A 57671-nucleotide genomic window follows, 5' to 3' on the forward strand; every position below is an offset into this window, starting at 1 on the left:
TTATCGCCCAGCTTTCGCTTGAAGCAGAAATAGTTTTAATTTTCCGGAAATTTATCAGTACGCTAATTCAGCAACAAATCTGCCTTAAAGCGCTGCTGAATAGCATTTCTGCGCAATTTTCCATTATCTGTCAGCATTTCATTTGCTAAAGAAAACGGCTCTTCAGCGCGGCACCAATGCTGAATGCGGGCATAATCCGGCATGCGGGCATTGGCTTTTTGTATTGCCTGATCAACCATACTGTTTGATACTGAATCTTTGGCATAAATCACAGCGGATAAATGCGGCTGCGCTTCACCAAAAACAGCAATCTGATTAATTTCAGGCTCACTTGCGCTATTGGATTCCACCCATTCCGGAGAGACATTCCGGCCAAAACTGCTGACAATAATCTGCTTAATGCGCCCGGTGATGAATAAGTAGCCGTCTTCATCAAAAAAACCCGCATCACCGGTATGGATATACTGGCTTGCAGGGAGTTCATTCAGATAGCCCTGCATGGCATTACCCTTGACCAGCACCTCCCCACTTGGAGTTATTTTGACTTCCACATGGGGCAATGGCCGGCCTACACTTCCTATTTTAATTGCATTGGGTAAATTCAGACTCACCACAGAAGCGCATTCAGATAAGCCATAGCCCTCATATACTGGAAGCCCGAGCTTTTCACACTGCATCAGCAAATCTGGAGCAACTTTTCCGCCGCCGACGGCAATGAATTTCAAGCTGCTGAAATCCTCAGGACTGTGCACTGAAATGTATTCCACAATGGCTTTAAGCATTTGCGGCAGCAGAATGACGCTTTCAATTTGATATTCATTTACGGCATCAGCGAAATTCTGGACTTTAAATTCATGATTTGAAATTAACCCGAATTGACTCACATCTCCTGCCATCAATGATCTGCCCATGCTCAGTGCCACATATATTCCCGCTATGTTTTCCAGCAGCGTGGCAAAAGGAATAAGGCATAAATGGCGCCCCAGCTGGCGTGAAGCCAGCGCATTGCTCAGAGATTGTGTAATTGAATCAATGGTATCCTCTCCCAGACAGACACCTTTAGGTGTTCCAGTACTGCCTGATGTATAGGTTATTTTCGACGGCTTTACAGAATCTGAACTTGCTTGGCTATGTGCAATCAGCTCTCTTTTATCAGCCAAATGGATAAATTGACCCTTTACAGCATTTGCAGCTGAAATATGCTTTATGGTCTTGCTGGCTTTCAGCTCTTCCAGCCATTCACCCCCCTCACTAGCATTACCGAATGCAGCAGGCATGAAAATTGTATCTGTGCGGCTATCATTGAGCAGATGCTGGATCTGATTTTTGCTGAAAAACAGCGGAATCGGAACAACCGTTATATTGGCTTTTTTTGCAGCCAGATCCATCACAATCCATTCGATGCTGTTGCTCCCGAAAATCGCAAGATTTTCGCTTTTCATCTGCATCAGTTCAGCAGCCAGATGTTCAACTTGCATTTGCAAATCAGCATAGCTAACCGTTTGATCCGCAGTCACCAGCGCCTCTCTTTCCGGGCTATATCTTGCATGATAGGCAATTGAATCAAATAATTTTTTTATCATCTTCAGAAATCCAAGTTTGAAGCTGGATATTCACCCAGTTTCATGAATATTTAGAAATTGGAATCGTATATTTCCTGAGTTACGGCCAATGCTTCGGCCACATTTATCGCCAGCACAAGCGGCTTTTGCTGATAGTAATTTCCCCATTGCTTCTGGGCTGCGCCTAGCGCGTTTGGATCCGCTTTATCTATGACATGAAAGTGCAGCCTCATCTGCTGCAGAACATAGCGGACAGCAACTGTGCCTGTACATACAGCCCATTCAACTTTTTGCCGGCTTAAATGGAATACCAGAAAAGCAACCATCAGTTTTGCATTTTCTATATTGAGAGAAGCCAAATTTCCGATTTCAACCAGCTTGTCCCTTGAAACCTTACTTTGGGTAAATTTTTCCAGGCTCACCTGCACCGGTGTTTCCAGATATTGTTCAAGAAAAGCATCTTTCCCGCTTAAAGTTTCCATCCCAATTGCCACTTGCATCCCATTTTCGGTATAGCCGGCAAACAGTGTTGAAAAAAACTCAGAAAGTGATGCATTATGGATTTCTTTATATTTGTCACTGATAAAACTTTCAGCCCGCATCCGCTCTAATGTACGGCTGCGGTCTAAAGTCTTAACGTCCAAACTGATGAGTGCATTTTTGGACGATACCTTAGGCAATACTTCCACACAGTTTTTATCTGAATCAGCTTTAATAAATCGTTCTTTTTTATATTTCGAGTTACATAAATTTGAGTCTAAATAGTTAATCTTATTAGATGAAGAATTTTTAAAGATGAATGTAGTCATTATCATCTCTCAGAAAAATATAATAAGAAAAAAATAAAACTGAAAGCTTAAAACTTCCTTAAAAACAAAAGCACACCATAAAGAAAAAATAATTAAACCAAATAAAATCAAATACATAAAAAGAAACAAATAAAATACAATATAAAAAATAATTTTAACTTACCATTGACACACATATTTAAAAGAAAAATAAATAATAATTATTATCATTAATAAAAGTATAATCACCCATGCTTAAATATATAATTTAATAGTCACACTAACAGCAGGTTTTCTATTCTAAGTAAAAAAGGGAACTAAAGTTCCCACATAATTATCGGCTAGCCAACTTAACCTCAATCCATTGATTGATCTCCCTAGCAAACCAGCCAACTCGACCTACTGTTAAATGAACCTGTTTCGGAAAAGTTACATCATATTGCTTATGGCGTTCATTCATAATGTTATAAATAGTTGCACGGCTTAAACCTATGAGTCGAATAACTTCTTTGAAGTTAATAATTTGGTTCATCTGAAAAGTCTGACCTGTGAACGCATTCATGATGTTTACTCCTGATCATTGATGCGAGCGGCAATTCGCTCACATGATAGGCCTCTGGCATAAAATCTTACGTTTACGATTTCACAGCCCGAACCGACTGCTGCAGCTCTCTCTGAACATCCTTAATATTTATTCGCTCTGGCGCTTGCTCTGGCAACTTCCCCTCTTCAGGGTAAAACTCCTCCAAAATATCCGTACTTTCTTCATCATCCGCCTCAAAGCCGGCATTACCATAGCCCTGCCTCGCTGCCTGATCTAAAGCATTCTGATTAAAGCCTGAATCTTTACCTTGCTGATCAATCTGCTTCGCTGAAGCAATCGCGTCCTGCAGGCTAATGCCATCACGCAGCGTCAAGTCTACGTAATACACCGGTGTCCGATAGCTTTGCACAGTGGATTTTCCTCTTAAGGTCAATTGCAGCGGCAGGCATGACAGCAGCCCATCCGACGATGCATGGTAATAGCTGAGGCGCGCAGCCAGAGTGCGGATGCTGTTGAATCCGGCCGTTCTGAAAATGAAAGCGCCCAGCTCATCCGACTCATCCAGATTCACGTACAGCCGGCCATAGGGCCTGCACAGCCCGCCTTGCGCCAGCGGGCATAAATCAGGGGATGGACATGGATGATGTTCAATACCTTGCTGAGTTAAGCGCTGACAGGTTTCTCCATTGCCTGAGCAAATTAATCGTCCTGTTTGACGATCAAATAAGCTGTACTCTGCTCTAAGATTGAGTTCGGGATCATTAAAGATCATCCTGACTGGAATGGTTCTGAGCTTCTGGCTGCCGGCTTTCGCGCGCAGCTGTTCATCCAGCGGATGCTTGACCCAGCCATCCTTGTTCTGAATTTGGCTGGTCAGGGTAAACTGGTCATCCTTTTCAGGCAGGCGCTTGCCGTTCTTTTCCACCATCTTGCCAATACTTATTCTGCCGAGGATCGGCGGAGTAATTGCCAGACCTTTAATCATATTGATGTCCTTTCTATTTCACTGCAGTTGTTTAGATTTCATTTAAAAAATTGAATGCATAAAAAATCCCATGCCAGAAGGCATGGGATCGTTATGGCGTTAAACAGCTTTGCTGCTGAATTGCTTAGGCTAAGTTCATTTCAGTCAGCATCTGCATAAATGTTAAAGCGCCGTGAACCGGCTTTGGCCTGCGGGAACAGTTCCAGCATTTCCGGATGCAGCTTCAGCAGGGCTTTGCTGTCCAGGCTGACCGAATCCTTAGACCTTTTCCACGTCACTGAACCATTTTGAAAAGTGGCGCGTTCCGAATCTTTCATCAGGGCCTGAATCTGGTGCTTGGCCTGATCAAAATTCCGCTGATGCTTTTCGATTTGATTGCGGTCTTGAATCAATTGGTTAAACAGCTGATTCCCCTGTTCATGCTGGCTCAAGTCTTCTATGGTTAAAGGAATATGCTGCGGATACAGCTGCTGCAGCGCTTCAGCCGCCGATGCACTCGCATCGGCATCCGGCGGAATATCCTGTTCCACGCAATCCCAGAAATAGCGTTCAGCTTTGATGATGTGCTGAATCACCGATTCGCTGCGCGTCACTTTAAAAATGCGGGTTTCATGGCCGCAGATCAGCACGCAGATATGCGCTGCCTGCTTGCCTGTGACCGCCAGCTGGTGCTGCACCTGGCACAGCACATATAGAGGTACGCCGTCCCGCCACAGTTTCGCGCCGTATTCCCCTGCCGTCTTGCACTCCAGCAGCTGCACTTCCGCATTGCCCGTGACCGTATAATCCAAATTGGCCAGCATAAAATGCCTGTCAGGATCAGGATGCTGCAGCACCGCATTAACCCGCCGGACTTTATGGCCGGTGTGCATGCTGTAGTATTCTGCGACCAGCGGTTCCAGCTGCTTGCCCCAGTACAGCGGCGCATGGCCTTGGCTCTCATCATCAATTGCTTGCTGAATCCGTCCTGTCTTGATCATCCACAGTTCCAGCATCGACATATAGGGGTTCAGTCCGCAGGCGGCGGCGCAGTCGCTGCTGCCGATGCCCTGCCTGCGGATTTCCAGCCATTCGGCATGACTGAGATTTCTGGTATCGGCAAAGCGCTTTGCTGTAAACAATTTTGGCGCAATAAATGGCTTAGCCGCATGTACAGAAGACCGTGTTCTTATTGCTGCATTCATGTCATTTCTCCTGATTTTAGATTCACGCTGTGAAATAAAAGGCATAAAAAAGCCGCATCCAACCGAAGTCGGATGCGGCTTTTGCTATTCTGTTAAGCTTTAAATCTATGCTTATGCAGGCATAGAAATCAGATGATTAAAATCCTGCTTTTCCTGTTTGCTTGAAATCTTTCTTTTTCATCCATCCTTCAACCGTCGAGCCGCTATTCTGGACATACATCACACTGATCCATGCTTGATTGCCGATGCTGATTTCCTCATAAGCGGTCACGGAATCTTTAGGAATCAAGAAAAGATTTTTCTGCCTGCACTGTTCAGAAGGCGCCGTATAAAAATAAGTACGGAAGCCTTTTTGTCCAGCAACTTGAAATGAAAGCCTTGGCTGATACACTGCCGACCTTTGGCTGGCCTGCGCGTTCAGCGCCGGACAGGATTGAGCATTTGCATGTGCAGTCAGCGCAGAAAGGCACAGTACAGCAAATAAGCCGCCGATTAAGTTTTTCATGTATTTTCCTTGAATATTTATAAGTCTGGATCAGCGGATTTACCAAATACGGACATGCTCGGCAGATGCATCACTCTGAATGATCAGCCCTCTTCTCAGATCTAGCCTGCTGTCATCTGACTGAGATGTTTTTAAACGGTAAGTTTTTTTATCGCCTAAATTTTTCAGCTCCCAGCTGTCCATGCTCAGATAGCGGCTTACATCATTATCAGGCCATTTAATTGTCAGCAGTGAAAGGGATTCATCCGCGCCATAAATTTGCGCTGCAATAGGATCGACTGATGCCTTAACAGTTGAACGGGTGACTACACACTTCTTGCTGGCGGCTTTGCCTTTGTAAGCGCAGCTGAAAGACGCTGAAGCTTGGGACGCGCTCATAAACTTAGCGATTGAAGTTTCGGCATTGGCTTGCACACTGCCCAGCAGACAGGCCAAGATCAGGCCTGGTTTAATGAATTCTTTCATAGTTTCCCCCATTATATTTTTAACTTAACAGCAATCACTTATTGAAAGAGCTTATTCTAAAACAATAAGCTCCCGGCATAAGTATATTGCGGTTGAAGCGCGATAAAGCACTGGATTTAGGAAAATATTCAAGCTGTTAAGGCTGCTGCCTGCTCCAAAGCCCGCTGCTTGACCGCCTGCCCTGCACCAAACCATGCTGAATCCAGCCGGTGATCGGCACTCATAGCGCGGCGCTCATGATCAACAAATTCCGTAATTGAACACAGCAGGCCATAAGCAGTGTCTTTAGCTGAGCTGAGTTCTGCCCCGCGGCCCTGCCCGTTGAACATCGCCATGACTTTCGACATGGCACGCCCATTCGGTTCACTCTTGTTCTCCGCTTTGGCGGCCGGATTAGCTTGAGCCGCCACATTGCGGTAGAACTGAATAATACTGTCATCCTGCTGAGCGCCGTTCAGACCGGCATTATTGAAAACCGTATCAAAATACGCTGCGGCTTCCTGCTGTGTAACTTTGCGCTGGCTCAGCTGTTTCATCTCATACATGTGCTCATCCCAGGCGCGCACGGAAATGCCCAGCTGCTGTTTGACCTTATCAGCATCGAACTTGGTGCTGTGCGGAACTTTGACCGCGCCGGCGCTGCGGCTTTGTCCGCGCAAGGCAATTGCCAAAGTATTGTTGCAGACTACGCGGATTGAGGTGAATTGCGCCGTGGTGGCTAAAGTGCCGTCACAGGCCGTTGCCAGCAGAATATAGCCATTGCTGACATCCCGGCCTTTCAGCGCCGTACTCTGTCCTGTTTTAGCCAAGGCCCAGAACTTCTTGCCGCCTTTCAGCACGCCTGCAGTTTCCAGCTCAAAGCCGGACTGTTCGGTCAAGTCCCGGTAAAACTCCAGTATTTCCTGTGGCTGGACTTCCTGATAGCGCTGGCTGACAACCGACAGCGGTGCATGGGTATCGGAGCGGTATAAAACCCGCTGCTCCTCATAGGGCATGATGATGCTGTGCCCGCGTTCATTCTGCGCCATGTAGCTGACATTGGAGGACTCAATGCGCCAGTCCATGCCGGCCTGCTGCGCCCAGACCTCTATGGGCTGGTTTTGAGTCAATTGATTCCCTAAGCCGTGCCAAGGGGTTTGGCCGACATAGGCCATTTGTTCAATTTGATGTGCCATGAGTGTTCTCCAAAATGAGTAAATATCTTCATGGCAATAATATGTATCTGAAATAATCTGCAATGTGCCCATCATGGGCACATTGCAGATTTAATGACGGAATGAGAAGATCAATACAATGCGTTATATACCTTTACGTCTTGGCCGTCCTACGTGAGGAATATAGCTAGGCAGCTTGGCTTTGCCAAAAACGCGTTTCAACTCGGAGTAGACAGGCTTTTTGTTTGGATCATCAGAATATTGATTGACTTGATAGCCATAATGCACCAACTCAATGTATTCATCATATTTGGTCAGATACTGGCACGCGAATTTGAGATCTCTGATCTTAGCTGCATTATCGTAATCCACTCGTCCAATCCCATTGCGCTGATAGTTCTGCATGACCGCATTACAATTAAATGCAACGCCTTCTCCTTCAGTAATCACTTCGATCCAATGATTCGCAATGATCTTGCCATGACTGATACTTTCCTGTACCCGCGAACCATCTAGAAAGATCATCATGTGCAAGTGATAGCCCTTCTTTAGCCCATATTCGAGTTTCCAAACATAACCGGCTTGCGCATCCCCAGCATGCTTCTCGCGTAAATAACGCAGCAGTACATCCCGATGCTCACTGATCAGCTCATAGCTCGTATCTGCATTTTCGCTGTAGCCAAAATCAACCCGCACTGCAATCAAACGGGAATACTGCAAGATCAGCTGATCGATGTATTCTTCCGTGCTACGTCTTTGACGCGAAGTCAGTTCTTTAGCTCGTTTTAACGCAATCTTATTCTCTGGCAGTCTTATTTGCTCATACATATCAAAGGCGCAATCATTCAACCGATTAGCAAAATAAGGAGAGATATCGGCAGGATCATAAGCTGTACGTGTTAATCGCTCCGCGTCTACGCAATCCATAAATATTCGTAAATGCAAAGGATAGTATTCAAGCGGATAATAACGGTCTATCTTTCTCACCACTGATATCGCATAGAAAAAATCATTGGCCAAATCACGCAGGTCACCGTAAAGCTTCCTCCCTACATCACCATAACGGAATCTTGAGCTGCCTTGTTGATAGCATGGGCAATAATAGTACTCGCGGCTATCAAATATATCTCTAAATCTTTTAAAGCTTGCAATCTCTGTAACCACTCGTTTGATGATCATCAGGTCATGATGCCATTGCTCATAGTCCTGTTGTGACAGCTGTTTCAGTAAATCTTGTTTATCTAAATTAATCATAGGAACTCTCGTTAAAGCTTGAGTGCGCCCTGTCGCCTCTATCGTTCTATCTATCCACTACCGCCAAATCGCAGACATGACTGTGCCTTCAGATGTACATAGGCATCTATTGATTAAATATTCAAAGGGATTCAGTCATGGATTGAACAAGTACGGATATCTTGTTTTCATCGCTCAGGCGATAAGGAAAGAAGTATGAGAATTGATTCTCTAGATTCCTACGCATGGTTCTATCTTTGATCATGCATAACCTGTTCAAGGCACAGCTTGATTCAATGATCATTCTGATCTAGATCATGTGTAGGATAGGTTCATATATAAATTATATAAGTACCAGAATGTTTTAGGTGTTTTATTGAACCCATAAATCTTCTAAGAATTTTGCTCAATGATAGAGATGATAAAGCTTTGCTCAGGATTGGTTGGTTTTAAAATCAAGATAAAAATCAGGTGTTGAATTATGCGTCTGCACTCATCTTAACAGTGGGCGGCTTCTTTCCTCGATTCGCTGTTTAATCCATGCTTGAATTTCTGATTCAAGCCATCCAACCGCACCAGCATTAAGCCTTGCCCCCAGCTTGATTGATTCTGGAAAGCTGGCATCGTAACGTTTCGACTTTGGATTCAATCGGTCGTAAATCGTCGAACGTGATAAACCTGTCAGCTCTACAACTTGTTTAAGACGGATAATTCTCTCATTTGGCTGTACAGCCAATTCTGTTGCTGTAGGCTCTATATTATGTGCTGTAACTAAACTGTTCATGTCAATTCTCCAATGAAATGGGATCGTTGTTAAGGAGCAAGAACACCGATAGAAATTCACTGGATGATGACCATGATTTTCTGTGAAGCATGCTCTTACATAACAGCTAGGCGCAGCATCATTTTTTCTATTCAAAGCAGAAATTTACTTACTCCAACTGACTGTAAATGAGTTGAATTTTCTCATTGCCTATATTTTAAGAATTAGAAAACCTCTTACTTTGACTGCGCTTGACACCTATCCATTTCAAGCTTTATCCTGTGCAGGCTGACCCTCATGGCCAGTCGATTTTGACAGATCGTTTACAAAAGGCGCACAACAACGTGAATTTCGTTTTGTGCGTTCTCTTAAGTCACGCCTTTATGGTGAGGCTAGGAGGGGCACGCTTGCGTGCGCTGGTTTCCTTTTGTACCGGTCTGTCAACCCTTCTAGTCTTGCCACCATTATTTGACAGTAACTGGTAAGACTCTTATAAAACAAAAGGAGTCACCCATGACTAAAGTCATTTCTTATCCATATTCTTTTTTACTACATTCCTGCCATAGCCGTGTCTGTATCAATCAAATGCAGCTTTGCCCTGCTGGCTTAACATTGATTTCAATCTGATTCTCTACCAACTGAATTCAATCTAATAACTCAATCATAGTCATCAGAAGACAGAGCTACTCTCGTCGTCTCTATTTTTTGCTGCTCTAACAAAGTTATCGGGAGAAATAGTGAAAAAAATAACATTCGTTTTATGGACGGCTGTCATGCTTTCAGCCTGCAACCCAGAACCACCATCCACAGCCAAGCAACCCGCTCAAGCGCCTGAGCAGACAGTCCCTGTTCAAGAGATTGGCAATCAGGATATATCTAAAGTCACAACTGAGGATCTGCCTGCTGAACAAGAGGCAATGAATGATGAGTTCATGCAAAGCTCTAATGAGCCGCCTGTGGAACTGCATCTGAGTGAGCAGTTCAATGAACATGCTGCAAAGATGGGAAACGGCAATTACCTGCAGCTGGATGTCAGCGCAATCGCCGATCAAGTCACAATTCATAATGTGACAGTCAACCGCGGCAATACCTGTGCACCGCGCTTCTGGTATCGGAGCTGGCCAGGTCATGGATCATTAAAGTTTGGTCAAGCTGTGCGCGCCCATATCACCTGCGACTTTCATGCCGTTAAAGAAATCAGTGTAGAAACCGACTCTGGAGCTTACACATTCAACTTTTAACTTAACTTCTGCGCCTACTGAACAGCGAATCAGTCATATAACAGGGTGAAATTATGCAAGGCAAGATTTTAGATTTTTCGATTCAAAATAATACGGGGATTATTTCTGGTGGTGACCAGAAACGTTATCAATTTATCGGTGCGGAGTGGAAAGAACAGCGTCAGCCTCAACGCGGCATGGCGGTCGATTTTGATATTGATGCTGAAGGCAAGGCGATTGGGGTTTATGCTGCTTTGACTAACACCGCAAGCGCCAACAACATCATTCAACAATTGCATGAAAAAAATGAAGCGCAGTACAGCCCTTTTGACTGGTTTTTAAAGTGCATAAAAAGCTATGTCAATTTTACTGGCCGGGCAAGACGGCAAGAATACTGGTATTTCATTTTATTCTACTTAATCGGCGCTATAGCCACGATGGTCTTAGATTATATCTTTGGCACAGAGGTACTGTTTTACGCCCTGTACTTAATCGGGATGGCCTTGCCTCAAACGGGAGTATCCGTCAGACGGCTGCATGACACGGGGAAATCCGGTTGGTGGTATTTAATCAGTCTCGTTCCGATTATAGGCGTCATTCTATTAATCATCTGGTTTGTAAAAGAAGGTGACGCTCACAGCAATCTATATGGTCAGCCTGCTAAATAATAAAGGAAACTCGGATATGCCAATTATTCTGCTCTGGCTGATTTTTGCAATTATTGTGGGCTTCAGTGCGGCGGGACAAAACCGCAGCTTCTTTCTTTGGTTTTTCATTGCAACGCTGATTAGCCCGCTATTTGCATGGATTATTCTTAAAGTCATTTCAGGAAAATAAAATAAGCCTGTTCAATATTCCCCGCTGCCGATACCGGCAGCGGGGAATATCTGTTTTAATGATTCACATCATTTCTTAAATGGTTTTCAGATTCACTGAAACAGCATCCGCAATGCAGACACTGATAATTATCTAAAATAGATTCATCCACCATTTCACCTAGAGCCGTTCCCGCAGTACAGCCTGCTACACCGCCAACCAAACCACCAATCACTGCACCGGCAAGCCCGCCAAATATCGCACCTACAGGCCCTGCTGCCATCCCCATCACAGCACCCGCTTGCGCTGATGCCATTGCGGTTGAAACACCACCGACAGTTCCTGCTGCGGTTCCAACCGTCCCGCCAACTTTACGTCCATAATTCTTCACACTGATTTCTGATGACTTACATCTTGGACATTCGACTGACATATCAATCACTCCTCATTCATAATGAACACCATGCTGTGTTCAATGAGATGATATGTATGTCAACTTTTATTCATTAAATGTAAAAAGTTCTCCTTTATTAGTTCTAACTCTTTATTTTCGACTTCCTGCTGCCTTTTTTCAAACAATTGATTTCTCTTAATTTTTTTATTTTTCTCCTTGATTTCTTTTTTTGCAGCAATCACATCTGCAGGTAACTCCCCTTTAAAAAATATATCACGCGGCCCTACAGACGTTTTCACGATCCCTCCATTTCCACCTTTTTTCTGAAATGTATTTAGTGAGTACATACTTGGGTATTTATAGCGATAATAGCTTTGACTATATGTAAGATAAAAAATCGTCCTTTTTTCCAATTCTAGCCTTAACTTATCCTGCTTTAAAGATATGCTGCACAGCGTCGCATTTAACTTTGATTTTCCGCTTGCAAGAAATGCAAAATGAAATGAACCATTTCTATTTTTAAAGCTATTTTTCCAAAAGCTGCCAAGAATCTCAGGCAACTGGTCTTCCATATGCTTATCAGTTTTTTTAAAAACAAAAATCATGCGAATATAAGTGTCTTTTATGTGGGAATACTCCCACTTCCCTAAAAACCCCTCCATTTGAGAAAAGAGTGAATGCTGCCTAATTCTATTTTTAAAACTCTTTAAGTATTTCTGTTTAGCATCCCCTGCATCTTCCAGCCTTGGTGGAAAACACAAATCCAACGCAATAAAGGTCAAAAATTTGTGTTGATCAAACAAGTTTGAAACATATTCACAAGCATTTTTATAACGAGCAGAGCAATTCGTATTTATTGTATTCAACTTCTTTGCATGCTCTTTAGATAAGATTTTTTGATAAAAAATTTCAGATGTACCAAAGATTTTTCGCTTTTCATATAAAGTCGGAGTATCCGTAAATAACGTATTCACTGTTCTCTTCTGTGAATTGGAAGTACGACTCGGCACAGCAGCTATCTCAGCCCATAATCGATTTTTATCATCCCAAATTCGATTAAAAAAATGAAGCGAATTATGCTCGATAGAGCTAAAACATTCTAAAAATAATTCTAAATCTAAACCAAATTGAATACATTGAGAGAAATAAGTATTTTTTAGATCATTACGAATAGGCCGGTGCTCAAAAATACGATTAAATGTAAAAAAAAGTTGTTCTACAATTCGATACTCTACTCTTCTAAATCCATCTTTTCTTATCACTTCTTCTTCAAAGGGCAAGTCATCACTAATCAACATATGAGTAATAAATTTTTCTACATTATTAATCATTTCAAGCTCATTTTCTTGCCTAAGTAATTTAACTTTGAGTAAGAGGTATCCTCGGTGAGTACTTTTTTGATTTCTTAATTCATCATAATTCAATAAGTTTTGCTGAAGTTCCTCAAGCAATACTGGTAATTTCTCAATTCTTCCTTTCAGCTTATTCATTTCCCACCACTATTCGATTAAAATTGCACATAAGTATAAAATTTCAATAAGTTAGATTAATATTGAAATTATATTTTGTATAAAAAAAATTATTTTTCATTGAAAATTAGCATTTTTACACTTTAATTTAACTAAATATTATTTAGCAATATTTATATATTAATATTTATTCAAGTTTTTACGATGAGTAATTTTTCGGAATTTTAGAATTTTGTTTACGATATCAATCTAATGGTTTAGTCCTTACAAGAATAATTAGCTAGCCACTCTCCAGAGAGCCAAGCCAGTATTCAAAAATTGGCTGACGAACTATTTTTAGAAACTCAGCTCCATTCCATTCGGAAAGACTTAAAGATTTCTCAAAGAGAACCAGCTGTAACGCCTGGGATCAAACAACCATCACTTTCAGCAATTAAAAAATTGTGGGAATGATCTTAGAGTTTCCCTATGAAAAGTATATTGATGCTATAAATAGAAAGCCCCATATTAATGTGGAACTTCCGACTGGAAAAAATATAGGATTCAATGTAGCACCAAGCACTATAAAATACAGAACTCAGCCCCCTAAAACTGCCTAATCAAACTGTCCAACTTTCATGGGTTAGATCACTTAATAACGCCTTTTTACTTTTAAGGATTCAACTTAACAAATTCAAATTGAGTTTAGATCACACTAAGATTTCAGTGAGGATTTTCTTATTCTTTCCTAAATCATCCTAATTAAGCTTATTATATCCAACTTTTTATGTGGGGTAGGTTGAGGGGTAAAACTATAGATAAAAAATAAGCCCTTGTAAAAACAAGGGCTTATTTAGATATTTGGCGGAAGCGGTGAGATTCGAACTCACGGAGGACTCGCGCCCTCGTCGGTTTTCAAGACCGGTGCATTAAACCGCTCTGCCACGCTTCCATGTGCGCCATCATACGGAGGTTTCCCTATGATGACAAGAGAAAATTGCAGTCAAGCTATTCAAATGAATATTGTTTCACCAACTGCTTATAAATTGGCTGCGATTTCAGCGCCTTCACGGATGGCGCGCTTCGCATCCAGCTCTGAGGCGAGCTTAGCGCCGCCGATAATATGATAATTCGCCAAGGTTTTTTCCTGCGCCGCCGGCATTAAATCCTTAACAGATTCCTGCCCGGCGCAGACTACAACCGTATCCACCCGCAGCAGCTGGTCATGGCCCGCCAGCTCAACCCAGATGCCCTCATCGGTCACCGCCTTGTACTGCACGCCGCGCAGCATGCGCACGCCATGCTTTTTCAGCTGCGCGCGGTGCACCCAGCCGGAGGTTTTGCCCAAGCCCGCGCCCAATGGCGTGGTTTTGCGCTGCAGCAGATAAATTTCACGCACCGGCGCATGCACTTCCGCCGGCTGCATGCCGCCTTCAGAAAGGTAATTCGGATTTGAATCAATCCCCCACTCGCGCTGCCAGTCCGTCAAAGGCTGCGGCTGCGGCTGATGCGGCGGTTTCAGCAAAAACTCAGAAACATCAAAGCCAATGCCGCCGGCGCCAATTACAGCGACCCGCTCACCTACCGGCGCGCCGCGCAGCACTTCGGCATAGGACAGCACTTGCGGCGCATCACTGCCCTCAATTTTCAAGGCGCGCGGCACAACGCCAGTCGCCACAATCACTTCTTCAAAGCCTTCGCGCTCCAGCTGTTCGCGGCTGGCCTTGGTATTCAGGCGCAGTTCAACGCCAGTTTTCTCAATCTGCACTTTAAAATAGCGGATAGTTTCATGAAATTCCTCTTTGCCCGGAATCACTTTCGCCAGGTTGAACTGGCCGCCTACTTCATTGCCGGCTTCAAACAGGGTCACCTGATGGCCGCGCCCGGCTGCTACCGTCGCCGCCGACATGCCCGCCACACCGCCGCCAATGACCGCAATGCGCTTAGGCTTCTTGGCTTTTACATAGACCAGCTCAGTTTCAAAAGCCGCGCGCGGGTTGACTAGGCAGGTCGCGCGCTGATTTTTAAAGGTATGGTCTAAGCAGGCCTGATTGCAGGCAATGCAGGTATTGATTTCATCGACGCGGTTGGTCGCGGTCTTATTCACCCAAAACGGGTCAGCCAGCAGCGGGCGCGCCATCTGCACCATATCCGCCTTGCCGGCAGCCAGAATTTCTTCCGCAGTTTCCGGCATATTGATGCGGTTAGAAGCAATGACCGGAATGGACACATGCTTTTTCACTTCCGCCGTGTAGTCGGCAAAAGCCGCCCGCGGCACCGAAGTCACAATGGTCGGAATGCGCGCTTCATGCCAGCCGATGCCGGTATTCAGCAGAGTTACGCCCGCCTGCTCCAAGGCCTGCGCAACGGTGATGACTTCATCCATGGTGTTGCCGTCATGCACCAAATCCAGCATCGACAGGCGGAAGCAGATGATGAACTTCTCGCCAGCTTCAGCGCGGATGGCTTTGACAATTTCCACCGCAAAGCGCATGCGGTTTTCAATTGATCCGCCCCAGCGGTCGGTGCGCTGGTTGACATGGCGGCTTAAAAACTGATTCAGCAGATAGCCTTCCGAACCCATAATTTCCACGCCGTCATATCCGGCTTTTTTCGCAAGGCTGGCGGTTTTGACATAGTCCTGAATGGTTTCCAGAATCTGCTTATCGCTGAGCTGGCGCGGCTTGAAAGGCGAAATCGGCGATTTGACCGGGCTGGCGGAGACCACAAAAGGCTGATAGCCGTAGCGTCCGGCATGCAGAATCTGCATTAAAATTTTCGCGCCATGCTTATGCACCGCATGGGTCACCAGGCGGTGCGGCGCAATATCGCCCAAAGTATTCATGGTGCCGCCGGCCGGAAGAAGCCAGCCTTGACGGTTGGGAGAGATGCCGCCGGTAATGATCAAGCCCACGCCGCCTTTGGCGCGCTCGCCGAAATAGGCTGCCAGCTTTGGATAGTTATAGAAACGGTCTTCCAGCCCCGTGTGCATTGAGCCCATCACCACGCGGTTTTTAATGGTCGTAAAGCCCAAATGCAGGGGTTTTAAAATATTTGCATAGCTAGTCGTTGTCATGATGCATCCTTTTCTATTTGGCTTTGCAACTTGTTGCATACTACTTTAGCGGGTTTTAAAAATTTTGGGATGACAATTTAGGAAATATTCTCGGTGTCTACGGTCAATTCTCTGCAGCCTGCCCTGCCAAGTCCATGACTTTTCCAGCCGAAATAAAAAAAGCCAGTCATTTGAGTGACTGGCTTAATCTGCAGAACTGCAGTGTAGCCTTTAAAGGCCCAAGCTTATTTCCAATGCTTCAGCTTGCTGGTCTGGCCGATGCCCACGTTGAAGCTGTTGGTCGGATCCAGTTTCTGATAATGCGTTCTTAACGCCGGCTTAGCGACATACAGGTGGCCGACGTTGTGCTCCGCCGGATATTCCGCACCGCGGTCATCCAGCAGGTGCCACATCTGATGCTCCATCGCCAAAGGGTCGACGCCTTTTTTCACAATATAGTCCTGATGGAACACATGGCAGAGGAAATGCCCGTAATACAGCTTATGCAGGATCAGGTCATCCATTGCCTTCGGCAGGGTTTCCACCCATTCGCGGTCATTGCGGCGCAGGGCGATATCCAGCGCCACAATATCTTCCACTTCACTGCGGTGCGTGTCCCGGTAGCGGATGGCCGCGCCGGCAACGGCAAAGCGGTGCAGGAAGGCTTTGCGCCCTTCTTCATCGCTGCAGTGGAAGTAGCTGCCTGAAGTTCTGGACTGGAAATAGCCTTTCAGGAATTCCTCAGCCAGCGCGGCATCCTGATTTTCAATGCGGATCACCAGATGATGCTCATACAGGTCGCGGAAGTCATTCATGCGCTGCGGCAAATGGTTCGGCAGGAATTTCGTCACCAGCTGCAGCATTTTATCTGACAGGCCTTTCATGCCGATTCTTTCCAGATAGCCGTCAACCTTGTCCTTCATGGCGAAAGCTGCCGGCACTTTAGCCGTGCCGAACTTTTCAATGAACATGAAGGTGTCTTTGCCGTACTCCGCGCCAATATCATAGGCTACGCGGTGAATGTATTCCCCTGCAATCGGCAGGCGCGGCAGATCTTTCAGCAGGAAACGGCGGATTTCGGTCAGGTCATCATGCGAATTGGTGCCGACATAGAACACCTGGCTTGGAATTTTCTCAAAAGTATCCAAACGCACCGCAAAAACGCAGACTTTGCCGGCAGAACCCGATGCTTCATATAGGCGCGACGGGTCGGCATTAAAGCGCGCAGGGGTATTTTCATCCACCTGCTTAACATCATGTGAATAGCGCTGGTCAGATGCGCAGCAGCCTGAATTATTTTCAATGTCTGCAGTCTGGTAGTTTTTATTTTCCAGCCTGCTCAGGATTTCTTCAGGGCTTGAACCCAGATTCACCCCAAGATGGTTGACCAGCTCCAGTTCGCCGGCATCATTGACCCGCGCATACAGCGCAAGCTCGGTATAGGCTGGGCCGCGGCGCACCAGCGCCCCGCCGGAGTTGTTGCAGACGCCGCCTAGAACCGATGCGCCGATGCAGGATGAGCCGATCACCGAATGCGGCTCGCGGTTGAACTGCGCCAGCTCTTTTTCCAGCCGGTCTAAAGTTGCGCCCGGCAGGCAAATTACCTGCTTGCCTTCATTAATCACCTGAATGCCGGCCAGGCGGCGCGTGCTGATCAGCACCACCGGGCGGTCATAGTCATCGCCGAATGGCGTTGAGCCGCCGGTCAGCCCGGTATTGGCAGCCTGCATAATCACGATGCAGTCCGCATCAACCGCAGCTTTCAGCACATGCCACTGCTCCACCAAAGACCCGGGAGCAACCACAGCCAGAACCTGTCCTGAGCCGTAGCGCCGGCCTTGGCGGTACAGGCGCGTGTCGTTGTCATCGGTTAAGACGTGCTGCTTGCCCACAATGCCGATGAGCTTCTGAATGGTTTGCTGTGGACTTAATTGAGCTGACATACTTCTAATCCTTTCCTAAAGTTATTCTTAGCCCTTTACCGCTTTTTAAATAAGCTCTTAGAAATATTTTAATCACTAAATAATGAACATTTGATGCGCGGAAACGCTGTCTGCCGCCGCTTGAGATTTGCGCGCCGCAAGATATGGCGCTCAAGGCTTTTGCTGAAATTCATTCTATTTTGCCATGAGCAGGTTCAGCGTCCGGCAAATGACTTTCTAAGCAAAGGCCGCTTTTCATTTTCCTGTTCAGAAATCAAAAAGCCTTGATGAATAAAATCTGCCTGCCCCGCCCCGAACCATAGGTAATGCAGGAATAAAGCAGAGAGAGAACAGCCCTGCTTTTTAAAAGCAAGGCTGTTCAAGATTCAGAATTACTCAGCCAGTTCTCTTTCCAGCTTAACCAGGCAGTCTTCAGTAATGTCTGCAATGGTTTTAGCGCCTGTCAGCGTCATCGCCACGCGCATTTCCTTGTCAATCAAATCCAGAAGATTTGAAACACCGGCGCCACCAGCTGCGCCCAGCGCATATACAAATGCGCGGCCCAGCATGCAGGTGTCTGCACCCATAGCCAGCATGCGCACTACATCCAAGCCATTGCGGATGCCTGAATCCGCTAAGATTTTAATGTCGCCTTTCACCGCGTCCGCAATCGGCGGCAAAGCGCGCGCAGAAGACAGAACGCCGTCCAGCTGGCGGCCGCCGTGATTCGACACCACAATGCCGTCAGCGCCGAAGCGCACCGCATCTTTAGCGTCTTCAGGGTCAAGAATGCCCTTAATCACAATTGGGCCGTCCCAGAACTCGCGGATCCATTCCAGGTCTTTCCACGAAATTGACGGATCAAAGTTGCTGCCCAGCCAGCCGATATAGTCTTCAAGGCCTGTCGGCTTGCCTAAGTATTTAGAGATGTTGCCCAGGTCATGCGGGCGGCCCATCAGGCCGATGTTCCATGCCCAGTGCGGGTGGAGGCATGACTGCATATAGCGGCGCATGGCAGCGTTCTGGCCGCTCATGCCTGAATGCGCATCGCGGTAGCGCGCGCCCGGCACCGGCATGTCTACAGTAAACACCAGCGTTGAACAGCCGGCAGCTTTAGCGCGCTCCAGAGCATTTTTCATAAAGCCGCGGTCACGCAGCACATACAACTGGAACCACATTGGGCGCTGAATCGCCGGCGCAACTTCTTCAATCGGGCAGACTGAAACCGTAGACAGGGTGAACGGAATGCCTTTTTTGTCGGCAGCTACAGCGGCCTGAACTTCACCGCGGCGCGCATACATGCCGGTTAAGCCGACAGGCGACAGCGCTACCGGCATCGCTAAAGTTTCGTCAAACAGTTTGGTTTCCAGACTCAGCTGCGACATGTCATTCAGCACGCGCTGCCTTAAAGCGACTTTGGATAAATCTTCAACATTGCGCTTTAATGTATATTCCGCATATGCGCCGCCATCAATATAGTGGAAAAGAAAGGGCGGCAAACGGCGTCTCGCGGCTTCACGATAATCATTCGCAGAAGAAATAATCATGGTTATATCCTGTTTAATCTACTGGCGCGCTGGCGACGGGCATCTTCCTCATCAATCGAGCGCACCTGTTGGACTACAAATTCAATGTGCCCGCAGACTGCATTTCGGGCAGCTTCCGGGTCACGGCGTTCAATTGCATGCATCACCTGAAAGTGCTGGTCATGCAATTGATCAAAACGGTGAGATTCGGTATAGACTTTGCGCCGTCCTAAAACGACGTTGTACTGCAGCAAGTCAAACAAGCCGCGCATCATCTGTATCAGCACTAAATTATGCGAGGCTTCAGCAATCGCCAAATGGAACTTGGCGTCTGCAATAGAGGCCTGATTGTCATCGCCAATCGACTGATAATGCGCAATCTGCTCATAGCATCTGCGGATATTTTCCATATCTTCCGGCGTCGCGCGCCGGGCAGCGTACCATGCCGTTCCGCCTTCCAGAATGCTGCGCGCTTCCTGCACATCAAAACGGTAAGCGGGGTCCTGGTCAATCAAGCCGCTTAAAGGCTCTACAATCTGATGATTGGACCAGTTGGACGGCAGCTGCTGCAGAAAAGTCCCCGACCCTGCCTTGCTGACCAGCATGCCTTTGCTGGCTAAATGCTGAATCGCTTCACGCAGGGAGGAGCGGGAAACTCCGAGCTGCTCGCATAATTTGCGTTCTGCAGGCAAACGGTCTCCGACTTGCATCTTGTTCTGTTCGATCAATATGCGCAGCTGCTGTACGGCTTGGTCGGAGACTTTCATCTGCTTTTCTCAACTCTTGGCTAAAATCAGTGCTATGGAATCATCCATGGGAACACGTAGGCTTGCAGGGTAACCATAATACCCATCATGATTGTGAACGTTATACTGTGTTTTACGGTAAAACGGAACAAATCAGATTCTTTGCCTACCAGGCCCACCGCCGCACAGGCGATTGCAATTGACTGAGGGGAAATCATTTTACCCGTCACGCCGCCGCTGGTATTGGCTGCCACCAGCAGCACTTCCGGCACGCCAATCTGCTGCGCAGTCGTTGCCTGCAAGGCGCCAAACAAGGCATTGGCAGAGGTGTCTGAACCGGTCAGGAATACCCCAATCCAGCCTAGGAACGGCGAGAAGAAGGTAAAGGCGTTGCCCGTATGCGCCAGCGCTAAAGCCAAGGTCGCAGACATGCCTGAATAATTAGCGATAAAGGCAAATGACAGCACCATGCCAATCGAGTAAATCGGCACTTTCAGTTCATTCAGTGTTTCGCCAAAAGCTTTTACCGCGTCTTTCGGCTTCATTTTCAGGAACAGAATGGTGATCACGGCTGCAATCATAATCGCTGTCCCTGTTGCAGAGATCCAGTCGAATTTATAAATTGCGTCGTAGTCTTTAATTTCCGGCACAACCGGCGGCATTTTCTGCACCAGCTGATGCAGGAACGGCACTTTAATTGAAATGACCAAGTCATGCAGCGCGCCGTCTTTCGTGAACAGGTCTTTAAACGGCTTGACGCTCCAGATTGTCACCATTACGGTTAAGATCGCAAATGGAGACCATGCTTTGGCAATTTGGCCAATGCTGTATTTCTGCTGCTTTTGCGCTTCAAGATTTTCATCAATCGAAGCATCCTGGTCGGCAAAGCGGAAAATGTGCTTCGGCTTCCAGTATTTCAGCAGGATAGTCAGCGACACTAAAGAAGCAATCGCAGCAGTGATGTCCGGAAGTTCCGGGCCGACAAAGTTCGAAGTCAGGTACTGCGCAATCGCAAATGAACCCGCGCCGACAATCACTGCAGGCCAAGTTTCCTTAACGCCGCGCCAGCCATCCATAATCGCCATGATCCAGAACAGCACGATTGGCACCATAAACGGCAGCTGACGGCCAACCATCTGGCTGATTTCCATGGTGTCTACGCCAGACACCTGCCCTGCAACAATAATTGGAATACCCATTGCGCCAAACGCGACCGGCGCGGTGTTCACAATCAAGCACAGGCCGGCTGCGTAAAGCGGCTTAAAGCCCAAGCCGACCAGCAGCGCTGCCGTAATTGCTACGGGCGCGCCAAAGCCTGCAGCGCCTTCAAGGAAGGTACCGAAAGCAAAGCCGACCAGCAGCATCTGCAGGCGCTGATCTTCAGTAATCGAAAGGATTGAAGAGCGGATAATGTCAAACTGGCCGGTTTTTACTGAAATTTTATACAGGAAAACCGCGCCGATGATGATCCAGGCAATTGGCCACAGGCCATAGAAAAAGCCGTAAACCATGGATGCAAAGGCCATCGCTGCCGGCATTTGATAGGCGAAAAGCGAAACCGTTAAAGCTAAAGCAACCGTAATTGTGCCCGCCACACTGCCCTTCAGGCGGAATACGGCTAAGGCCAAAAAGAAGAAAATAATTGGAATAAGGGCAATTGCGCTTGAAAGCCAAATATTCCCCATCGGGTCATAAATTTGCTGCCATTGCTGAAGCATTGTCATCTCCTTGAAATGCTTTCCAGAATAAGGAATGGTCCGGCCATACCGATCAAATCTTTATCAGATTGGTATGACCAATATGCATTTGAAATAAAAAAAACACTTTTTAATAATGAATATCCTACTTTTTGTCGATTTAAAGATCAATTATTAATTTATAATTCATAATTGGTCATACCAGTAATAATGTTTTAAATAACGGCAATTTGCATAAACAATAATGATTTGCATTTATCACAATCAAATTAATCATCTAATTTATAATGCTTTTTTATAAAAATTGAAAAAACAGCGTCGCCTTATTAGACTTTAGTCTAATACCCCTGTTTTTTAACGCATTTGACGCAATAAAAAGCGCGATGCTCCGCGCGCTATTGCCAATAACTGAGCAGCAACAGGCAGAGCAGCGCGCGCAGGGCTAAAAAGCAGACGGCGCGGAGCGGCCGCCTTTAAAGCATAGCCCTTTATTTTTCCCATTGCTTAGCGGTAGATTTCCATAAAACAATCGCGCCCAGAACTGTGCCGACCGGAAAGCTGAACAGCATCAATACCGCCATAATCCGCGACAGCAGCAGCCCCTGATTGGCGCCTTTTTTGACTTTCATGCAGGCCAAGGCGTTCAGCCCAATCATCGCCAAAACTGCAAGGCTCAGCAGGGCCAGCTCCAGCGGCTGCATGGCGCTTTGCTGATACTCCAAATACCAGACAATGGCCAACGCGCAGCTCAGCAGCCCAGCATAAATGCCGTGCACAAGGCTGGCGGTTTCATTTTTGTTTTGCTGCTGCGGATAAAGCGGCGGAACTGAATAAGCCATGAGAAACTGCCCCTGTATTGAAAATATAAAATTCTGATTAAAGTGCTGATTGATGCGGATAAAGCGCTGCGGCCCCGCCTCACTATAGGCAGCCTGCCTGCGCCAGATCAAGAAAATTCAGCATTTTCCGGCGCGGCCCGGCAATCCGCAGCCCTGCCGGAACTGCAGCAGCGCAAACAATAACGCCTCCCTCCATGCAGCCTCAGCCAGATCCTCCCATACGCATGCATAAAGCGCCTGACCGCGCCTTCCGCCTGAAGTATGCGCGCCTGCGCCCGGTTTCCGGCCGATTATTCAGCAAACAGCGCCAGATTCTTCGATAAAGATCAGATCATCAAACTGATTTTTTTATGGATTGTGATTTTTTTGAGAAAAAAAACACAAGTAAAAGTGCTACAATGCATAGTTTACAAATTCTCCTTGGCCGCCAATTCATGGTGCCTATTTGAAATAAGTTAGGATTAACAATGTCTGATAATGCAACTATCTTGCAGAATGTCCCAGTAGGCAAAAAAGTTGGTATTGCCTTCTCCGGTGGTCTAGATACTTCAGCTGCTTTGCTGTGGATGAAGCAAAAAGGCGCAGAACCTTATGCTTATACAGCAAACTTAGGTCAGCCTGATGAAGATGACTACGATGCGATTCCGAAAAAAGCGGAAGCGTATGGCGCTGTTAAAGCTCGCTTAGTTGACTGCCGCCTGCAGCTTGCGCTGGAAGGCATTGCAGCCATTCAATGCGGCGCATTCCATATCAGCACCGGCGGCGTTCCTTATTTCAATACCACGCCTCTAGGCCGCGCAGTAACCGGCACCATGCTGGTTACCGCCATGAAGGAAGATGATGTAAATATCTGGGGCGACGGCTCAACCTATAAAGGCAACGACATTGAGCGCTTCTACCGCTACGGCCTGCTGACCAACCCGGCGCTTAAAATCTACAAGCCTTGGCTGGACCAGACCTTTATTGATGAGCTGGGCGGCCGCGCAGAAATGTCGCAGTTCCTGATCGACAACGGCTTTGACTATAAAATGTCAAAAGAAAAAGCCTACTCGACTGACTCAAACATGCTGGGCGCAACGCACGAAGCCAAAGATCTTGAATACCTGAATGCCGGCATCAAAATTGTTGACCCGATCATGGGCGTTGCATTCTGGAAAGATGACGTAGAAGTTAAAGCTGAAGAAGTTTCTGTAACTTTTGAAGAAGGCTTCCCGGTTGCGCTGAACGGCCAGCGCATTGAAGATCCGGTTGAGCTTATTCTTGAAGCCAACCGCATCGGCGGCCGCCACGGCCTGGGCATGTCGGATCAAATTGAAAACCGCATCATCGAAGCGAAATCCCGCGGCATCTATGAAGCTCCGGGCATGGCGCTTCTGCATATCGCCTATGAACGCCTGGTAACCGGCATCCATAACGAAGATACCATCGAACAGTACCGCATCAACGGCCTGCGTTTAGGCCGCCTGCTGTACCAAGGCCGCTGGTTCGACTCTCAAGCGCTGATGCTGCGTGAAACTGCGCAGCGCTGGGTAGCGAAAGCCGTGACCGGCACTGTGACGCTGGAACTGCGTCGCGGCAACGACTACACCATTATGAACACCGAATCTCCAAACCTCACCTATGAAGCTGAGCGCTTGACCATGGAGAAAGGTGATTCAATGTTCTCGCCAATGGACCGCATCGGCCAGCTGACCATGCGCAACCTCGACATCACCGATACCCGCGCCAAGCTTGGCATCTACACCAGCACTGGCCTGCTTTCAATCGGTTCAGGTTCTGCAGTTCCTCAGTTAAAAGACAAAAACAAATAAGTTTGCTTTCAGTCTAAAAAACCGCTCGAATGAGTAATGCCAGTCAGTTAAGAAATTGACTGGCTTTTTCTTTTTAAATTCTAGAATTTATTTGATACGCGGAAGAGTCATCCGCAACCTATCTGGTCTTTGAAATGGACTGTTTTTGCAACAAAATTATTTAAGTGCAGAAAGTGAACAGGTTTCGCGGATGACAAATGCTTTTGGTTCTTTTGGCGAAACAAAAGAACAAAACGAGCTCCAAAAACTCGATTTAAAAACGGTAAGACTCCGCCGTGAATAGCCTCAAAAATTAAGAAGTTTATGGTGAAACTCCTTAACTGATCAGCATTAGCACGAATGAGCGGTTTTTTATTGCCTGCGCCTTCAGCTGCCAATCCCGCTTTAAGCCACTTGCGCGGAACGGATGGACTGGTAATAAATCTGGTTGCGCCCCAGCTGCTTTGCGCGGTACAGGGCCTGATCCGCAATAGACAGCAAATCCTCCTTCGACAGCTCTTCGCCGCGGAACACGGTAATGCCCAGACTGATGGTGACATGGTTGGACACCGCTGATTTTTCATGCGGAATCCCCAGCCGGTCAATGGCTTTATAAATATTGGATGCCACAGCATAGGCGCCATGCGCATCGGTTTCCGGCAAAAGCACCACAAACTCCTCCCCGCCATAGCGCGCTACAAAATCCATATGCCGGATCGCGCTTTTAACGGTTTTCGCAATTGAGGAAATTACATCATCGCCTTTCTGATGGCCATAAAAATCGTTGTAGTTTTTAAAATGGTCCACATCAATAAACAGAACCGATAAAGCGCTTTCATCGCGCTTGGCCTGCTCATAGCAGGTGTCGAGCATTTCATCAAAAGTGCGCCGGTTGGAAATTTTGGTCAGCTCATCATGCTGGCTTAAATGCAGCAGCTCCGTGGTATGAATGCGGTGGATTTTTTCACTGATGTCCGCCCGCAGCATATTCAGGAAAATCATCCGTTCGCGCGCGCAGAGCATTTTGCTGATCGCGAAGCCCAGAATGCAGCTGCCGGCCAGCACCCGCCCCATCACCATGGCGTCAAATTTCACATACATGGCGAACAGCATCAGCATGGTGACAACCGCAGCCATCAGGCCAGTCACCAGCATGTGCACAGGCTTCACGCCCGTCAGAATGTAGCCCAAGATGTAGATCATGCAGATAATCATCATGGCCTGATGCTTTAGTGCCGGCGTATGCACCGTCATGGTCAGCCATGACATGGAAATCACCGCCCAGAACACCACGCACATCGCGGCATGCGGAAAATACGGCGTCAGCTTTTTATAGTGTGAAAAAACGAATAAGGTCAAAAGGCAAAGCGCGCCATTCACCAAGCCCGCCAGGCAGTGCATGAAATCATGCGCAAAATGGGCTTTATCTATAATCCAGTAATCGCCGGGTATCATCAGCACGGTTAAAATAAAATAGGCCAGCACGCCCGCCCAGACATACTGCTTAATGTTGCCGCATGCCCTGTCCTGATTGATGGCCCAAAACTGCGTTTCCAGTTTTTTAGGAAAAACCTGCCCGATGCGCCGGCTTTGCCGCGCAATCAATTCTTCTAGTTTTTCTTTATCGTACTGCAGTTTCGCAAGATTGTACTTGTATTCCATGCCCAAGCATTTATGTAGTTTTTTTGTCTGTTTAAAATAGCATAATTTTTAAAATTAATTTATCCCTATCGCGCCATTTGTCTTTAAAAGCCGTTACCATTTTCACACTATATGCATTATCATTTGTTTTATTTCCAAGTTTGAAATCGCCTTGAATACGATTACCCTTATGCAGCCAGATGACTGGCATGCGCATCTCCGTGACGGTCTGGCATTAAAGCGCACTGTTCCTGATTTAGCCAAGCAGTTCGCCCGCGCAATCTGCATGCCGAACCTTGTTCCCCCAGTCAAAACCGTAGAAGAAGCCAATGCCTACCGCGAGCGCATCATGGCGCATGTGCCTGAAGGCATAGCTTTTGACCCGCGCATGGTGCTGTATTTCACCAACAATACTGCGCCCAGCGAAGTGAAAAAAATTAAAGAATCTGAGCATGTCAACGCCATTAAGCTGTATCCGGCCGGCGCGACCACCAACTCGGACAGCGGCGTCAGCGACATCAGCAAAGTCTATGCGGTGATTGAGCAGATGGAAGAGCATCAGGTGCCGCTGCTGCTGCACGGCGAAGTGACGCATAATCATGTCGACATTTTTGACCGCGAAAAGCGCTTTCTGGATGAAGTGCTGTCCCCGCTCCTAAAGCAGTTCCCCAAACTGAAATTGGTGCTGGAGCATATCACCACCAGCGAAGCGGCCAATTTTGTTCTGGAGCAGGACCGCAATGTGGCTGCCACCATCACCCCGCAGCACCTGCTGTTCAACCGCAACGACATGCTGGTCGGGGGCATCAAGCCGCACTTCTACTGCCTGCCGATTTTAAAGCGCCAGACCCATCAGCAGACTTTGCTGGAAGTGGCGACCAGCGGCAATCCTAAGTTTTTCTTGGGCACAGACAGCGCGCCGCACTCAAAAAATGCTAAAGAAAATGCATGCGGCTGCGCAGGATGCTATAGTGCGCCTACCGCAATCGAGCTTTACGCTCAAGCATTTGATCAGGCCGGAAAGATTGAACGGCTCGAAGGCTTTGCCAGCCATTTTGGCGCTGACTTTTATGGCCTCCCGCGCAATACCGGCACCATTACACTGGTGAAAGAAGATCAAGTGATTCCTGAAAGTTTAGACTATTTGGATGGTGAACAGATTATCCCATTGCATGCGGGTAAAACTATCCAATGGAGAAAAGTGTGACAGATGAAACCCTACCAGTCATTGGTCAGCGTTTCCGCGGATTTTTGCCTGTCGTGGTCGATGTCGAAACCGCAGGCTTTAATTCACAGACCGATGCCTTGCTGGAAATCGCAGCCATACCGATTGTGTATGATGCGGAAGGTAAATTTATACCGGGCGATGCGCATCATGCGCATATCAACCCATTTGAAGGCGCAAATTTAGACCGCAGGTCGCTGGACTTTATCGGCATAGACCCATCCAATCCTATGCGCATGGCAATGGCTGAAGATGAGAAAACTGCGCTCAAGCGCATTTTCAAAGCCGTAAATGAAGTGCGCCGCAAACAGAACTGCACGCATGCCATACTGGTCGGCCACAATGCGCATTTTGACCTGGGCTTTGTGCAGGCTGCCATTGCGCGCACCGGCACCAAAAACCAGAATCCGTTCCACAGCTTTTCGGTGTTTGATACCGTGACCTTAAGCGCCGTGGTGTTTGGACAAACGGTTTTAGCCAAATCCTGCATTCAGGCCGGCATTGATTTTGACGGCAAGGAAGCGCACTCCGCTTTATATGACACGCAGAAGACCGCTGAACTGTTTTGCCGAATTTTGAACAGGCTTGGCCCGAATTTGCTTGACAGTCAGGTGGCGGATCAATAAGATACCGCCATCTTCTAAACGTCCCTATCGTCTAGAGGCCTAGGACATCGCCCTTTCACGGCGGTAACCGGGGTTCGAATCCCCGTAGGGACGCCATCTATATTTTCCTTGCCTTATTATTCAATTCAGCTTGGCTTATTCAAGCCCTTAGCATTACATCAATTGCATCTTTTTTTGTCTTGAAAATATCCCTTATTAGCATTGCCCGCTTAATTCAGGCTGATCAATGACGCCCCTATGCCAAGCCGCAGCCATCCGCAGGGCGCAATCCAAATAAAGCTGGGACATTTTTTAAAACATTCAGTTTCTGTAAAAGCAGCTTCTATTCCAAGGCATACATTAAGCAGTCTTTTGGTTATACTCCCGCCTGAACCATTGACTCATTGTTGCTTCCGCTATGCTTAAAAACATTTTACTCGTGTTCATGATTCTGCTGCCGGCAGCCCTGTACCTTTACGTGGTCAGCCGCGGCGATGACGCCAAACCGCCGGCAAAAACGGAGCAAGCCCAGCCGCAGCAGGCATCCAGCCGCTGACTGCAGCGGCCCGGGTATCCACCCTACTAATTAACTACTGAAAAATATAAGAAAAAAACGATTCATGTGGTTTTTCATGCAGCGCAACTATAAACTATATTTTTCAAATTTAACCTTTCAGCTATGCAGTCTCGCTCTCAGCCTTCGCAGCCTCCCTCTGCAGACGGCAGCGCGCCGTCTTTAAAACGCGCAATGACCACGCGTCATTTGATTATGCTTTCACTTGGCGGTGCAATTGGCACAGGCCTGTTCATGGGTTCAGGCGAAGTGATTTCACAGGCCGGCCCTTTAGGCGCGGTGCTTGCCTACGTTATCGGCGGCCTGATTGCCTACATGGTGATGCTGTGCCTGGGCGAGCTGGCGGTGCACCTGCCTGTTTCCGGCTCTTTCGGCGCATTCGCCGCCAACTATATCGGCCCCGGCACCGGCTATATGGTGTCGTGGATGTACTGGCTGGGCTGGTCCGCCACCTTAGGCACAGAATTTACCGCAGCCGCGATTTTAATGCAGGAATGGTTCCCGCAGACCTCTGTCTGGCTCTGGACTTTAGTTTTCGCTGCCGGCGTGCTGCTGTCCAACCTTAGCTCTACCCGCACCTTTGCAGAGTCCGAGTTCTGGCTGTCATTTATTAAAGTCGCCACCGTGCTGCTGTTTATCATACTGGGCTTTGCCTGCATTTTCGGCATCATTCCTTTCCAAGGCTATGAGTCTGCGCCGCTGTTCAGCAACCTGACCAGCCATGGCTGGCTGCCGAACGGCCTGATTCCGCTGTTCACCACCCTGCTGATTGTAAACTTCGCCTTTAACGGCACAGAAATGATCGGCATCGCCGCCGGCGAAACTGAAAACCCGGAAAAGAACGTGCCGAAAGCCATTCATGCTGCCGTCTGGCGCCTGATTATTTTCTTTGTCGGCACCATTGTGGTCATCAGCTCGCTGCTGCCGTACAGCGATGCCGGCCTTAATGCCGGCGGCCACGGCGGCCTCAGCAGCAGCCCATTCGTGACGGTATTCAACCTGATGGGCATTCCCTATGCGGAAGACTTCATCCGCTTTGTGATTATTACCGCGCTGCTGTCTACCGCCAACTCAGGCCTTTACGCCGCTTCACGCATGATGTGGGCGCTCTCAGCGCAGAACCAGCTGCCGCGCGTTTTCGCCAAAGTCAGCAAATCCGGCGTACCGGTTGTGGCTATCTGGGTCACCATGATTGGCGGCCTGCCGGGCCTGCTGTCGGAACAGTTTGGCGCAGACGTGATCTTTAAAAACCTGATGGGCGTGGCTGCCTTCACCATGGTGATTGTCTGGATGAGCATTTGCTGGAGCCAGTTCAATTTCCGCCGCCAGTGGCTGAGGCAGGGCCGCAGCGCCAGTGAGCTGAAATTCCGCACCCCGTGGTTCCCGCTGGTGCCTATCTTGGGCTTTATCTGCTGCACCGCAACCGGCTTAAGCATGGCCGCCGACCCGGAAATGCTGTCCGGCTTTATCGGCTGCCTGCTGTTCATGGCCGCCTGCTATGCAAGCTATTACTGGCTGTACCACAATAAAAACTAAGCTGCAACATGCAGCAGCAACCTTGCAAAGCGCAGCCTGAACAGCTGCGTTTTTTCAATTAAAGCCACTTTTTACACAGTCAATTCAATATTTTAAAAATAAGCCCCAATCCAATTTGACACCCCGCTCAAATATCCATACTATAGCCCTCACCTCGCAGCGTCCCTATCGTCTAGAGGCCTAGGACATCGCCCTTTCACGGCGGTAACCGGGGTTCGAATCCCCGTAGGGACGCCATCTATATCCTCAAAATTATTTTAATTTCACGCATACAAAACCGCTTTGAACTGGCACTTTTTTTCTCTACAATAGCCCGCTTTCCCATACTCATAATAATCCTATGCACTCATCTCCGAATGATGCTTCGCATCATGGCACTTCTGCGCCTTTAAAACGCGCTATGAGTACCCGGCATCTGGTCATGATTTCGCTTGGCGGCGCAATCGGGACCGGCCTATTCTTAGGTTCGGGTGAAGTCATTGCCCAAACGGGGCCTATTGGTGCAATTCTTGCGTATTTCCTCGGCGGCGTCATCGCCTATATGGTTATGCTCTGCCTGGGCGAGCTGGCTGTGCATATGCCTGAATCCGGCTCTTTCGGCACCTATGCCGCCAAGTACATTGGCCCGGGCACCGGCTATACCGTGACTTGGCTGTATTGGCTGACCTGGTCGGCCACTTTAGGCACAGAATTCACCGCAGCTGCCCTGCTGATGCAGGAATGGTTCCCTCATGTTTCGGTTTGGCTGTGGACGCTTATTTTCGCAGCCTTTGTATTCATTATGAATATGAGTTCCACCCGCTGGTTTGCAGAGTCTGAATTTTGGCTGGCGCTGGTGAAAGTCATCACCGTAATCGCATTTATCCTGCTGGGCTTAATGGCGATTTTCGGCATCATCAGCTATCAGGGCGTTGAATCTGCGCCGCTGTTCAGCAACCTGACCGCGCAGGGCTGGTTCCCGCAGGGCTTATTCCCGATTTTCACCACCATGCTGATTGTAAACTTCGCCTTCTCCGGCACAGAGCTGATTGGCGTGGCTGCCGGTGAAACGCAGGATCCGGCAAAGAACGTGCCGAAAGCCATCAATACCGCGATTTGGCGCCTGCTGATTTTCTTTGTCGGCACCATTGTCGTGATCAGCGCGCTTTTGCCGCATGAAATGGCCGGCCTGAACGCCGAAGGCGTCAGCAGCAGCCCATTTGTAACAGTATTTGATCATATCGGCATTCCTTATGCGGAAGACATTATCCGCTTTGTGATCATCACCGCGCTGCTGTCGGCTGCCAACTCGGGCTTATTCGCCGCCTCGCGCATGATGTGGTCACTTTCATATAAGAAAATGCTGCCGGCTGTTTTTTCGCGCCTCACCAGCCACGGCGTGCCTTATGTAGCGATCATTGTCACCATGTTCGGCGCTTTGCCGGGCCTGCTGTCTGAGCAGTTTGCGCCGGAAACCATCTTCAAGAACCTGCTGGGCATCGCGGCCTTCACCATGGTGGTGGTCTGGATGAGCATCTGCCTGAGCCAGTTCAATTTCCGCCGCCAATGGTACAAGCAGGGCCGCACGGCCAAAGAGCTGGGCTTCGCCGCGCCGCTGTTCCCTATTGTGCCGATTCTCGGCTTTAGCTTCTGCTTCATCACCTGCATAAGCATGGTGTTTGATCCGGAAATGCTGCCGGGCTTTATCGGCTGCATGATCTTCATCGCCTGCTGCTATATCAGCTACTACACGCTTTACCACAAAAAAGCCTAATTACGAATTGCTGCAAATCAGAGTGGCTCAGGCCGCTCTTTTTTATGTATATAAGAAGATACAGGGGCAATAAGGCTGCCTTCTATGAAAATTATTTTCATTCACGGCATGAATCAGCAGCATTACAGCGCGCAGACGCTGCGCCAGCATTGGCTGCAGATTTTCCAGCAGGGCCTGCGCTGCAGCCAGTATTCGGCATTCTGCCTCAGCACAGCGCGGATTGAACAGCCGTTCTACGGCGACCTGCTCACGCAGCATCATCAGCAGAATGTTTTAGACCTGAATACTTTTTTGCCCAAAGCATGGCTGAACTTTCCCCTGCATCTGCAGCAGACCGCACAAAAGGCCATGGAGCACAGCGACTTTATTCCATTCCTGCCGCATGACAGCGTCAGCCAGAACCTGCCGATTTCAGCCCGGCTGAACCTTTACAGCGCGCTGGCCAAAGACATCATGCTGAAGGAACTCTCGATTCTGCTGAACCATTTCCCGCAGCTGCATGAAAAGCTGATTCACCAATTTTTAATTGAAGCTTATCTGTATCTATCCAATGAATGCTTTCTGCGCGAAGTTCATGCCAGAATTTTGGCCTGCATGTCTGCACATCAAAAGCATATTGTGGTAGCGCACTCCTTAGGATCGGTCATCGCCTACAACCTGCTGCATATGCACCCTGAGTTTCAAGTCTGCCGCTTCATTACCCTCGGCTCGCCTTTGGCGTTCCGGATCATTCAGGATAAAATCCTGCATCCAATTATCCGGCCCAAAGGCATTCATGGCGACTGGATGAATTTCTATTCGCATGATGATTTTCTAACCGCCTTTCCGCTGAGCAATGCGCCCTTTTGCTTCAAGCCGGCAATTATTAACCAGATGATCTCCACGTTTGCCAATAAGCCGCACGAAATTACCGGCTATCTGCAGCACCCGGATGTGGTGAAATCGATTGTTGAACCGCTGCAAAAACGTTAATTTTCGCCTTTTATTTAAGCAAAACATTCAATTATGCCGATAATTTACGCACTCGCCGCATTTCAGCCAATTTATTGCAGAAAAGCGTTTGACACCCCCCGGTTTTCGCCCTAATATACGCCCACCTCTGAAACGTCCCTATCGTCTAGAGGCCTAGGACATCGCCCTTTCACGGCGGTAACCGGGGTTCGAATCCCCGTAGGGACGCCATTACTCAGCTTGCAAAAGAAAGCAATGGTTTTAAAAATATCTGCTTCACGCTGTCCCTATCGTCTAGAGGCCTAGGACATCGCCCTTTCACGGCGGTAACCGGGGTTCGAATCCCCGTAGGGACGCCATATTCGGGATGGAAACATCTCATGAAAAAGCCCAAGCATAACGACTTGGGCTTTTTTATTTCCGCTGTTTGCGCAGCCTGTCTAGCAGACATAAAGCAGTAAAAATGTTTAGAGGCTTAAACCACTGCCGCCCGATCGTTGAGTAAAATAAACTTTGGATATACTGTAGTGTTGATCAGTTAAGGAGTTTCGCAGTAAATTTCTTAACTTTTTCAGGTTATTCACGGCGGAGTCTTATCGTTTTTAAATCGAATTTTTGGAGCTCGTTTTGTTCCTTGCGAAACAATGTTTTTCATTCGCCAAATGAGAAGCGAAGCTTCGCAAGGAAAGCATCTTGCGGCGCAGTACGCCTCACCGCGAAACCTGTTCACTTTCTGCACTTAAATAATTGTATTGCAAAAACAGTCCATTTCAAAGACCACTGCTTCGCCTTGCGCTTCGAGCAAAAGCAGTGCTTTTACTCTCGCTCAGGTTGCGGATGACACTTCCGCGTATCAAACAATATCACAAGTTTTAAAAAGAAAAAGTCAGTCAGTTTCTTAACTGACTGACATTACAGATATACAGGGTTTTTCAAAGCAGACGCTTCGGCCGCTTTTCAAATGCAGCTTTCCTGATTATGCTGGGCGTATTGCTGCAAGCGCATTATTAATTACTGAACCGATTAAAACTATAAACATGAAACTGACTTTATACCACTTAGCCACTTCACGCTCCCAGCGCATCCTCTGGCTACTGGAAGAATTCCAACTGGCCTATGAGCTAGTTATCTGCAGACAGAACCCGCCGAATGCCGGCATGCAGCAGCTGAAGCAGCACAGCGCATCCGCCAAGCTCCCTACACTGCTGATTCAGGCGGATCAGCAGCAGTTTGCGCTGGCTGAAAGCAGCGCCATTGCAGAATTCCTGCAGCAGCATCTGCAGAAAGCTACAGCAGCGGATTTAACCCTGGAACAGCAGCTGCAGTTCAGCTTCTGGAAAAACTTTGCCGATGCCAGCTTTATGCCGAATTTGGCCTTAAAGCAGATTTTTGCGCAAATTGTGCAGCGCACGCCTTTGCCCCTGCGGCCGGTCAGCTGGTGCTTCAAGCAGGGCTTTAACTTAGGCTATTTAGATCAGGCGATTGCCGCGCAGCTGGACAGCATTGAGCAGCACCTGTCCAAGCATGCTTGGCTGGCCGGCGGCAGCTTCAGCATTGCGGATATTCTGCTGTGGTTTCCGCTGCAGGCCTGCGCGGCTGCGCATCCTGAATTTATGCGGTATCCGCATTGCCGGCATTATTTAGCGCAGATTGAAAGCCGGCCCGCCTTCCAGCAGGCTTTGCTGAAAGGCCAGTGGTCCGACGCCCAATTCAGGCAGTACTGGGCTAAGGCATGGTGAACCGGGCTGCATCAGGCCGATTTGCGCGAATTGACCCGGCCTTTAATCACTGCGGTTAAATTGCCTTTAAGGTATTTAAAGAACACTTTCAGCGGCGACAAGCGCGGGTTGGGCTGCCGGCCTTCGCCTATGGCCTTGAACTGCGCTGCGTACCAGATGATTTCCATAATCGCCATTTTATCGACCATTGGAATGCCGGTTTTAATTTTATCTACGCCGTAGCGCACATCCTGTCCAGCCATCAGGCGCTTGGCCAAATCAATTTCCACCGCAAATGGCCGCGCAATGCCTATGAAGTCGCAGGCGCCACTGTCTAAAGCAGCATTCATGCCGGCTGCGGTGCGGAAACCGCCCGTCACCATCAGGCGGCAGCTGACTTCCTTGCGGATCATGGCGGCGAAATCCAGAAAATACGCCTCGCGCGCAATGGTGCTGGCTTTGCGCCTGTCTTCTTTGGCGCCCGCCATTGCCGGCGCTTCATAGGTGCCGCCGGATACTTCAATCAGGTCAATGCCGGCTGCGTCAATGGCTTTGAATACCGCAACAACATCTTCCTCGCTGATGCCGCCGCGCTGAAAATCCGCCGAATTCAGCTTAACCGAAATAATAAAATTATCCGATGTGGCCGCCCGCACCGCTGTATAGGCCTCCAGCAGAAAACGCATGCGGTTCTCAACCGAGCCGCCCCACTTGTCTTGGCGCTTATTGGTCAGGGGCGATAAAAACTGGCTGATTAAATAGCCGTGCGCGCCGTGCAGCTGCACGCCCTCAAAGCCGGCTTTTTCGCAGATTTTGGCCGCATTGGCAAAGCGCTGAATAATATCCAGAATCTCATCTTCACGCAGTTCGCGCGGGGTGCCAAAAGTTGTCGCCAGCATAGGGCTGAACGGCACAGCCGAAGGCGCAACAGTTTCCCTATTCAGGCCTTTCGGGCACTGCCGGCCTGGATGCGACAGCTGAATCAGCTGCACCATGCCGTGCTTCTTGCCGATTTCCGCCCACTGCCGCAGCAGCGCCAAATCGCGCTCTGACTCTATGGCCACAACACCTGGCTCATTCTTGGCGCGGATATCCACCATGACATTGCCGCTGATGGCGCAGCCCAAGCCGCCTTGAGCCCAGGCCTGATACAGGCCGAAATGCAGGTGATTCGGCTGCCCGGCAGGGTTGGCCAGAGCCTCGCTCATTGCGCCTTTGATGATGCGGTTTTTAAACAGGGTATTGCGGATTTGAATCGGTTCGGCAAGGTGGCTCATGATAAGCGTCCATTTTTATTGCTTTAGATTTATCACTCTAAAGCGATTATTGCGGCCGTCAAGCAAATTATGACAATCACCCTTGTCAAAATTTCCGCTTGACAGCCCAAGGCTCAATACTGACTGGCTTCAATCAGCTTGCGAGTATATTCAGTCTGCGGCTGCGCAAACAGCGCTTCCGTAGGCTGAAACTCCATTACTTTGGCATGGCGCAGCACCAGCACCTTTTGGCACAGCGCCTTCACCACCTGCAAATCATGGCTGATGAAAATGTAGCTCATCTGATATTCCCGCTGCAGATCGCGCAGCAGCTTCACGATTGCGCGCTGCGTGCTGCGGTCCAGGGCTGAAGTCGGCTCATCCAGAATCAGCAGCTTGGGATGCAGTACCAAAGCCCGCGCCAAAGCCACGCGCTGGCGCTGGCCGCCGGACAGCTCATGCGGGTAGCGCAGCCTGAAGTCCGCCGGCAGCTCCACTTTCTGCAGGGCTTCATCAATTCTAGCCTGAACTTCAGCAGCCGAAAGCTTCTGCATTTCCAGCCCTTCGCCAATCGCCTGCTCCACATTCAGGCGCGGATTCAGGCTGCTGAACGGGTCCTGAAAAACCATCTGGAAAGCGCTGCGCAACGGGCGCAGCTGCTTTTCCTGCAGCGCATTCAAATCCTGCCCCTGCAGCACAATCCTGCCATCACTTTCAATTAAGCGCGCTACCGCCAAAGCCAGCGAAGTTTTGCCCGAACCGCTTTCGCCGACAATGCCTATCGACTGGCCTTGCCCCACAGATAAATCCAAAGGCTCTACGGCGGTAAAATAGCCTTTGACCCGGTTCAGCAGGCCCTGCTTGATCGGGAATTTCACCCCCAATTGCGTCAGCTGCAGCAACACGCCCTGTTCAGGCACCGCCAAGGCTTGGCCAAAATCCTGATTCAGCAGATTACGGGTATAAGCCTGCGCCGGCGCACTGAAAATCCGCTCAACCTGGCCCTGCTCTTCCACCAGGCCTTTATTCATGACGATGACCTGATCGGCGTAGCGCCGCACCAGATTCAAATCATGGCTGATCAGAATCACCGCCATATGGCGGCTGCGCTGCAATGACTTCAGCAAGCTGAGGATCTGCGCCTGCAGCGTGACATCCAGCGCAGTGGTCGGCTCATCGGCAATTAAAATATCCGGTTCCAGCGCCAGCGCCATGGCAATCATCACGCGCTGGCGCTGGCCGCCGGACAGCTCATGCGGATAGCGCCGCAGCTTGTCCTGCGGCTCAGCAATGCCGACATCCTGCAGCAGCTGCATCACCCGTTCGCGGGTTTTGGCCTTAGGCCAGCCCTGCAGCAGCAGGGTTTCGCCGATAATTTTTTCTACTCGGTGCAGGGGGTTCAGCGCAGTCATCGGCTCCTGAAAAATCATCGCGATTTTATGGCCGCGGACTTGCCGGTACTGTTCCTGGCTCAGCGCCAGCAGGTCTTGGCCCTGCAGCAGGGCCTGGCCTGAAACCTGCAGATTTTCCGGCAGCAAGCCCAGCAGCGCCAAACTGCTGATGGATTTTCCTGAACCGCTTTCCCCCACCACTGCCAGCGTTTGCCCGGCATGCAGCTCAAAGCTCAGATCCTGCACCAGCGCCTGCGCGCCATGCTGAATATGCAGATGGCTGACGCGCAGCATGGCCTGGCTGTCCGGCAGCTTAGTGCTGTCTTGGATCGAATGCATCGCGCGCCGCCTCCCCGATATAAATCAATAAAGACAGCACAATAGCTAAAGTGAAAAAGCCGGATAAGGCCAGCCACGGCGCATTTAAGTTATTCTTGCCCTGCAGCAGCAGCTCGCCCAAGGAGGCGGCGTCCGGCGGCAAGCCGTAGCCGAGAAAATCCAGCGCCGTTAAGGCTGTAATATTCGCGGTCAGCATGAACGGCAGCTGCGACAGGCTGGAACTCATGGCATTCGGCAGAATATGCCGGAACATGATGGTCCGGTCAGTCACGCCCAGGCTGCGCGCAGCCCGCACATAGTCGAAATTGCGCGCGCGCAGAAATTCCGCCCGCACCAGGCCTACCAGCGCCGGCCAGCCGAACAGCAGCATAATGGCAAACAGCCAGTACACGCTGGGGCTGAACATGCTGACCAGAATCATCACCATGAACAGCATCGGCAGGCCACCCCAGACTTCCAGTATGCGCTGGCCGATTAAATCGATCCAGCCGCCGTAGTAGCCCTGTATGGCGCCAACAATAATCCCCAGCACGGCGGAAGCCAGCGTCAAGGCGAAGCCGAACAGCAGCGACACGCGCAGGCCGTAGAGGATGCGCGCCAGCACATCGCGGCCCTGATCATCCGTGCCCAGCCAGTTTTGCGCGGTCGGCTCAGAAGGCACAGGCACGGTTAAATCCAGATTCGGAGTTTGAAATGAATAGGCGATCAGCGGCCAAAGCGCCCAGCCCTTATCGTTAATCAGCCGCTGCACCGCAGGGTCTTTGTAGTCCGCCTCGGTTTCAAACACGCCGCCAAAGGCTGTTTCCGGATAGGCTTTCAGCACCGGCACATACAGGCTGCCGCCATATTTCACCAGCAGCGGCTTGTCATTGGCGATCAGTTCCGCGCCCAAAGACAGCGCGAAAATAACCGCAAATACAATAAAGCAGCCAAAGCCGAGCTTATTGCGCTTAAAGCGCTGCACGCGCGCCTGCATCATCGGCGTCATTATTTCGCCCCCCGCGATTCAAAGTTAATCCGCGGGTCAATCACCTGATACAGCACATCGCTGATTAAGCGCAGAATCAGCCCCAGCAGGGTAAAGATAAACAGCGTGCCGAAAATCACCGGATAGTCGCGCTGCACAATCGCTTCAAAGCCCAGCAGGCCCAGCCCGTCCAGATTGAAAATAATTTCAATGAATAAGTTGCCGACAAAAAAGATCCCGATCAGCGCTTCCGGCAGGCCGGCAATCACAATCAGCATGGCATTGCGGAACACATGCCCGTACAGCACGCGCGATTCGGTCAGGCCCTTGGAGCGGGCGGCCAGCACGTACTGCTTATTCAGCTCTTCCATAAAGGAATATTTGGTCAAATAGGTCAGGCCGGCAAAACCGCCAATCATCATGGCCAGCAAAGGCAGCGCCATATGCCAGAAATAGTCGGCAATTTTTCCCCAAAGGCTCAGCTCGGCAAAGTTTTCAGACACCAGGCCCTGCAGCGGAAACCATTGAAAATAAGAGCCGCCGGCAAAGAACACAATCAGCAGAATCGCAAAAGCAAAGGCTGGAATGGCATAGCCCACCGCCAGCAGCACCGAGGTCGCTTTATCAAACAGCAGGCCATGCCGGCGGGCCTTTTTAATGCCCAGCGGGATGGACACCGCGTAAATCAGCAGCGTGCTCCATAAGCCCAGAGACAGCGAAACCGGCAGCTTTTCCCACAGCAGCTGGGTCACCGGCTTATCCTTAAAAAAACTGGTGCCGAAATCCAGAACAGCATAGCTTTTCAGCATCCGCCAAAAGCGCTCCGGCGCGGGCTGATCAAAGCCGTACTGGGCTTCAATTTTTTTCACCATGTCTTCGCTTAAGCCTTTGGCGCCCTGATATTTGCTGCTGTTCTGCGCGGTTTCTCCACCGCCGGCAGCGCCAATGCCCTGAAATGCTTCAGCCCGCTGAATCGCCTGCTCGACCGGCCCGCCCGGCGCAATTTGAATGACCATGAAATTGATCAGCAAAATCGCCAATAAGGTGGGAATAATCAGCAGCAGCCTTTTTACGATATATGCGCCCATCATTGATTATCCTTATGCTTTGGGCCTATTTCCTGCGCAGATAATGCGCCACTTTTTGCGCCTGCGCGGCATCGCTCCACCAGTAGTCAATGCCTGTCGACAGCTTGGGCTTGCGCTGCGGCTGCCGGTACATATTCCAGTATGCCAGCCAGTTTTCCCCTTTGCCATAGGTGGGAATCTGATAATAGCCGGCGCGCAGCAGACGGTCTAAGGCCCGGGTACGGGTGACCAGGCTGGCGCGGTCAGGCGCGCGGATCAGCTGCTGCACAACCGCATCAATCGCGGGATTTTTAATGCCGGCATAGTTGTAATTGCCGGGCTGATCCGCCGAGGCGCTGCCCCAGAACTGCGCCTGCTCCGTGCCTGGACTAAGGGACTGCGGCATGGCGTCCGTAGTCATGTCAAAGTCCTTGGTGCGCATGCGCTCTATGTACTGCGGCACATCCACCTGGCGGATCGTCATCTGAATGCCCAGGCGCTTCAGATTGCGCACAAAGGGCATTAAAGTGCGCTGCAGGCCGTCCTGATGAATCAGGAATTCAATTTCAACCGGCTTGCCGGATTTATCCAGCAGCCGGCCGTCTTTAAATGTATAGCCGGCATTCAGCAGCAGCTGGCGCGCAATCAGCAGATTGCTGCGGTTGAAGCCGCTGCCGTCAGACACCGAATATTTCCAGTCTTTGAGTACGCCGGCGCGCTGCACCGGATCAAGCTTTGCCAGCTGCGGCTTCAGCACAGCCAGTTCCGCTGCCGACGGCAGGCCTTTGGCCTCCAGTTCGCTGTTGGAAAAAAAGCTCTGCAGGCGCCGGTACTGGCCATAAAACAGCGCCTTGTTCTGCCATTCAAAATCGTAGGCATAGGTCAGCGCCTGGCGCAGGCGGATGTCCTGAAACGGCGCGCGGCGGGTATTGAAGACATAGCTCTGGGTGGCAATCGGGTTGTAATGCTGGAAGCGGTATTTCACCACCATGCCGGCTTTGACTGCCGGAAAATGGTATTCCGTCACCCATTTGCGCGCAGTCAATTCTTCATGCAGGGTATACTGCCCGGACTTGAAGCCTTCAAAAGCGATGTCGAGGCTGCGGTAATACACATATTTCAGCCGGTCAAAATTATAGCGCCCCTTATTCACCGGCAGGTCTTTGCCCCAGTAATCCGGATTGCGCTTATAGCTGATGCTGCGCCCGGCATCAATGCGCTCAATCAAATACGGCCCGGAGCCTAAAATCGGCTGCAGGGTAATGCGGCTGAAGTCTTTGCGGCTCCAGTCCTTTTTGGAATAGATCGGCATCTGCGCCAAAATCAGCGGCATTTCGGCATTGCTGTCCGACTTGAAGCTCATTTTGACCTGATGCCTGGACAGCACTTCAGTTTTGGCCAAATCCGCCAGATACATCTGCAGGCCCGGATTAGACTTGGTCTGAAAGGCGTCAAAGCTGTATTTGACGTCGGTTGCCGTCAGCGGCGAGCCGTCGCTGAATTTGGCTTTAGGATTGAGATGGAAAATCACATAGGCCGGCTTCTGCGGATCAAAAGTAGCTTTTTCCGCCAGCAGCGGGTACATCACCCCCGGCTCATCCAAAGAGCTGCTCATCAGGCTGTCAAACAGGTAATTCACCCCGTCCGCGGCGCTGCCCTTGCCGTTCATGCTGTTCAGATTGTCAAAAGTGCCGTTGCTGGAGCTGCTTAAATAGCCGCCCTTGGGCGCAGCCGGGTTGGCATACGGCATGGCGGAAAGCCCCACATACAGCGGCGCGCTGTGCACGGCAACAAAAGGCGTAGTTTGCAGCGCCGCCCACGCGCCCTGCGTCAATGCAGCGCCGCAGGCGAAAATCAGGCGCTTGGCTGCGGACGGCATATGCATACTGCTCCGTGTACTAGGCCGGCTTTAATTCGGCACTTTAATGACATCGCCAATCCGCAGCTGCGCGGAAGGCTGCAGGTCATTCATTTCCGCCAATGCATTGCTTTCCATGCCGTAGCGGCTGGCCAAGCCGATCAGGGTATCGCCGCGCTTGATGCGGTATTCGCTGATGGTCTTCGGAATGGCAATTTTCTGGCCGACGCGCAAGCCGGCGCGCGGGCTTAAATTATTCATTTCCGCCAGTTCCGCTGCGCTGATGCCGATGCGGCTGGCAATCGCATTCAGCGATTCTCCGGCCTTTACGGCATAGCTTTCTGTGCTGCCGGCATTGCGCGGCGCAGCTGAAACCGCTTTGCTGCTGGCCTTGGGCTGTTCCAGCACCGGCGCATCCGGCACATCACCAGTCAGCTTTAAGCGCTGGCCCGCCCGCACGGCGCTGCTGCGGCTTAAATTATTCAGCTCAGCCAAATAGTTCAGCTGCAGGCTGTATTTCTGCGCAATCGCGCTGAGGGTTTCGCCGGATTTCACCACATGGCTGTCTTTGACCAGTCCAGTACTGCCGCGGCTGCCGGCCTTGGCGGCGGCTTTGCTTTCGGTTTTCGCTTCCGCCTTAACCTCTGGAACATCGCCGGTCAATTTCAGGCGCTGCCCTGCGCGCAGGCCCGCATTGCGGCTCAGGCCGTTGACATTAGCAATATAGTCCATGCCCAGATTATAGCGCCCCGCAATGCCGGACAAGGTATCGCCGGACTGCACCGTATACTGTTCAGGAACCATTGCGCCGGCTGGAATTTTTAAAGTCTGGCCGACCAGCAGCCCGCTGCTGGCGGAAATTTTATTCAGCTCCGCCAGTTCGCTCATGGCCATTTTAGCCTGCGAAGCAATGCTGTACAGCGTGTCGCCGCGCTGCACCGCATAGCTTTCGGTTTTATAGCTGGCTTCAGCTTTGGCCTCAGGCTTCGCGCTGGAAACAGGCGATTTTTCATCCGCTTTGGCGCTGGATGAAGTCGCGGTGCCATTGACTTCATTTAAAGGCACATTGATTTTCTGCCCCACCAGCAGGCTGCTGGACGGAGTCAGGCCGGCGGTTAAATCCGCCAGCTCCTGATTGGACAAGGCATAGCGGTCTGCAATCAGCTTCAGGTATTCGCCGCGCTTCACCGTATAGGACTTGGTCGGCACTTTCTGGGCTTTTTTCTCCGCTTCGGCCTTTTTGCTGTCCGCTTCCAGTTTCGCTTTAGAAGCCGGAGTTTCTTTCAGCGACAGCTTCTGCCCGACCAGCAGGCCGCTGCTGGCATTCAGGCCGTTGTAATCCGCCAGCTGCTTCACCGATAGGCCAAACTGGCTAGCAATGCCGCTTAGGCTGTCATTGGCTTTCACCACATAGCTTTCCGGCTGGGCTTTGGCCTTGGACTGTTCCGGCGGCGCTGCAGGCTTCGCGTCATACAAATAAATCACGGTGCCGACATATAAAGTCGAGGACGCATCCATCTGGTTCCATTTGGCCACATCGCGCCAGTTCACGCCATTTTTCATCGCAATGACGGCCAGCGTGTCGCCTGGCTGAACCGTATAGGTGCTGCGCTTGCCTTTAGGCGCAACAACAACAATTTCAGAGTCGGTTTTAATGTAGTTTTTATCCAGATTGCGCTTCGCTTCGTCTGAATCCGGGCGCGTGCTTTCCGCTACGCCTTTAGGATAGGCAAAGCCCTTGGTCAGCTCTTTGCCCTGCTGCTCAGCTACGGATAAGCTGGTTTGAATCGCGGTCAGCTTGATTTTGCCGTCATAGGGGTCAACAATTTCCGTGCCTTGCGGCGCCAGCGCTTTCAGCTCCTGCACCACTTCGTCCTGTTCCGCCTTGCTGGCGACAGGCTTCAGCACTTCGTCCACAGTTTTGCTTTGGCCTTCGGCCTGAATGGCGGCCATGATCTGCTCACGCTCTTTGGCGGACAGCGGCGGCTCTGCTGAAACCGCTTTCACCGGCGCAGCCGGCGTTACAGCCACAGGAATGCGCGGCGCGCTGGGAATATCGGTGCTGGAGGCAAAGGCTGCCAGAGCCGATGAGCCTTGCGGCGTTTTAGCCTGCGGCCGGCCAAAAGCAGCGGCGCTGGAATCGCTCACAGCAGGCTTGGCGGCAGCCGGTTTAGCTGCCGAAGCAATCAAAGGCGGCACAGACGCAGACGGCACAATCACTTTGGAATTCAAATCCGGCGGCGCTTCGCGCGATGGCGCAATCACGGCATTATTTTTCGGCAAGTCCTGGCTGAAGCCGCCGGCCCAGTAGCCGCCTGAACTGGACTGCATTTTTTTCAGCCTGCCGTCTACAGACGGGCTGACATCTGCAGGAATCAGAATTTTCATCGGGCTGGCCGTGTCAATGATTTCGCCGCGGTGGCCGGGGTTCAGCGCATAAAGTTCGGCGCGGCTTAAGCCGGTAACGGCTGAAATTTCATTCAGGCTAGCAGGCCCGACCACTACTTCCCTGAAGTGCGGGCGGTTGGCAATCGGCGGCAGGCTGACGCCGTACTCGCCCGGATTTTTAACAATCTGCGCAACCGCCAGGAAGCGCGGCACATAGTTCATGGTTTCCTGCGGCAGCTTCAGCGACCAGTAGTCTGTCGGCAGGCCGGCAGCCTTGTTGCGGTTAATCGCCTGCTGAATGCGGCCCGGGCCTGCGTTGTAGGACGCCAAAGCCAGCTCCCATGAACCGAACTGATTGTAAAGGCTGCCTAAAAATTCATAAGCGGCGCGGGTCGATTCAACCACGTCACGGCGCCCGTCATACATATTGGTCTGCTTCAAGCCGTAAATGCGGCCGGTGCTGGGAATAAACTGCCAGAGGCCGGCAGCGGCAGCGCTGGAAGTCGCGGCCGGGTCATACGAGCTTTCAATCACCGGCAGCAGCGCCAGTTCGGTCGGCATGCCGCGGCGCTCCGCCTCTTTCACCGTGTGGTACAGATAGCGCGACGCGCGCGCGCTTAAGCGGTCAATATAGGGCTGGCGCGAAGCGAACCAGCCGCGCTGCGCCTCAATGCGGGTGTCCCAATGGTTTAAATCCATCTTAAAGCCCACCGTCATGCGCTTCCACACATCGCCGTGCTTTAAAACCTGCAGCCGGTCGCCTTCCACCGCGCGCATATCGGTGGCGGAAAGCAGATCTTCCAGGCCATCCAGGCTGCCGGCATCCAGATAGCCAGAAGACCCAGCCATTTTCGACTTCGATGCCTGCGTTGCGCTTGACGTCGATGAACAGCCCGTCAAGCCTAAAGCGGCCAATGCTGAACCCAATACTGTAATTTTAAATAATGCAGGCAAAGCGGGCTGACACCGGATCAAGGCTGGTTTATACATAAAAAAATCCAAACAACTCGTATAAAATTTATTTTTTAGATCTGCCATTGTAGTGAAGCGGGACGCAGACACAAGGCGTTAATTTAACGCTATTTCGGTATAAATGTTACAAGAAATTAAAAAATCGCAGCGATATCGCTTTCGCAATTCCAATTGCGCTATACAATACTGCCCTTATCTTTGCCTTATTTGCGGATTCACATTTATGTCACAAACAATCACTCTTTACGTTGATGGCGCATGTCGCGGCAATCCAGGTTTAGGCGGTTGGGGAGCATATGTCATCACTGAATCCGCAGAGCACAAGCTCTGCGGCGGCGAAGCCGAAACCACCAACAACCGCATGGAGCTGAGCGCTGCCATTGAAGGCGTGCTGTTCTGCCCTGCAGACGCCAAGCTGGAAATCTGGACGGACTCTAAATATGTCAAGCAAGGCATTACCGAGTGGATTCACGGCTGGAAAAAGAAAAACTGGAAAGATGTAAAAAACCCGGACCTGTGGAAAAAGCTGGACGCCGCCTGCCAGGGCCGCGACATTGCATGGCACTGGATTAAAGGCCATGCCGGCCACCCAGGCAATGAAATGGCCGACCAGCTGGCCAACCAAGGCGCCGACGAAACTCTGGCAAAAATCAAAAACGGCATGGATGGCGCGCCTAAAAAAAAAGCGGAAGCTGACTGGCTGCTGAACGACCCTTTCGGCCTGGATCTGGCCGATGCCGAAGATGAGCTTGAGGCTGAAGACGCCCTGGACGCAGCGGAACAGCCGGAAGAAATGCCGGAAGCGGCGGGCATTCCAGCAGATGCGCCGGCTGCCGGTGAAGCCTCCACGCAGCGTCCCGCCGCAGCGCCCATGCATCCAATGATTGTGATTACGCCGGCCACGGTGGAAATGCAGGGCCCGCGCCAGCTGATTCTGGATACAGAAACCACCGGCTTCTACTTTCAGGACACTGACCGCATTATTGAAGTCGGCGCGATTGAAATGATCAACCGCAAGCTCACCGGCAGCTCAATCCATATTTACATCAACCCGAAAAAGCCGGTCGGCGAATCGGAAAACATCCACGGCATAAGCGATGAGTTCTTAAAGGATAAGCCGGAATACGCGGAAATTGCAGGCGTGCTTTTTGACTACCTGAAAGGCGCGGAAATTATCGCGCATAACGCGACATTCGATATGAACTTCCTGAACATGGAATTCACCCGCGTCGGCTTTCCCGCGCTGTCGGAAGTCTGCGAAGTCACCGATACCTTAGCGATGGCCAAGGCCAAGCATCCCGGGCAGAAAAATTCCCTGGATGCCTTAGTGCGGCGCTATGAAATTCCGCAGCGCGACCGGACCTTCCACGGCGCCCTGCTGGATGCGGAAATCCTGTCAGATGTTTATCTGGCGATGACCGGCGGCCAGGTTTCCTTTGATATGGATGCCCTGACCTATGCCGATCATGCCCAAGGGCAAACCGACAGACAGGCCGTGCAAATTGAGCTGCCGCTGATTCTGCCGAGCGCGGCGGAGCTTGAGGCGCATGAGAATTGGGTCAAGGAATTTGCAGAAAAACATGGCACGCCTTGCCTTTTTGCAAAATAAAATCTACATTCCCTGTTACTTTTTGTATTTAAACCGTTAATACTTACGCTATAGTTAAACAAAAGATGGCCCGCCTGAACGCAGGCGGCTCATAAACAAGATAAAACCCTAGGAAAGGTGCAGATCCATGTCTTACCAAACCTCTATTCATTTTGACCCGACAGCACTGCTGATAATAAAAAATGAGGTTGATAACTCGATTAAATTAGTCGAATCAGCAGTCAGCACCCTAGTAGAAGATCAGACTTTACCTTTCGGCATTGATGATGCGCTGAACCAGTTTGAGCAGTGCGCGCAAGTGCTGGCTTTAATTGACATGTCCAGCCTGGCGAAAATCGCCCAATATTCGGCGGAACTGATGCGCAAGATCATGGGGAATCCTGCCGTTATCAACACCACCGATGTGGTGGCGCTCAGCGAAGGCACCACCATGCTGAAGCGCTATGTGGAGTTCATCTGCCTGCGCGAAGTCAAAATTCCGCAGTTCCTGCTGGACACCCTGAACCGCCTTGAACTGGCTTTAGGCAAGCCGGTAACTGCGGAAGGCCAGCATATTGAAGCGTTGCTGGACTGCATCACCCCGGACTTTGACCTGCCGCAGGCGCCTGCGCTGGAAAAATCCCAATATGTGCAGCGCCTGTACAAGCTGGCCTTAAGCAAGCTGCTGAAGCAGGAAGAAAGCGAGTTGGACCTTCAGGCCATTAAGCTGGCCGGCGCCTATTTGAGCGGGCTGTCAGAAAAGCACCCGAGCAAGCAGTACTGGAATCTGGTCTTCGCCGCTTTCAATCACATTGACCAGCTGCTGATCAATGAGCCGCGCCTGCGCACCCTAGTCAGCATTGAGCGCAACATCGCGCAGTACTTCAGCGCGCCGGAGCGCTTTAAAGCTTCGCTTTTAGACTTGGCGAATGTGCTGAGCCTGTGCATCAGCCAGGAAGATGAAGTGTCGCAGCATATCCGCGCCAAGCTGAATATCGGCGAAGACCTGCTGACCGACACCCAGCTGCAGGTGTTCAGCCGCCATCTGTATGGCCCTGATTTCGACACCATGCACACCATCAGCAATCTGGTGACCGCTGAAATGGCGCAAATCCGCAATGATATTGAGTTCAACTATCAGAACATGGCACCGGAAAAAACCCAGGAACTGCAGGGCAAGCTGCTGCAGCTGGCGAATATTTTCAAAGTGCTGAATCTGAATGAAGCGCACAATGACCTTGCGCGCCAGGCAGCCTCGCTGAGCCAAAGCGAAATTCTGAAAGATGACAGCTTTGCGCAGCAGCTGATGAACGGCATTTTGTCTGCAATGAACTCGATTGGCGTGCTGGAGCGCCACCACACTTCCAGCCGCCTGCAGCTGCGCGTGAACAACATGAATATTTCACTCGACCGCCTGGACGAAGCGCATGAAGCCCTGCTGAATGAAACTAAAAAACTGATTGACCTGTCCAGCCAAGCGCTGGTGCAGCATGTCAAAGATCAGGATGCAGCGCCTTTAGAAGCGGTGCCGGTGCAGCTGCGTGAAATTGGCGGCGCCCTGCTGTTCTTAAATGCCGAATCCGGCCAAGAGGCATTGAGCGCTGCCGCCGGCTTCCTGCAGGAGCGCCTGGATGCTGCAGCCGAATTGAAGGTAGCTGACATCAACAATGTGCTGGACACGCTCGCAAGCGCAGACATGCTGATTGACAACTTGAAGAGCAAGCAGCCGGTGCTGCACGCCATGTTTAAAGTCGCACTGGACAGCAGCGGCAAGCTGAAATCGGCAGCCTGATGAGCGCGCTGTCCCTTGCCTATATTTTCAAGCAGCAACTGCTTCTGGTCGATGAGCGCTATCAGCTGCCGCGGGTTGAAAGCCTGGCAAGCGACCTGCTGATCAGCGCGGGTGATCAGGTGATTGCCCGCGACCTGCTGGATGACGAATCCATTCCCGCAGGCCTGCAGCTGGTGCCGATCCGCCAGCTGCTGCAGCTGTGGACGGTTGAGCAGTTTGAGCAGGCCAGCCGCGCAATCCAGCTGCTGGAATGGCGGCGCAATCATAAATTCTGCAGCCACTGCGGCCAGCGGACTGAAGCGCATGGCAGCGAATACGCCATGGTCTGCCCGTCTTGCGGCTATCATCAGTATCCCCGCGTCAATCCCTGCGTGATTACCGTGATTACCCGCGGCAAGGACGAAATTCTTCTGGCCAAAAGTGCGCGCAATAAAAACAGCGGCATGTATGGCCTGATTGCCGGATTTGTTGAAGTGGGCGAAACGCTGGAAGAGGCTGTCCGGCGCGAAACACTGGAAGAAGTCGGCCTGTCGCTGAAAGGCATTCAGTATTTGGCCAGCCAGCCGTGGCCGTTTCCAAGCAATTTGATGATTGCCTTTAAAGCCGAGTACGCTGCGGGAGATATTGCGCTGCAGCCGGAAGAAATCAGCGACGCCGCCTTTTTCAAGTTTGATCAGCTGCCGGAAATTCCATTCAAAGGCAGCATTGCGCATGCCATGATCATGCATGCGGTGCATGGCTCTGCCGCGGCCGACGATACGCGGGCCTGGCTCTAGGCCGGCTTTCCCGCCCCTTATTTCAAGGCGTCATCCAGCGCGCGCATAATTTCAGCTTTGGTGGCGAAGAAGCGGCTGAACAGACTCGACACCGAGCCGATCATGGTGATGTGCCCCACCCGCGGCACGGAAATCAGCCGGCTGTAATTTCCCCGCTCTTTCAGCTTGGCGTCAAAATCTGAACTGTTGCTGTGCCCGACAATGTTGTCATTGGCTGCCGTAAACAGGTAATGCTTAATGCTGTTCTGCTCGACAAAATAATACGGCATGACCTGCTGATAAGGCATATTCTGATCAAAGGCATCGGCGCAGAGCGGATCGCCCTTGTAGTCAAAATGATACGGCCCGGCCAGGCCGATAATCGCGCGGATTTTATCGCGGCTTTGCAGCTGGTACGGATGCGGATGATACAGCGCCGACATCACATTGAAAGCCCCGGCCGAATGCCCCATCAGGACAATATTTTCAGCCGCGATCTGCAGCTTCAGCTGCGACTGATGCAGGTAGTTCAGCGCCAGGCTCAAATCATTAATATAGCTTGGAAAAATATGCTTGGGCGCCAAATGGTAGTTGATCACGGCGACATCAAAGCCTTCTTTGGCAAAAGCTTCACCGATGAAGCTGTAATCCTTTTTATCGCCGTGCATCCATGCACCGCCGTGCACAAAGACAATCAGCGGGCGCTGCTGGCGCGGCGAGCTGCTGCGGTACAAATCCAGCCGGTGGCGCGCTTTCAGGCCATAGGCCACGTTTTTCTGAACCGTATAGCCCTGCTTTGGCGTTAAGCGGTTTAAAGCATAGCTGCCGAAATCATAAATGCGGAAATTCCGGTAAAGGAATTTCGCAAGTTCAATTTTCTGATTCAGCTGGTCTTTCCAGCGCTTCACATTAAGATGCATTGGTCGGTTCAGCTGTATCCGGATCTATTGCGACTGGGGTTTTTACATCCGGCTCGGCATTCAGGGGCATCGATGAAACACTGGCCGCCGTGCGGGCAGCTTGCGGATTCTGCTCAATATTATCCACCAAGGTGATAATTTTAGTCACATTGCCGACCTGCTGCAGCAGCTGGTTCAGGTCATTGATTTCAGCTGTATTCAGGCGCCCCATCACATACAGCACGCCGTCTTCTGTGTGAATATTGACTTTGCTGTCCGACACCACCGCCGCTTTCATCACTAAGCCGCGGGTATTTGCGGTAACCGCGGTATCCTGCATGATGGTGCTGTAGCTGATTTGATTGCCGACCGTAATGAAATTATGCACGGTTTTGACATCGCTCATGGCTTTGACATTGTCTTCCGCCAGCTGCTTCAAATGCGCGTCCGGCACCTGTCCGGTCAGCAGCACATTGCCGTGAAAGCTGTCAATATTGACTCGCGACTGATTAAAGCGCGAATCCAGTTTGTATAAGTTGATTTTCGCTGTCCGGACAATGGAAGAATCAATAAAAACCTGGCCTAAAGACCGCGCGCCGCTTTCTGTCCCTACTGGTGCAGTGCCTGTGCCGCCGGAAATAAAACTTGCGCAGCCCGATAAACTTGCGGCACATAGCATGGTCATTGCAATACGCTTAAACACTCAGCAGGACTCCTTCATCTCAATATTTTTCAGTCGTTTTCTATCTATGCATTTACACAGTATGTTTTGTTCAAAGATTAATAAACTCTTGATCAAAAGTAAAAGCATTTTCTATCCATTGCTGATCATAAGTGAAATTGGAAAAATCATGCTGTATCGATTTTGCAAAGCGCTGATAAAAATCAAAACAAATCACATCAAAGCGGCAGTCGTGCTGCTGAAACGCTGGCCGGGCATTGAGGAAATGCAGGGCGGTTTTCAGCATTTTGCGCTGCTTGCGCGCGGAAACTGTTTCAGCAGCCTGCGCATAGGCGGTTCTGGAGCGCGCTTTCACTTCAATCAGCAACAGCTCCTGCCCGCGCTGCACAATCAGGTCAATTTCGCCGTAGGGGCTGTGATAGTTGGCCTGCACCAGAGCATAGCCCTGCAGTTCCGCCAGCTTCAGCGCCTGCCGCTCCGCCCATTGCCCCAAATTCATTTCAGGCATATTCACAACGCGCCCAGCCTTTTTCCGGCAGCATTGACAAATTCAGCCGGCGCTTTATAGTCAGAAGCCTTATATGCGCTGCAAAAAGCCTGCCGGACGCTGCCTGCGGCTCGCGCCATAGGGCCTGATTCAGGTAAAATGGCCGAAACTTCTGCATAGGCGCCAGCCATTCCTCCCTTCCGCGCCCGTGCAAGTAAATTTTTCTTATTATTCCGCTTATTATTAAACATGGAGAAACCTATGGGTGCTCAGTTATTTGTTGTTGCGACTCCAATCGGGCACTTAGATGATATCAGTTATCGTGCAATTAATGTGCTGAAGTCGGTTGATCTTATCGCTGCCGAGGATACACGAACTTCAGCGCAATTGCTAAAGCACTTCGGCATTTCCACCCCTTTAACCGCCTGCCACGACCACAATGAAAGCAATAAAATTGAGCATTTGATTCAGCGCCTGCAGCAGGGTGAAAATATGGCATTGATCAGCGATGCCGGCACGCCGCTGATCAGCGATCCGGGCTTTAAGCTGGTCCGCGCCGCGCAGGAAAATAATATTCAGGTGATTCCCGTTCCGGGCGCCTGCGCCGCCATCGCCGCCCTCAGCGCGGTGGGCCTGCCCAGCGACCGCTTCAGCTTTGAAGGCTTCCTGCCGTCACGGCAGTCACAGCGCATCAGCGCTTTGCAAAAGCTGAAAGATGAAACCCAGACCATGATTATTTATGAAGCGCCGCACCGCATTCTGGAATGCGTCAAGGATATGGCCGACGTGTTTGGCGCAGAGCGCCCGGTCGGCTTTGCCCGCGAAATTACCAAAACCTTTGAAACCATCAAAAAGATGACGCTGGGTGAACTGGCGGCATTTGTGGAATCTGACCGCAATCAGCAGAAAGGCGAAATTGTTCTGGTGATTGGCGGCGCAACCGAAGAAAAGGATTTGGAGCAGGAAAAGCTGGATCAATTGCTGACCCGCCTGCTGCAGGATTTATCGGTCAAAGCGGCCTCTCAGCTGGCGGCGGACTTAACCGGCATTAAGAAGAAAGTGGCCTATCAGCGCGCTTTGGAGCTTACACAGGATAAGGATTAATATCCCTGCTGGCCCGCAGCCAGGTAAAATAATCTTTGGATAACTGCGGCATCCTTTCCGCAGTTATCCATGCTTGCCCGCGCAAAAGCCTTTAAACCTCTAAAGAAAAAATGAGGCAGCGCCTGACTGTGCAATAATGCTTAAGCCCGCCTATACTTCCAGCTGATAAATATAATGAAAACTCTGAAATTAAAACCGGTTTATCTGTTCAACCTGCTTTGGCTGCTTGGCCTCTTGCATATCATTTACCATGGCTTCAGGCCTTACCGCCATTATATTTTTGAAGAGATGATTTTTCCCGATACTCAAGCCGTCGCTTTAACCGGCTCGGTGTATTCACTGTTCTTTATTGCCGGAAATATTCTGCGCTGGACGCCATTCTGGAACAGCTCCCGCTATTGGAGCTATGTATTTCTCAGCTTTATTTTAATCTTTCAAGCGTTCATTGCCTTTGCCGGCGCAATGCACGCGCCGCCTTATTGGGCTGCACTCATTCTTAACTGCATGTTTTTATTGCTGGCCCATTTTGCTTTTTATCCGATTTATGCGCTCACAAAGAAACAGCTGCAAAAGAAAAACACCGCTTGAAAGCGGTGTTTTTAAATTTCAGTCCTGCGCCGCTTCGTCCGGCGGCACTTCAGTAATCCGGCCGCCGCGCGCTAAAAAGGCCGCGACTTCATCTTCCAGCGCCTGGCGCTGCTTCTGCTTTGCTGTCACAGTCAGTGTTTCCGCTTCCGCCACATCTCCGTCAGATGCGCCTTCGGATGCGTCAGATGCGCCTTTTTCAGCGGCTTTGGCTTCATCATCGTCTACTGCAGAATCGTCTGCATCATCATAATCATTCATATCTGTCATCTTGCTCTCCCCACGAATGACTGCTTATACCGGTCAGGGTAAAACCTGATTTTAAGTTACAAGAAATTTAGCAATCTCTTCACGTTTCGCATAGAGCCAACCCTTAAAAAAACGTATCTTTTTTAATCAAAATCGTAATCATACATTTACGTTTGCTTAAAAAACTCGCTATTCGCAGTTATGCGCCATAGCGCGTGCCTTTCAGCAGCGGCAAACCATTGGCCTGCGCCATGAATGCATCCTTGAGCATTTGCTGATTTTCCACCTGCTTCAGGCCGAAATTGCGCGCCCAAACCACCGGGAACAGGGCCGAGCTTTCCATCCAGCCAATCGCCGACATGCTGTGCATCATGGCGTCATTCTGCCCTTTGCGCCGGTGCTCATAGCGCCGCAGCGTCTGCTCATACGCCCAAACGCCGCGCGCCTTGTCATGCAGCAAGGCGTCGCACAGCACCGCCGCATCCAGACAGCCGATATTCACGCCTTGCCCGGCCAATGGATGAATCACATGGGCTGCATCGCCAATCAGCGCCAGTCCGGCTTTGACATACTGCTGCGCCGCCCGCGCTTTCAGCGGAAACTTCGCGCGCGGGGTTGCTTCCAGCACTTCACCCAGCATGTGATGGCTTTCACGGGTCAGCAGCGCCTTAAATTCAGCATCCGGCAGCGCTGCGTATTCATCGGCATAGTCATCCGGCAAAGTCCAGACGATTGACTGCCAGTAGCCGTCCTGCGCCGGGTCTAGGCTGGCCATCGGCAGGAAGGCCAGCGGGCCGGTTTCCAGAAAAATCTGGCGCGCAGTATGCAGATGCGGCTGCGCGGTGCGGATTGCGCAGCTGATGCCCGCCTGCTTGTAGTCCAGCACATCCAGGTCAATAAAGGCCTGCTCGCGGACAAAGGAATTGGCGCCGTCCGCGCCGATCACCAGTTTGGCTTTCAGCTGGGTTCCATCCGCCAGATGAATATGCCAAACGCCCACGCCTTCTTCGACGCGGCTGACTTTGACTTGGGTGCGGTAATCCTGCAGCTGTTCCAGCATCTGCTGCTGAATGGCGAGGTTTAAAATGCTCGGCTCAACCATAGAGCCTAGGGCCTGCTCTGCGCTTGGTGTTTTTTCTGATGCTTGGCCGAAATTGATTTCGCCGTAGCCGTTTTTATTCCAGACCTGCATGGCGCTGTACGGCATTTGGCGCGCCAGCCTGTCCCAGACGCCGGCAGTTTTCAGCAGGTGGATGGTGGCCTGGCTCAGCGCCAAAACCCGCGGATTGGCTACGGCCAAGGTCTTTTCCGCGTCTAAAATCGGCGCGGCATCCAGCACCGTCGCCTGCACCCCGCCCTGCGCTAAAAGCAGGGCCGTTAAGCCGCCGACCAAGCCGCCGCCGATAATCACCGCATCCAGCACGGCATCCTGAACTTTGTCCTGAACCGCTGCGTTGACGGCATTCATGCTTTCAGCCCCATTGCGTAGTTTGCGACCAGCGGCTTAATGCCCGGAATGGTGTCAAAGGCCAGCAGGCCGGTATTGCGGATCAGCTTTAAGAGCGGATTCTGGTTGCTGAAGCCGCGCACCACGCTATCGCAGAACTTGATCACGCGCTGCTGGTCGGTCAGGCGCGACTGCTCATAATGCTGCAGCATGGCCGCTTCGCCCAAATCTGCGCCTTTGGCGGTTTGCTCCATTAAATAGCGGCGCAGCACATAGGCGTCACGCATGCACAGGTTAAAGCCCTGTCCTGCCACGGGATGAATGGTATGGGCCGCATTGCCCATCAGCACCACACGGCCCGCGGCCTGCTTTTCCGCCAGAACTTGCGACAAAGGGAAACTGAAGCGCTTGCCGGTTTTCTGGAATTTTCCGGCGCGGTCACCGAAGGTCTGCTGCAGGGCATCCAGAAAATGCTGATCATTTTCATCGCCCAGCCATTCGCCTTCTGTGCCTTTCTGCACTGGCCACACCACTGAACGGCGGTATTCGCCCGGCAGCGGCAGCAGCGCCAAAGGCCCCAATGGGCTGAAGCGCTCAAAACCGACATGGCCATGCGGCTTAGAGGTCTGCACGGTGGTGACAATCGCCACCTGATCATAATCATGCTCTGATGCGCCAATGCCGAGGGCTTTGCGGCAGAATGAGTCGCGGCCGTCAGCGGCAATCACCAATTTTGACTGCAAAGCGATTTTATCTTCGCCGCGGCTGGCTTCAATATAGGCCAAATCTGCATCTTGGGTGAGTGATGTGACCTGCACGCCGTCAATCAGTTCAATCAATGCTTCCTGCTTAACCTGCTGCAGCAGCACGCGGCCCAGCCAGGCATTTTCAATCACCTGGCCAAAGCTTTCGACTTTTTCCTGCTCCGCTTTTAAGCGCGCTTTGCCGAAACCGCCCTGTTCTGTAATGTGCACTTCATAAATAGGCGTGGCGTGTTCCTGCAAGGCATCCCACAGGCCAAGCTCCTGATAAATCTGCACGGTACGGCGCGACAAGGCGCTGTTGCGCGCATCGAAGCTGGAATGATAAGGCGCAAGATTTGCATCATCATAGTCTGGATATTTGATGGCTTCGAGCAGCTTTACCCGAATATTCGCCTTTGCCAACATTAAGGCCAGGCTGAGCCCGACCATACCGCCGCCAACAATGATGACTTCTTGCTGCATGCTTTCATCCTTTTTATGAGGTATTCGAATTCAGGAGATTCAATCGAAATACGTATAAGCTGTAATGGATTTTATATTACATCAAGGACATGCATTTTTATAATGAAATAGGAAATTGTTGTTTGGAGTTGAACTGGAATGATACATTATTCAAAATGAATCTAAAGCTTACAGAAGCTCATCCAGCCGTTTTTGCGCATCTTCATTAAAATTACCTGCAGCTTGATAATACCAGCGTTTTGCAACTTTTAAATCTATATCGAAACCATTCCCATACTCATACATCAAGCCAAGCCTATAAGGCGCAACTGCATTTCTTTGCTTTGCTGCTTTGCGGTATAAATTTGAAGCTTCCGTAAAACTTTGTTCAACCCCCTCACCCTTTTCATACATTTCACCCAGAACAGTTTGTGCATCAGCATTGCCTTGAGCCACTGACTTGTTTATCCATAACAATGCTTGCAGATCATTTTTTTGCACGCCTTTACCGCCAAGATAAAGCAGGCCTAAATTGAGCTGTCCAAATTGATCTTCCATATCTGCAGCTTGCTGATACCAATATTGCGCTAAAGCATAATCCTGAACTAATCCATCTCCATTTTCATACATCTTGCCAAGCTCATTTTGAGCAATTGCATCTCCCTTCTGTGCGCGCTTCAGAATTCTCTCATATCCAGGAATCTTTTTATAATCAATCCTCAATGATTGCTTAATTTCATAATCACAATCAATAATATCAAAACCTAAATAGCTTTCGAATAATTCAACCAGCAATCTGCGCGCCAATGCTGTGTGATACATTGACTGATTCTTTGAAGCAATGTGATAGTGCTTAAAATAACTTTCTGTATCTTCTGTAAATTCGGATGAAAAATCGCAATCTGTTATTTTTTCTGTCTTCAACTTACCGTTTTCTAAATATTCACGTTCATAATATGTTGAAAAATTAAGCCATTCTTTTTCAAAGTCTTGTATTTCCCCTTCAAAATACACGTCTTCATCTTCTTCCTGCAAAACCCGTCTAACTTCTATATTATTTTTATAAATCAGATAGCTATAACCATCACAATTATCTACACATTCAAAAAAAATCACCCAATCCTTTGAGGGCAAATCATCCAATAATTCTTGCCATAACTCAGGGTTATTGTATGCAGAATAGAAAATATCTGCATTATCGACAAGAATGAAATTTCCATCAATCGACTGTATACGAATATTTGTATACGAATCAATAATGTCAATTTCATGCTGCATCCATTTATAAATAATAGCTTTTACTTCTTTAATATCGCCTTGGAATGGAAACACCATTCCTGTCATTCGAGTACCCATAATTTTTTTATTTTCACGCAGCAAAAATCAATTCATTTTATATTACCTCAAAGATTTTATTTTTTATAATGAAATGGATGTTTTACACGCTTCCACTGTAAAGCGATGCGCTAAAGCTTATGAAGATCACCGTCCTTTAAGCTTTTAGTTCCTTTAACACAGTCCTCAACGTCCGAATTGCAGAAGCGCGAAAAATAGGATCTGTACCATCAGCGGAATGATTTTTATCTGTCCAAGCGATTGCCGCAAGGCATTGAATGCCTACGTAGCATAGAAACTTCATTCTAGGTACTGCCTGCTTATACGCATACTCCCAACCTTCTAAGAAGGCATTTCGCAATTCCAGATCAGAGAAATCCATGTCGACCCAAACAATTTTCGCTAAATCATAGACGGCATCTCCAATGCGGGCGGCTTCAAAGTCAATAACACCCGAAATTCGATTATCGCTGTCTGCCAGGATATTTCGCCCGATATAGTCACAATGCAGTAAACTGATATATGTTGGCTCACATAAGTCTTTACTGTATTGGCGCAACTCATTCAATTGATCACTAAACTCATGATAATCAGATGACAGTGGATTTATACGTGACATCCATTTTGAGATCATTAGTTCCAGATGCTGCCCCCACAGCACCGAAT

50 protein-coding genes, 5 tRNA genes and 1 pseudogene (1 of these 56 only partly in view) are annotated in these 57671 nt (G+C 50.0%); 22 read left to right on the forward strand and 34 right to left on the reverse strand.

Annotated elements, in window-relative coordinates:
• Positions 1-62: 62 nt before the first annotated feature.
• The 10 genes from BEN74_RS06000 to BEN74_RS06045 all read right to left on the reverse strand — a co-directional run bounded on the left by BEN74_RS06000 (position 63) and on the right by BEN74_RS06045 (position 9204).
• Positions 63-1583, reverse strand: a complete 1521-nt coding sequence (locus tag BEN74_RS06000) for an AMP-binding protein (protein WP_068910534.1) — start codon at positions 1581-1583, stop codon at positions 63-65.
• 50 nt (positions 1584-1633) lie between these two features.
• The gene (locus BEN74_RS06005; RefSeq protein ID WP_171404882.1) at positions 1634-2371 is read right to left on the reverse strand and encodes a thermostable hemolysin; all 738 of its coding nucleotides are present in this window, start codon (positions 2369-2371) and stop codon (positions 1634-1636) included.
• A gap of 313 nt (positions 2372-2684) precedes the next feature.
• Entirely contained in the window at positions 2685-2912 is a 228-nt protein-coding gene (locus BEN74_RS06010; RefSeq protein WP_068910535.1) for an AlpA family phage regulatory protein, read from the reverse strand.
• Between the two features lie 73 nt (positions 2913-2985).
• Complete coding sequence (locus tag BEN74_RS06015; RefSeq protein WP_068910536.1) at positions 2986-3879, reverse strand: hydrolase or metal-binding protein; 894 nt, start codon at positions 3877-3879, stop codon at positions 2986-2988.
• Positions 3880-4019: 140 nt separating this feature from the next.
• Positions 4020-5063 (reverse strand): YqaJ viral recombinase family protein, encoded by a 1044-nt coding sequence (locus BEN74_RS06020; protein ID WP_068910537.1) that lies wholly within the window; start codon positions 5061-5063, stop codon positions 4020-4022.
• Between the two features lie 136 nt (positions 5064-5199).
• Positions 5200-5568, reverse strand: coding sequence for a hypothetical protein (locus BEN74_RS06025; RefSeq protein WP_068910538.1), 369 nt, complete (start codon positions 5566-5568; stop codon positions 5200-5202).
• 39 nt (positions 5569-5607) lie between these two features.
• On the reverse strand, positions 5608-6033 hold the full coding sequence (locus tag BEN74_RS06030; protein ID WP_068910539.1) for a hypothetical protein: 426 nt from the start codon (positions 6031-6033) through the stop codon (positions 5608-5610).
• Positions 6034-6161: 128 nt separating this feature from the next.
• Positions 6162-7208 (reverse strand): DUF932 domain-containing protein, encoded by a 1047-nt coding sequence (locus BEN74_RS06035; protein WP_068910561.1) that lies wholly within the window; start codon positions 7206-7208, stop codon positions 6162-6164.
• 123 nt (positions 7209-7331) lie between these two features.
• Positions 7332-8441, reverse strand: a complete 1110-nt coding sequence (locus tag BEN74_RS06040) for a YagK/YfjJ domain-containing protein (protein WP_086374352.1) — start codon at positions 8439-8441, stop codon at positions 7332-7334.
• Positions 8442-8913: 472 nt separating this feature from the next.
• A complete protein-coding gene (locus BEN74_RS06045; protein ID WP_086374351.1) occupies positions 8914-9204 on the reverse strand; it encodes a helix-turn-helix transcriptional regulator in 291 nt (96 codons plus the stop codon).
• A 716-nt stretch (positions 9205-9920) separates the two neighbouring features.
• Between BEN74_RS06045 and BEN74_RS19330 the strand changes: the two genes are divergently transcribed.
• Genes BEN74_RS19330 through BEN74_RS06060 form a run of 3 tightly spaced genes read left to right on the forward strand, consistent with a single transcriptional unit; the run spans position 9921 to position 11240 of the window.
• On the forward strand, positions 9921-10424 hold the full coding sequence (locus tag BEN74_RS19330; protein WP_162898148.1) for a lipoprotein: 504 nt from the start codon (positions 9921-9923) through the stop codon (positions 10422-10424).
• A 53-nt stretch (positions 10425-10477) separates the two neighbouring features.
• Entirely contained in the window at positions 10478-11071 is a 594-nt protein-coding gene (locus BEN74_RS06055; RefSeq protein ID WP_068910541.1) for a DUF805 domain-containing protein, read from the forward strand.
• 16 nt (positions 11072-11087) lie between these two features.
• The gene (locus BEN74_RS06060; protein WP_086374355.1) at positions 11088-11240 is read left to right on the forward strand and encodes a hypothetical protein; all 153 of its coding nucleotides are present in this window, start codon (positions 11088-11090) and stop codon (positions 11238-11240) included.
• A 55-nt stretch (positions 11241-11295) separates the two neighbouring features.
• Here BEN74_RS06060 and BEN74_RS06065 read toward each other — a convergent pair whose 3' ends face one another.
• Positions 11296-11652: a hypothetical protein gene (locus BEN74_RS06065; protein WP_068910543.1), complete on the reverse strand. Its 357-nt coding sequence runs from the start codon at positions 11650-11652 to the stop codon at positions 11296-11298.
• Positions 11653-11711: 59 nt separating this feature from the next.
• Positions 11712-13103 carry a hypothetical protein gene (locus BEN74_RS06070; protein WP_068910544.1) on the reverse strand — a complete coding sequence of 464 codons (1392 nt, stop codon included), beginning with the start codon at positions 13101-13103 and terminating at the stop codon, positions 11712-11714.
• 288 nt (positions 13104-13391) lie between these two features.
• On the opposite strand from BEN74_RS06070, the pseudogene BEN74_RS06075 reads away from it, so the two are divergent.
• Positions 13392-13681: pseudogene (locus BEN74_RS06075) on the forward strand (transcriptional regulator).
• Between the two features lie 242 nt (positions 13682-13923).
• Here BEN74_RS06075 and BEN74_RS06080 read toward each other — a convergent pair.
• From BEN74_RS06080 to BEN74_RS06110, 7 genes are all read right to left on the reverse strand, one after another.
• Positions 13924-14013: transfer RNA gene (locus BEN74_RS06080), tRNA-Ser, on the reverse strand.
• An 87-nt stretch (positions 14014-14100) separates the two neighbouring features.
• Entirely contained in the window at positions 14101-16137 is a 2037-nt protein-coding gene (locus BEN74_RS06085; protein ID WP_068910545.1) for an NADPH-dependent 2,4-dienoyl-CoA reductase, read from the reverse strand.
• Between the two features lie 224 nt (positions 16138-16361).
• Positions 16362-18059, reverse strand: a complete 1698-nt coding sequence (gene dld, locus BEN74_RS06090; protein ID WP_068910546.1) for a D-lactate dehydrogenase — start codon at positions 18057-18059, stop codon at positions 16362-16364.
• A gap of 371 nt (positions 18060-18430) precedes the next feature.
• Positions 18431-19585 carry an FMN-dependent L-lactate dehydrogenase LldD gene (gene lldD / locus BEN74_RS06095; RefSeq protein WP_068910547.1) on the reverse strand — a complete coding sequence of 385 codons (1155 nt, stop codon included), beginning with the start codon at positions 19583-19585 and terminating at the stop codon, positions 18431-18433.
• A gap of 2 nt (positions 19586-19587) precedes the next feature.
• Complete coding sequence (gene lldR, locus BEN74_RS06100) at positions 19588-20331, reverse strand: transcriptional regulator LldR (RefSeq protein ID WP_068910548.1); 744 nt, start codon at positions 20329-20331, stop codon at positions 19588-19590.
• A gap of 32 nt (positions 20332-20363) precedes the next feature.
• Entirely contained in the window at positions 20364-22034 is a 1671-nt protein-coding gene (gene lldP, locus BEN74_RS06105; protein WP_171404883.1) for an L-lactate permease, read from the reverse strand.
• Positions 22035-22495: 461 nt separating this feature from the next.
• Positions 22496-22846, reverse strand: coding sequence for a hypothetical protein (locus tag BEN74_RS06110; protein ID WP_068910550.1), 351 nt, complete (start codon positions 22844-22846; stop codon positions 22496-22498).
• A 467-nt stretch (positions 22847-23313) separates the two neighbouring features.
• On the opposite strand from BEN74_RS06110, the gene argG reads away from it, so the two are divergent.
• Both argG and BEN74_RS19335 read left to right on the forward strand, forming a co-directional pair.
• Positions 23314-24657, forward strand: a complete 1344-nt coding sequence (gene argG / locus BEN74_RS06115) for an argininosuccinate synthase (RefSeq protein WP_068910551.1) — start codon at positions 23314-23316, stop codon at positions 24655-24657.
• Positions 24658-24802: 145 nt separating this feature from the next.
• Positions 24803-24940, forward strand: coding sequence for a hypothetical protein (locus tag BEN74_RS19335; RefSeq protein WP_162898149.1), 138 nt, complete (start codon positions 24803-24805; stop codon positions 24938-24940).
• Between the two features lie 101 nt (positions 24941-25041).
• On the opposite strand, the gene BEN74_RS06125 is transcribed toward BEN74_RS19335, so the two are convergent.
• Positions 25042-26298 (reverse strand): diguanylate cyclase, encoded by a 1257-nt coding sequence (locus BEN74_RS06125; RefSeq protein ID WP_068910553.1) that lies wholly within the window; start codon positions 26296-26298, stop codon positions 25042-25044.
• 151 nt (positions 26299-26449) lie between these two features.
• Here BEN74_RS06125 and pyrC point away from each other — a divergent pair, with 151 nt between their 5' ends.
• The 11 genes from pyrC to BEN74_RS06175 all read left to right on the forward strand — a co-directional run bounded on the left by pyrC (position 26450) and on the right by BEN74_RS06175 (position 34660).
• Positions 26450-27484, forward strand: coding sequence for a dihydroorotase (pyrC, locus tag BEN74_RS06130; protein WP_068910554.1), 1035 nt, complete (start codon positions 26450-26452; stop codon positions 27482-27484).
• Entirely contained in the window at positions 27469-28128 is a 660-nt protein-coding gene (rnt, locus tag BEN74_RS06135) for a ribonuclease T (RefSeq protein WP_068910555.1), read from the forward strand. Before pyrC ends, rnt begins: the two co-directional genes overlap by 16 nt.
• Positions 28129-28148: 20 nt before the next feature.
• Positions 28149-28224, forward strand: a tRNA-Glu gene (locus BEN74_RS06140).
• Between the two features lie 301 nt (positions 28225-28525).
• Positions 28526-28663, forward strand: coding sequence for a hypothetical protein (locus BEN74_RS19340; RefSeq protein ID WP_162898150.1), 138 nt, complete (start codon positions 28526-28528; stop codon positions 28661-28663).
• 123 nt (positions 28664-28786) lie between these two features.
• Entirely contained in the window at positions 28787-30217 is a 1431-nt protein-coding gene (locus BEN74_RS06145) for an amino acid permease (RefSeq protein WP_068913328.1), read from the forward strand.
• Between the two features lie 161 nt (positions 30218-30378).
• Positions 30379-30454: transfer RNA gene (locus tag BEN74_RS06150), tRNA-Glu, on the forward strand.
• Between the two features lie 103 nt (positions 30455-30557).
• Positions 30558-31970, forward strand: a complete 1413-nt coding sequence (locus tag BEN74_RS06155) for an amino acid permease (RefSeq protein WP_068910946.1) — start codon at positions 30558-30560, stop codon at positions 31968-31970.
• A gap of 84 nt (positions 31971-32054) precedes the next feature.
• Positions 32055-32942, forward strand: a complete 888-nt coding sequence (locus BEN74_RS06160; protein WP_068910947.1) for a hypothetical protein — start codon at positions 32055-32057, stop codon at positions 32940-32942.
• A 134-nt stretch (positions 32943-33076) separates the two neighbouring features.
• Positions 33077-33152 (forward strand) — tRNA-Glu (locus tag BEN74_RS06165).
• Between the two features lie 52 nt (positions 33153-33204).
• A tRNA-Glu gene (locus BEN74_RS06170) sits at positions 33205-33280 on the forward strand.
• A 678-nt stretch (positions 33281-33958) separates the two neighbouring features.
• Complete coding sequence (locus BEN74_RS06175; protein ID WP_068910948.1) at positions 33959-34660, forward strand: glutathione S-transferase C-terminal domain-containing protein; 702 nt, start codon at positions 33959-33961, stop codon at positions 34658-34660.
• 11 nt (positions 34661-34671) lie between these two features.
• Here the strand turns inward: BEN74_RS06175 and BEN74_RS06180 are convergent, their stop codons facing one another.
• The 6 genes from BEN74_RS06180 to BEN74_RS06205 all read right to left on the reverse strand — a co-directional run bounded on the left by BEN74_RS06180 (position 34672) and on the right by BEN74_RS06205 (position 44895).
• Positions 34672-35916 carry an NADH:flavin oxidoreductase/NADH oxidase family protein gene (locus BEN74_RS06180; protein ID WP_068910949.1) on the reverse strand — a complete coding sequence of 415 codons (1245 nt, stop codon included), beginning with the start codon at positions 35914-35916 and terminating at the stop codon, positions 34672-34674.
• A 113-nt stretch (positions 35917-36029) separates the two neighbouring features.
• A complete protein-coding gene (locus BEN74_RS06185) occupies positions 36030-37625 on the reverse strand; it encodes an ABC transporter ATP-binding protein (protein WP_068910950.1) in 1596 nt (531 codons plus the stop codon).
• Positions 37600-38613, reverse strand: coding sequence for an ABC transporter permease (locus BEN74_RS06190; protein ID WP_068910951.1), 1014 nt, complete (start codon positions 38611-38613; stop codon positions 37600-37602). The genes BEN74_RS06185 and BEN74_RS06190 overlap by 26 nt, the downstream gene beginning before the upstream one ends.
• Complete coding sequence (locus BEN74_RS06195) at positions 38613-39680, reverse strand: microcin C ABC transporter permease YejB (protein ID WP_068910952.1); 1068 nt, start codon at positions 39678-39680, stop codon at positions 38613-38615. The genes BEN74_RS06190 and BEN74_RS06195 overlap by 1 nt, the downstream gene beginning before the upstream one ends.
• 25 nt (positions 39681-39705) lie before the next feature.
• On the reverse strand, positions 39706-41544 hold the full coding sequence (locus BEN74_RS06200) for an extracellular solute-binding protein (protein ID WP_086374350.1): 1839 nt from the start codon (positions 41542-41544) through the stop codon (positions 39706-39708).
• Between the two features lie 24 nt (positions 41545-41568).
• Entirely contained in the window at positions 41569-44895 is a 3327-nt protein-coding gene (locus tag BEN74_RS06205) for a LysM peptidoglycan-binding domain-containing protein (protein ID WP_068910953.1), read from the reverse strand.
• A 205-nt stretch (positions 44896-45100) separates the two neighbouring features.
• Between BEN74_RS06205 and dnaQ the strand changes: the two genes are divergently transcribed.
• From dnaQ to nudC, 3 genes are all read left to right on the forward strand, one after another.
• On the forward strand, positions 45101-46486 hold the full coding sequence (gene dnaQ, locus BEN74_RS06210; protein ID WP_068910954.1) for a DNA polymerase III subunit epsilon: 1386 nt from the start codon (positions 45101-45103) through the stop codon (positions 46484-46486).
• A 127-nt stretch (positions 46487-46613) separates the two neighbouring features.
• Positions 46614-48257: a chemotaxis protein gene (locus tag BEN74_RS06215; RefSeq protein WP_068910955.1), complete on the forward strand. Its 1644-nt coding sequence runs from the start codon at positions 46614-46616 to the stop codon at positions 48255-48257.
• On the forward strand, positions 48257-49033 hold the full coding sequence (gene nudC, locus BEN74_RS06220; protein WP_068910956.1) for an NAD(+) diphosphatase: 777 nt from the start codon (positions 48257-48259) through the stop codon (positions 49031-49033). Before BEN74_RS06215 ends, nudC begins: the two co-directional genes overlap by 1 nt.
• Positions 49034-49050: 17 nt before the next feature.
• Here nudC and BEN74_RS06225 read toward each other — a convergent pair whose 3' ends face one another.
• From BEN74_RS06225 to BEN74_RS06235, 3 genes are all read right to left on the reverse strand, one after another.
• Positions 49051-49932, reverse strand: a complete 882-nt coding sequence (locus BEN74_RS06225; protein WP_068910957.1) for an alpha/beta hydrolase — start codon at positions 49930-49932, stop codon at positions 49051-49053.
• Positions 49922-50614, reverse strand: a complete 693-nt coding sequence (locus BEN74_RS06230; RefSeq protein ID WP_068910958.1) for a BON domain-containing protein — start codon at positions 50612-50614, stop codon at positions 49922-49924. The genes BEN74_RS06225 and BEN74_RS06230 overlap by 11 nt, the downstream gene beginning before the upstream one ends.
• Before the next feature lie 70 nt (positions 50615-50684).
• Entirely contained in the window at positions 50685-51092 is a 408-nt protein-coding gene (locus tag BEN74_RS06235; RefSeq protein ID WP_068910972.1) for a YraN family protein, read from the reverse strand.
• Between the two features lie 249 nt (positions 51093-51341).
• Between BEN74_RS06235 and rsmI the strand changes: the two genes are divergently transcribed.
• Both rsmI and BEN74_RS06245 read left to right on the forward strand, forming a co-directional pair.
• Entirely contained in the window at positions 51342-52184 is an 843-nt protein-coding gene (rsmI, locus tag BEN74_RS06240) for a 16S rRNA (cytidine(1402)-2'-O)-methyltransferase (protein WP_068910959.1), read from the forward strand.
• 174 nt (positions 52185-52358) lie between these two features.
• Positions 52359-52772 carry a hypothetical protein gene (locus BEN74_RS06245; RefSeq protein ID WP_068910960.1) on the forward strand — a complete coding sequence of 138 codons (414 nt, stop codon included), beginning with the start codon at positions 52359-52361 and terminating at the stop codon, positions 52770-52772.
• Positions 52773-52790: 18 nt separating this feature from the next.
• Here BEN74_RS06245 and BEN74_RS06250 read toward each other — a convergent pair whose 3' ends face one another.
• From BEN74_RS06250 to BEN74_RS06270, 5 genes are all read right to left on the reverse strand, one after another.
• Positions 52791-53039, reverse strand: coding sequence for a hypothetical protein (locus BEN74_RS06250; RefSeq protein WP_068910961.1), 249 nt, complete (start codon positions 53037-53039; stop codon positions 52791-52793).
• Between the two features lie 178 nt (positions 53040-53217).
• A complete protein-coding gene (locus BEN74_RS06255) occupies positions 53218-54486 on the reverse strand; it encodes an FAD-dependent monooxygenase (RefSeq protein ID WP_068910962.1) in 1269 nt (422 codons plus the stop codon).
• Complete coding sequence (gene ubiH, locus BEN74_RS06260; RefSeq protein ID WP_068910963.1) at positions 54483-55691, reverse strand: 2-octaprenyl-6-methoxyphenyl hydroxylase; 1209 nt, start codon at positions 55689-55691, stop codon at positions 54483-54485. The genes BEN74_RS06255 and ubiH overlap by 4 nt, the downstream gene beginning before the upstream one ends.
• Before the next feature lie 168 nt (positions 55692-55859).
• Positions 55860-57050 carry a tetratricopeptide repeat protein gene (locus BEN74_RS06265; protein ID WP_228200402.1) on the reverse strand — a complete coding sequence of 397 codons (1191 nt, stop codon included), beginning with the start codon at positions 57048-57050 and terminating at the stop codon, positions 55860-55862.
• Between the two features lie 112 nt (positions 57051-57162).
• Positions 57163-57671, reverse strand: partial view of a phosphotransferase family protein gene (locus BEN74_RS06270; RefSeq protein WP_068910965.1) — the 3' portion only. The gene runs 415 nt beyond the window's last position; 509 of the gene's 924 nt are visible here — the last part of the coding sequence; its start codon lies beyond the right edge, outside the window; the stop codon is at positions 57163-57165.

Source organism: Acinetobacter sp. WCHAc010034 (assembly GCF_001696615.3).
GTDB lineage: Bacteria > Pseudomonadota > Gammaproteobacteria > Pseudomonadales > Moraxellaceae > Acinetobacter.

Bases quoted from the DNA above. Each gene is read 5' to 3' on its own strand.
- BEN74_RS06200 (WP_086374350.1), bottom strand. From the start codon at position 41,544: ATGCATATGCCGTCCGCAGCCAAGCGCCTGATTTTCGCCTGCGGCGCT.
- BEN74_RS06070 (WP_068910544.1), bottom strand. From the start codon at position 13,103: ATGAATAAGCTGAAAGGAAGAATTGAGAAATTACCAGTATTGCTTGAG.
- BEN74_RS06235 (WP_068910972.1), bottom strand. From the start codon at position 51,092: ATGAATTTGGGGCAATGGGCGGAGCGGCAGGCGCTGAAGCTGGCGGAA.
- BEN74_RS06190 (WP_068910951.1), bottom strand. From the start codon at position 38,613: ATGACGCCGATGATGCAGGCGCGCGTGCAGCGCTTTAAGCGCAATAAG.
- BEN74_RS06195 (WP_068910952.1), bottom strand. From the start codon at position 39,680: ATGGGCGCATATATCGTAAAAAGGCTGCTGCTGATTATTCCCACCTTA.
- BEN74_RS06020 (WP_068910537.1), bottom strand. From the start codon at position 5,063: ATGAATGCAGCAATAAGAACACGGTCTTCTGTACATGCGGCTAAGCCA.
- dnaQ (WP_068910954.1), top strand. From the start codon at position 45,101: ATGTCACAAACAATCACTCTTTACGTTGATGGCGCATGTCGCGGCAAT.
- rnt (WP_068910555.1), top strand. From the start codon at position 27,469: ATGGAGAAAAGTGTGACAGATGAAACCCTACCAGTCATTGGTCAGCGT.
- BEN74_RS06245 (WP_068910960.1), top strand. From the start codon at position 52,359: ATGAAAACTCTGAAATTAAAACCGGTTTATCTGTTCAACCTGCTTTGG.
- BEN74_RS06125 (WP_068910553.1), bottom strand. From the start codon at position 26,298: ATGGAATACAAGTACAATCTTGCGAAACTGCAGTACGATAAAGAAAAA.
- BEN74_RS06060 (WP_086374355.1), top strand. From the start codon at position 11,088: ATGCCAATTATTCTGCTCTGGCTGATTTTTGCAATTATTGTGGGCTTC.
- BEN74_RS06175 (WP_068910948.1), top strand. From the start codon at position 33,959: ATGAAACTGACTTTATACCACTTAGCCACTTCACGCTCCCAGCGCATC.
- BEN74_RS06155 (WP_068910946.1), top strand. From the start codon at position 30,558: ATGCACTCATCTCCGAATGATGCTTCGCATCATGGCACTTCTGCGCCT.
- BEN74_RS06085 (WP_068910545.1), bottom strand. From the start codon at position 16,137: ATGACAACGACTAGCTATGCAAATATTTTAAAACCCCTGCATTTGGGC.
- BEN74_RS06225 (WP_068910957.1), bottom strand. From the start codon at position 49,932: ATGCATCTTAATGTGAAGCGCTGGAAAGACCAGCTGAATCAGAAAATT.
- lldR (WP_068910548.1), bottom strand. From the start codon at position 20,331: ATGAAAGTCTCCGACCAAGCCGTACAGCAGCTGCGCATATTGATCGAA.
- BEN74_RS06180 (WP_068910949.1), bottom strand. From the start codon at position 35,916: ATGAGCCACCTTGCCGAACCGATTCAAATCCGCAATACCCTGTTTAAA.
- BEN74_RS06035 (WP_068910561.1), bottom strand. From the start codon at position 7,208: ATGGCACATCAAATTGAACAAATGGCCTATGTCGGCCAAACCCCTTGG.
- BEN74_RS06015 (WP_068910536.1), bottom strand. From the start codon at position 3,879: ATGATTAAAGGTCTGGCAATTACTCCGCCGATCCTCGGCAGAATAAGT.
- BEN74_RS06055 (WP_068910541.1), top strand. From the start codon at position 10,478: ATGCAAGGCAAGATTTTAGATTTTTCGATTCAAAATAATACGGGGATT.
- BEN74_RS06040 (WP_086374352.1), bottom strand. From the start codon at position 8,441: ATGATTAATTTAGATAAACAAGATTTACTGAAACAGCTGTCACAACAG.
- BEN74_RS06250 (WP_068910961.1), bottom strand. From the start codon at position 53,039: ATGACAGATATGAATGATTATGATGATGCAGACGATTCTGCAGTAGAC.
- BEN74_RS06185 (WP_068910950.1), bottom strand. From the start codon at position 37,625: ATGCATTCGATCCAAGACAGCACTAAGCTGCCGGACAGCCAGGCCATG.
- BEN74_RS06110 (WP_068910550.1), bottom strand. From the start codon at position 22,846: ATGGCTTATTCAGTTCCGCCGCTTTATCCGCAGCAGCAAAACAAAAAT.
- BEN74_RS06065 (WP_068910543.1), bottom strand. From the start codon at position 11,652: ATGTCAGTCGAATGTCCAAGATGTAAGTCATCAGAAATCAGTGTGAAG.
- lldP (WP_171404883.1), bottom strand. From the start codon at position 22,034: ATGACAATGCTTCAGCAATGGCAGCAAATTTATGACCCGATGGGGAAT.
- lldD (WP_068910547.1), bottom strand. From the start codon at position 19,585: ATGATTATTTCTTCTGCGAATGATTATCGTGAAGCCGCGAGACGCCGT.
- BEN74_RS06160 (WP_068910947.1), top strand. From the start codon at position 32,055: ATGAAAATTATTTTCATTCACGGCATGAATCAGCAGCATTACAGCGCG.
- BEN74_RS06255 (WP_068910962.1), bottom strand. From the start codon at position 54,486: ATGAATGCCGTCAACGCAGCGGTTCAGGACAAAGTTCAGGATGCCGTG.
- argG (WP_068910551.1), top strand. From the start codon at position 23,314: ATGTCTGATAATGCAACTATCTTGCAGAATGTCCCAGTAGGCAAAAAA.
- BEN74_RS06145 (WP_068913328.1), top strand. From the start codon at position 28,787: ATGCAGTCTCGCTCTCAGCCTTCGCAGCCTCCCTCTGCAGACGGCAGC.
- dld (WP_068910546.1), bottom strand. From the start codon at position 18,059: ATGTCAGCTCAATTAAGTCCACAGCAAACCATTCAGAAGCTCATCGGC.
- BEN74_RS06045 (WP_086374351.1), bottom strand. From the start codon at position 9,204: ATGAACAGTTTAGTTACAGCACATAATATAGAGCCTACAGCAACAGAA.
- BEN74_RS19340 (WP_162898150.1), top strand. From the start codon at position 28,526: ATGCTTAAAAACATTTTACTCGTGTTCATGATTCTGCTGCCGGCAGCC.
- rsmI (WP_068910959.1), top strand. From the start codon at position 51,342: ATGGGTGCTCAGTTATTTGTTGTTGCGACTCCAATCGGGCACTTAGAT.
- BEN74_RS06005 (WP_171404882.1), bottom strand. From the start codon at position 2,371: ATGACTACATTCATCTTTAAAAATTCTTCATCTAATAAGATTAACTAT.
- BEN74_RS06025 (WP_068910538.1), bottom strand. From the start codon at position 5,568: ATGAAAAACTTAATCGGCGGCTTATTTGCTGTACTGTGCCTTTCTGCG.
- BEN74_RS06010 (WP_068910535.1), bottom strand. From the start codon at position 2,912: ATGAATGCGTTCACAGGTCAGACTTTTCAGATGAACCAAATTATTAAC.
- BEN74_RS06000 (WP_068910534.1), bottom strand. From the start codon at position 1,583: ATGATAAAAAAATTATTTGATTCAATTGCCTATCATGCAAGATATAGC.
- ubiH (WP_068910963.1), bottom strand. From the start codon at position 55,691: ATGCAGCAAGAAGTCATCATTGTTGGCGGCGGTATGGTCGGGCTCAGC.
- BEN74_RS06215 (WP_068910955.1), top strand. From the start codon at position 46,614: ATGTCTTACCAAACCTCTATTCATTTTGACCCGACAGCACTGCTGATA.
- BEN74_RS06030 (WP_068910539.1), bottom strand. From the start codon at position 6,033: ATGAAAGAATTCATTAAACCAGGCCTGATCTTGGCCTGTCTGCTGGGC.
- BEN74_RS06205 (WP_068910953.1), bottom strand. From the start codon at position 44,895: ATGTATAAACCAGCCTTGATCCGGTGTCAGCCCGCTTTGCCTGCATTA.
- nudC (WP_068910956.1), top strand. From the start codon at position 48,257: ATGAGCGCGCTGTCCCTTGCCTATATTTTCAAGCAGCAACTGCTTCTG.